Source organism: Methanosarcina sp. UBA289 (assembly GCA_002496565.1).
Taxonomy (GTDB): domain Archaea; phylum Halobacteriota; class Methanosarcinia; order Methanosarcinales; family Methanosarcinaceae; genus Methanosarcina.
Map to the genome: position 1 here is coordinate 9792 of DAKJ01000004.1, position 57671 is coordinate 67462.

Here is a 57671-nt window from a genome sequence, read left to right on the forward strand (position 1 = left end):
TTTATTTATTTATTTATTTTTATATATGAGTTTAAATCAAGTTGGTTTCAAAATCTCGACTATTCATGTTTTTGACCAAAAACAGGTATCCCATTTAGTCCTATTGATTCTGATCCTCTACTCCAAAATATTGGTTCAGAGGGATTAGAGGTAGTTTTGAAACAAGCTCATCTGGGAACTCAGGGTAAATTAACCTGCTCCGGTTTTGCTTTGTCATCGGGTCTTTTGAGCTCATCGAGCTCGATATTGATTTTTGGAGGATCTACACATATTCTTTATGATCTCTTTGAGAGTCTTGCCCTGACACTTGTGAGAATTGCATAATCTCTACCTATAGCCTCCAGCTGTATTGGAGCATGAGGTGGAACGACCGAAAAAAACCTTCCTAGTTACCTGATTACATTAACCGATTAACTGCAAATTCCGTGAACTAATTCGTTATAAGTAAAATACCGGATAGATATATACAGGAACGGTACAATACGTTTCCTGTCATTTATTACAAATTTTTATAAAGATCAACAACTAGGATTTCTTTGAATCCAGGTACTTTTCACAGGTTCAAGGATGGTATAAAAATGCTCAAAACACGCCTGAGAGATTTTCTTATCACGAAAGATAACTGGCTTTTTGCGGTTTCCGACTACTTCCGTAGTGATGGAATTCGGGCCACGCTCCGCTACGTACCCGATGAGAATGGGGAGAGGGAGTTAAACGGAATTAGATATAAAAAATACGATTTTGGTCCGGCTTTTGAGTTCATGAGGAAGCACAGGCCTGAGTGGGTGCAGGATGTTCATGTAGTTCCTGAATCCGAGGTAAAACAGGTACTTCGCCCTTCCGACACTATTCCCGAGCTTGTAAATTCCGACAGCCGCGTAAGGGCGATTGTAAAGGCACTTGATCTGGCAGGCATTCCCAGAACAAGCATGGGAGTTACGGGCTCGATGCTCGCAGGCCTCCAGAACGAGAGCTCAGATATTGACTTTGTTGTATATGGCCCTGTATGGTTTAGGGCAAGGGATGCAATAACTGCTGCAAAACAGCAGGAAGGGCCAATTGAAGAAATCGATGAAGAGATGTGGAAGAGAATCTACACCAAGAGAATTCCTGAGATTTCGTTTGATGAGTTCATGCTGCACGAATCCAGAAAAGGCAACAGAGGTATGGTCGAGGGTACTTATTTTGATCTCCTTTTTGTAAGGGAATGGGATCAGATAAAAGAGCCTCTCCTGCGAGGAAAGGATACTGTCAAAATGAAAATCGAAGCCAAAGTTACAAATGCCGACTTTGCTTTTGACAGTCCTGCATATTATAAGGTCGAACACGATGAGATTGACCATGTTCTCTCATACACCCATACTTACGCAGGACAGGCGCTTCCCGGAGAACTTATAGAAGCCCGTGGTATCATCGAAGAAGTAGGAGGTCTCAAGAGGCTTGTTGTGGGTACCTCAAGGGAGCCAAAAGGAGAATGGATAAGATCTCTTACCTGGCTTGAGCAGTGTGGATATCGCTGAAAAAGAAAAACGCAAATTAAAGGAGATTTATGCTTCAGGTATCCGGGCCTAGATAATTTGTTCGAATTATCTCTTCTATTCCCGGGTTATCTCTTTCTATTTGATATACCATATATAACCAGTAATTCAACTATTAAAAAGGCTGTTTCAATCCCTGGAGATTTCTTTTTCTCTTCTTTTTCAATGTCTGATGAAGGAACTCCCTGTTTTTCATTGTCAGACGGCTTTTCCCCATTCAATGTCTGGTTTTCTCCTGTTTTGATTGAAGAAATTTCAATCGACTTAATCTTCATTTCAGCGCTTGAAATTGCAAAGGGGGAGAAACCCGGAGTTTCTGCGGTAAAGTAAAAATAAACTGCATCTTCTCTAATGAGAGTTGTAGGTAGCGGGCTCCATTTCCCCTCACTGTAGCGGTATAGAGCTATGGTATTTTCACTGATTCCCTTTTCGGTAATCCATGTCTTTTTCACCCTGAAATTTATTTGAGCATTTTCAAAATTTTCAAGGCTTGAAAAAGCGCTATTTCCAATCCAGAGATTTACGTTTCTGTAGACAATTCCAGGAGCAGGCTCCTTAACAATAGAAGATGTGTTTTTTAGTATCTCTACTATAGCAGTTATTTTTCCGAAGTTTTTCTTCGGATTGAACTCCACAGTGACGATTTCATTATCTCCAGCTTTAAATGTAAAACATGTGTGAACTCCTTTGAAAACATGTTCATTTGCAATTTCCTTCAATTCTATATTTTTAATTGATTCTGGAGAGCTTGCACCTCCCCCACCTCCCCCACTTCCACTTCCTCCACTACTTTCACTTCCTCTGCTATTCCCACTTCCACCACTACTCCCATTTCCTCCATTACTTCCATCGCTTTCCCCACTTTCTACAGAGCTGGAGAGGTTTTCGGTCACAGTTATATATCCTATTTTTGTCCAAGTACTATCTCCATACGTACTATTAGTTGCCTTTAATGTAACATTGTAGGTTCCAGGGCTCTCATACGTATAAACAGGGTTTCTTTCATTTGAGTCAATTATTCCGTCTCCGTTAAAGTCCCAATCCCAGGAATCAGGATTGGGGGCAGATAAATCCGTAAACTGGACAATTAAGGGAGCAAGGCCCAGAAGAGGGGTTGCGGAAAAGTTTGCTTCAGTCTGCGGGTAATTAACTATTACTTCTGAGTATCCTTTCACAGAGGCAGCAGGAACAGAATAAGCGGAAACTCTGCCCGACACTGTAAAGTTTCCAGGCTCAGAATTCAAAGGCACAATCACGTTATATACAACTTTCTTTTTTTCCCCTGCTGAAAGATTGTCAACCCAGATCCATTCTAAAGTGGACTCTTTGAATGTGCTGCTTTCCTGAAAAGCAGCTCCATTGTTTTCTAACTGGCTTACCTGCCACCCACTAGGTAGATTTTCATCGAGAGCCAGGGCTTCAACATTCTGGTCTGTACTTATATGTACAACTACCGCAAAATTTTCGCCTGGATAAACCGTTTCGGCAGAGATTTCCCTGCTTGCTTCTATTGTGGCGGCTGAGGCAGGGAGGACTATTTTGGCAAACAGAAAAATAAGGATGAAAGCTGAAATAAGGCTTGAGAGCTTAATCCGGCTTTCAATCCTAAAGGCTATAAGATTCATAAGAATGGATCCTCAATTCTTTTCCAGATTCTTAATACTAATTAAACTCTCAAAACTTTAAAAAACTGTTACTTATGTAGTCGTGTATATTATTTATAACTGTCTTCTATCTTGTTGTTCTAAAAATCAAATGTAGAATTATTACAGCTGATGTCTGTGAAAATTATAAATTGGAACGGGAGTCAGGTTAGGAGCCATTCAAAATCCGGAATCGATATTTTCTAAAGCCTTATAGAAATAGATTGAAGACAAGATAGATAACTTCAAACATAACTGAAGCTAAAGCCAAATATAAATAAAACAGTTGCCTATCATTCCTTTATGAAAATAAGGAAAAGTTACCTCTGGTTTATTCTGGTGTCATGCTTGATTTTAACCGCATCTGCGGCTTTCGTATATTCTGATTAAACTTTCCCTCCTGATTTTATGGAAAGCACGGCTCAAGCAGCTCAGGCAAATGGGTCTGAGCCTTCAATTAATGGGATAGAATCCAGTTCAAGTACAGTTACCAAGGTACAAGCCTCAAATCCCCTGGAGATTCTTACAGCAGGTGCTCAGGCAATTGATTCAGGTACTGAGGTTACTATTTATAATGATAACCTTGCCCTTGTAAAGGAAAAGAGGGAACTTGATCTTAATTCAGGAGTAAACAAGGTCGAATATACAAATGTTGCTGCTCTTATTGATCCGACCTCAGTAATGTTTGAGGATACGAAAAATAAAGACACTGTCGTACTGGAGCAAAATTATGAATACGATCTCGTGAGCAGTCAGGAACTCCTTAAGAAATTTCTTGATAAGGAAATTACTGTAACCGAAACAGAAGGAGGTACATACACAGGGATTCTCATGAGTTATGATGATTACGGAGGACTGGTGCTCAAGTTAAGTGACGGGAAAGTTGTAACTCTTTCCAAAATCTCGAAAGTGGAATTTCCTGACTCTGCCGGTCTGCTTACAAAACCTACCCTTATCTGGCAGGTCTACTCGCCAGCCGGAGGCAAGCGGAATGTCCTTACTTCCTATCTTACAGACGGGATGAGCTGGAAAGCAAACTACATCGTAAAGACCAGTGCGGATGATACGAAAGCCGATATCCAGGGTTGGGTTACTGTTAATAATAAAGCAGGAACAAGCTACGAGAATGCTAAACTGAAACTGGTAGCAGGGGAAGTCCACCGTGTAGTCAAACCTGTGCATATATCTAGAGATGAAGCTGTGACAGCAACAGCAGAAGAAACGTATGAAGGGGCAAAGGACAGCTTTGCTGAGGAATCCCTTTTTGAGTATCACCTTTATACTCTTGAAAGGCCGGCTACCCTAAGGAATAATCAGGTAAAACAACTTTCCCTGCTCTCTGTTGATTCCATACCTGTAGAAAAGGAACTCGTTTTTGATGTTTCAAAAAGCAATGACGTGCAGGCCGCCCTGAGCCTGAACAATTCAAAAGCAAACGGCCTTGGAATGCCCCTTCCTGCCGGGGTTCTAAGGGTATACAAAGCCGATTCAGAAGGCCAGCTCCAGTTCCTCGGGGAAGACAGCATAGAGCACACTCCAAAGGATGAAGAGGTAAAGGTTGTTATCGGAAATGCTTTTGATGTAACAGGCACAAGAACCCAGACCAGCTACAATAAAATCAGCTTGAATATCTGGAGAGAAAGTTACGAAACCGAAATCAAAAACCACAAATCTGAGCCCCAAAAAGTAAAAATCGTAGAACACTTCTACGGTGATTGGGAAATCACAGTCACTTCTGACCCATACGAGAAAAAAGATGCCTTTATCGCTGAATGGGAAATAACCGTACCTGCAGACGGCTCAAAGAAAGTCACCTACACTGTAGAACGCAGTTATTAATCCAGAGACAGCAGCAAACTGTCAAACCGGACTCTACACTGTCCCCTCAAAGCGAGATCCACGTATCCATCTATAAATTACTCCGCTTGAGCGAACGAAGTGAGCGAAACGGCCCCGTCCTCCCGAGACGGGACTCGGGTGACGGAACTCGGGAGGCAAAAAATATTATTACCATCCCCGCAATTAACTCCTCAGATGATTATTGGTGTATTGGGGCCCGAAGGCTCGTACTCGGAAAAGGCTGCAAATATATGGATTCTGAAACACGGGCTGAATAGTACAGAAGTCCATTATTTTCCAGATATAGAGGACGCGTTTCTGGCTGTAGTACAGGGAAAATCCGATCTATCGATAATTCCAATAGAAAACTCCATTGAAGGTTCAGTAGGAGTTACTCTCGACCTTCTTCTTGAAAACGGGGTTGAGATAGTTGGAGAGATTGTTGTCAAAATCGAGCACTGCCTGCTCTCTAAAGGCGGGCCTGAGAAAATTAAGGTCATACTCTCGCATCCTCAGGGGCTTGCCCAGTGCAGATATTTTCTAAAAAAATATTTCCCTGATGCCGAACTAAGGAGCACAGGCAGTACCTCCCATGCAGCAAGGCTTGCAGGAGAATTTGAAGAGATGGCAGCAATAGCTTCTCCTGAGGCTGCCGAGTGCTACAGGTTAAAGGTTTTAGTACCAAATATTCAGGACAGGAAAGAAAACTACACCCGTTTCATTGTCTTGCGAGTCGTAGAAAAGAGTTCTGCTAAGCAGGTTTTATGTACTGAAGAAGATAAACCGAATAAAATAAAATCACAATCTGGCCCTGGGCATGAATCAGGGAATGAGTTTCGATCTCAAAAAGAAATTGAATTTCATCCTGAAACCAAAATCGGACCTGATAATTCACGCTTTTCAGCATTCAAGACCTCCATTATAGTATATCTGGAAAAAGATAGGCCAGGAGCATTGTACGAAATTCTTGGAGCTTTTGCGAAAAATAAAATTAACCTGACCAGGATCGAATCAAGACCTTCAAAAAAAGAACTTGGAGATTACTACTTCTATATCGATTTTGAAGGGCACACCAGCGACGCACTGATAATAGAAACTTTAAACGAAATAAAAGGTAAAATCGATACTCTAAAAGTGCTGGGTTCTTATCCCGCTTTTAAAAAACAGTAATTATCACTCTTTAAAAAGATGTAGTTATCCATCTTTCAGAGATCTTAATCGTCCTTCCTTAAAACAAGTTAAAGATCAGAGGTGAAATCCTGCAACTTTAGTATAAGGCAGTGGCGAAGCCTCTGAGGATCCAAACCTGCGAATATAAAGAAAAAAATCGACAAAAATCGGATAGATTTACTAATCTAAAAAATACACATTCTAGAACGTGTACTTTTATATACTATCTTTCTATAGTATCTTCCAAGAAGATCTTCTTATAGTATATTTGTATGTTTTGTACAGAATCCTTACTTATGATTATTTATGATCACAGCCGTTTTTCGAGGCTACAAAAGGGAGCGGGATGGCTCTGAGTATTGAAAAAATAGTAAATAAACACGAATCGGCCCTGAAAAAATATAGGGGACTCTATGTTTTTGCAGACTTCTTTGCAATTTATCTTGTCCTTTATTCCCTTTTCGTGCTATCCAACATGCGAGATTTATTCTTAATGTTTAGCACCTTTGAACCCTATACCGGTGCAAAATACAACATTCTGGGCTTCGGGGTTGTTTTTGAGACTCTGGGGCTCATTTTTCTGGCTTTTGCCCTCTCTATTATCCTTACAGCTATCAGGCACTACAGGGCTGAAAAGAAAGATGCGATTGCCCTTATAGAAGAGACGCACCCCGTACTCAGGGAGAGATTGAGGACTGCCTATGATAACCGCAATACGGACAATATTATTGTTCGGGATCTTATAGGCGGGGTCATAATCGATTCAAAATCCGTACAGTCCTCGTCCTTTCTTAACAGGAGAAAACTTGCAAAAGACCTGTTTGTAATAGTGTTTGCAGTTTCCATTCTTGCATACGTTGCCGGAACCGGATACCAGACAACTCTCAGCCCAACTGACCTTAACGGAGTGATCGACAAGCTTCCATTTTCTGATTCGCATTCTGACCTTTATCCTGTAGAGGAAAACGGCGGAACCTCGAATAATACCAGTCAGGAGAACATCTTCGGGGAACCTGCTGTTATTGTAGTGGAAGGCAAAGAAGTTGATCTGAAGATTCCTCCGGGCTCAGGGCAGGGCTTTACAAACCAGGAAACAGCGGAACAGATGAACAATTCATTCATCCAGTCAGGCCTGGTAAATCCTGAAGCGACTGCTTCCCAGGCTTATTATGAGAATTTGCCGGAAGGATACAGGAACGTTATCCAAAATTATTTTGAAGGACTTGCAGAAGAATAATTGAAATATTTGTCTAAAGCCGGATTTACCTGCACTCAGTTTAATCGAAGATTGTCTGAAAGCAGTTTTTAAAAACAGACCGTGTGATGGAGATACACTGTTGCAGGAGCAGGTAAAGTCCAGAAAAATAGGGCTTTTAAACCTCTAAAACAGAAACTTAAAGGGTGAAGTGGATATGAACGAGATTAATACTGGCTCAGGGCAGGCAACTACGACCTACCAGAACGCAGGCAGAATTTTCAAAAACTTTTTTGAAGAGATTGGAAACGTTGTGGTGGGCCAGAATAAAGTAGTAGAGCAAATTATGATTGCAATACTCTGTGAAGGGCATGCCCTTGTTGAGAGCAATCCAGGGCTTGGAAAAACGCTTATGATTTCCACAGTGTCACAGGCAATGAACCTGAAATTCAGCAGGATACAGTGTACTCCTGACCTAATGCCTTCTGACATTACAGGTACAAACGTTATCGAAGAGAAGGACAACAAAAAAGAATTCAGGTTTCAGCCAGGCCCGGTCTTTGCAAATGTCATCCTTGCGGATGAGATTAACAGAGCATCCCCTAAGACCCAGTCAGCCCTGCTGGAAGCTATGCAAGAAAAACAGGTAACTGTTGGAAATGATACTTTCCTGCTGGATCGTCCTTTCTTTATTCTTGCCACCCAGAACCCCATAGAAATGGAAGGCACATATCCCCTGCCTGAAGCCCAGCTCGATCGTTTTCTCTTAAAAGTACTCGTAGATTATCCTACTCATGAAGAAGAAATGGAAATAATAAATCGGTATACGAAATCCGAAGTTCCCAATATTTCCAGGGGTTTTGATAAATCCACACTTCTCGATTTGCAGAAACTCACAAGACAGGTTCCGATCTCCGAAGAGCTCAAGCAGCGCGTTCTTTCTATTGTGGGCATGACAAGGAAGGACAAAGAGCATATCGAGTACGGAGCTTCCCCGCGAGCATCTATAGGCCTCATCCTTGCCGCAAAAGCTAAAGCCCTTGTAGAAGGCAGGAATTTCGTAAGCAAAGAAGATATTGATTATATGGCATATCCGGTTCTCAGGCACAGGCTTATCCTGACTTTCGAGGCCGAAAGAAGCGGGATGACCCCCGATCAGGCTATTGAGGAGATTATCCGGAAGCTCAAGTAAAAAATTCTGCCTTGAATTACCAGGCAAGGAAAGAAATTGTAGAAAAAGTTAAAATAACCCTGAAGGGTTTCCCGAGCCCTGAATAAACCGGGCTTTTTATTGACGATCCTGAATGACTCGCACAAAACAAAATATCGAAACGGATTTTTTCAGGCAGCTTGACCGCTTTACCTTCTCTGTCCGAAAAAGAGTCTCGACCGTTTATGCCGGAAACCGGCCCTCTACCCGAAGCGGTCACGGCATCGATACCATAGGGTTCAGGGAATATGATCTTAACGACAGCCTGAAAGATATAGACTGGAAAGCCTATGCGAGAACTGAAAAGCTCTATGTGCGTCAGTTTGAGGAAGAGAAAACCCTTACGACCCATATCCTTCTGGACGCCAGCAAAAGTATGGATTACCCTGAAAAAGGGACTTCGAAGTTCGAATATGCTGCCATGCTTGCGGCAGGTTATGCCTACATGGTAACAAAATATAATGATAGGTTTGCAATCTCAACATTTACACAGGAAATCGATATAAACAAACCCAGTCGCGGGCGAAAAAACCTTTTGCGTGCAATCGACAGGCTGACAGAGCTCGAACTTTCAGGAGGAACTTCCATCGGGGAAGCTGTCCTAAAATACAGCCGGGAAATCAAGTCCAGATCTCTTGTAATCCTTATCTCGGACTTTCTTCAGGAACCCGAAGCAATAGAAACCGCAGTTTCCAGGCTATCTGACCATGATCTGATTCTGATCCAGGTACTCGATCCCACGGAAAAAGTGCTTCCCGTCCAAGGTAACAGTAAACTTGTAGACCTTGAAACCGGAGAGGAGATCAGGACTTATGTTAGTGAAAAGTTCAAAGAGCGGTACCTTGAAAAGCTTGACGATCACAGCGCAAGGATCAAAAAAGCCTGCATGAAGACCGGAGCCGAATTCTATAGTTTTACAACCGATACTCCTATCTTTGACGCTTTCTACTATACCATCAGGAGAAGGAGACGCTAAAAATGCCTTTTGAAAATCCCCTTGCTCTTGCCGCTCTCCTGAGTGTCGTCCCGCTTATCATTATTTATATGCTCCGTCCCAAGCCGGCGGTACTTTCAATTCCCTCACTCATGTTTGTCCTTAAACTCGAGAGGGAAAGAAAACGGGTTTATGCCTCACTCACCAAAATTATTCGGGATCCGCTTTTCCTTATCCAGCTCCTTATGCTGATCCTGCTTTCCATTGCGGCAGCAGGCTATTACTACAATTCGGAAGAGCCCCTGAGCGGAGAGCATACCGTAATAATCCTCGATACTTCTGCAAGCATGCAGACTGATTCCCGCTTTGAGGATGCGGTTAAGATTGCTGACGGCTATGTAAGCAAGAAAAACAGTATAATTCTGGCCTCTGATACTCCTCTGCTCGCTCTTGAAAGAGAAGATGCCTCGGCTGCACATGATATTTTCAAGAAGGTTAAGTCAGGGGCAGGCACTGCCGACCTGTCTGCAGCAATTACCACAGGCATGCGGTATCTTTCCACGGAAGGAGGAAGGATTATCGTTGTTTCGGATTTCACCAACTATAAAGGCGATGACCCGGTTGCTTCCAAGAACCTGGCTGAATCCTACGGGATTGAGGTGAATTTCATAAAAGTAGGAAAGCCTGCCGATAATATCGGAATCATCAATGGCTGGATCGAAGCCACGGACGGAGAATACGGCTATACTGGGGTAATCAAGAATTACATGGATCATAATGAGAGTGTTAAAATCGAAACTGGCAGAGGAACTTCAGGAAACGCCTCAAAGTCCTTCTCCCTTGAGATCCCTGCAGGCGGGACAAACCAGTTCACGCTAGGAAACCTGGGGCCAGGCATTACAACAGTCCGGCTCGATGTTGAAGATGGCCTGCCTGTTGACAATAAAGCCTATATCTCCATTCCTGAGACCTCAAGCCAGCGTATACTCTATGTTACTGATAACGGAAAACTGCCTTCGAAAACCGCACTTTCCCTGCTTCCGAACAGTAACCTGACAGTTTCAAAATCCGTGCCTGCCGAGCTTGACAATTATACTCTTGTCGTGCTTGCACAGAAAGAGACACCAATCGGCAATAGTTCGGTCGAAAGAATCGAAAGTTATGTCCGGAACGGAGGAAACGCGGTCTTTATTGCAAGCGGAGCCCTTGTTCCCGAGAAAACCGAAGTCGACCTTCTCAAGATCCTGCCTGTGAAACCCTTGAGGCTTGAAGAGGACGAAAACGGAATTGGAGTTGAGGAAGTCCTGAAAAGCAGTATAACGAAGGACATAAGGAGCGAGGAAATCTCGGTCCGTAAATACCTTAATGCAACCGAAAGGACCGATTCGACGACCCTTGTAAAGCTTAAGAATGGAGTTCCTGTACTGAGTTACTGGCAGACAGGCAAGGGAACGGTTTTCTATATGGGGCTGAGTGATGAACTAGGAGAAAATTCCTGGAACAATTTCCACAACCTTCCAGAGTATCCTGTCTTCTGGATTAAACTTGTTCAATGGCTCGGAGGGACAGGAGATATTTCCGAATATAATCTGAATACCGGCACATTGAACTCTCTTTCGAAGACCGAGGAAATCCGTACACCCTCTAAGACTTTCACTTCAAACCGCATTCTCTTTGACGAGGCTGGAATCTACGAACTTTCAGGGAAGAAAATTGCAGTGAATCTATACAATGACAGAGAATCTAACACTACAGTTGATGCTTCGGAATTGACCGAGCGGGCTGTTGCGGAAGATGGGCCCAAACTTGTGAAGGAAGATTCCTACACTGCCAAAAATGACATTACTCATTATCTTATAGGAATTATGTTCCTGCTCATACTGCTTGAAATTCTTATTGTGCGCCAGCGGGGTGAACTATGAATTTATCTCTTGAACATCCCGAAATGCTCTTCCTGATAGTCCCTGTGTTTATTGCGGGATTCTATCTCTTGCGGAAGACAAAAACGAAACTTGTAGAATGGAGAATGCTTGTCGCTATTCTGCTTGTGCTTGCCCTGACTTCTCCATATACTACGGTTACACAGACAATTAACGAAAAAGATCCCTCTCTTGTGCTGGTTCAGGACCAGACCTCAAGTATGAGTCTCTTTCCTGAAGGAGCAGGTACTGAACTGTATAAGGCCCTGGTAGCCAATAACCCTACAACTTTAGTCAAGCTAACCGGAGATAAAACCTCACTTGGAGATACCGTTACGCAGTATGCGGGCAGCGGGAACCAGATCGTGCTTGTCAGCGACGGAAACAGTAATGCAGGCAAGGATCTCACAGAAGCTTTGGAGTTTGCAAAAGAAACCGACACGCCTGTTTATCTTGTCCAGCCCGAACTTCAGGTGAATGACCTAAGTGTCGAAATGCTCGGAGATAAAACGGTTGTTGTGGATAACCAGAACGAGTTCAATATAGTTGTCCGCCAGGCTTCAAATCAGAGTGTCAGCTATCTCCTGGAGGTGTATGTGGACGGAGAGCTTTCCCAGAGCAGGGATTTTACTCTGGAGGGCAGGAATAACATTGATGATCCCATTAAGATTAATCAGGCTTTTAACAACACCCTCGGCGCCCATGAACTCAGGGTAAAGATCACTCCGCATGGAGAGGATCAAAATGCGGTTAACAATGAATTTTCCAAGTCCGTATATGTCATTCCAAAACCGAAGCTGACACTTATTACAAGTGAGCCCGATTCTCCTCTCGGCAGGATTCTGGACAGCCTTTACAATGTCTCAGCAGTTAGCACTTACCCCGGAGCAGCGGCTCTTGAGGGTAGCAAAGCTCTGGTGCTTGACAACCGGCTCATGAATTCCTTTTCCGAAGCCCAGATGAAAGAAATCAAAAACTATGTCAGCAACGGAGGTGGACTGGTCGTCGTGGGAGGAGAAAAGGCTTACAATTATGGAGGATACCTTAACTCTTCGCTTGAAGAAATCCTGCCTGTGCTTTCAAAGCCTTCTGAATATAAGGGAGGAAGAAACCTAGTCCTGATCCTTGATGTCTCTCCTAGTACTGCAGCCCACAAATCTCAGGGAGATATACTGGCAAATGCTGTCTATATTATCCAGAATGAAAATCTCAGAGATGCAAATGCCGAAATTATCGCCTTCGGAAGTAAAGGATATGATGTTTCAGGAGGGTTTATGTTTCTCGGCCTTGGCCAGAATCGGGAAGCTCTGAAAGATAAGATTTCGCAACTGGTTCCCGATGAGAAGAGCAAGACTTCCTTAGACGCAGGACTTAACACGTCAAAAGACATGCTTACCGGAAAGGACGGCGAACTTGATGCTATTGTTATTTCAGACGGAGCAATCAAGGATTCCTACGGTCCAAGCCTTCAGGCTGCAAAAGAACTTAAGAAACTCGGTGTGAATCTGTATTTTATCCACATTCGCTCGGTAGCTCCTTCCCAAACGAATGAAACCAGACAGTATTATGCTGAAAACTTGATGAAGGAACTTGGGCTTGAAGATAACTATTTCCATATTAATATGGGCGAAAGGGCAAACATAGGTTTTGAACCTACAAAAAAGCCTTCTGAAGAGGACGAAGAAGAGGAAGCTGAACTTGACACTTACCCTCTGATTGAGTATTCTCCTGACCACTTTATTACGAAAAATGTGAATCTCACAAATGCCAGTATTACGGGATATAATGAAGTAACTCCAAAGGCCGGGGCTGAGCGCCTGGTTATTACGTCTACTGGAAAGCCTGTGCTTACTACTTGGCGTTTCGGGCTTGGAAGAGTTGCGGCTTTTACAACGGACGATGGGGAAGGAGAAGGTTCTCGCTGGGCAACTGCCCTTTATAATGGCTCAAGTGCAAGACTTATTTCAGGCACTATAAACTGGGCAATAGCAAACCCGAGAGCTGAAGAAGGAGCTGTTGTGGATAGCCCGGACACTTGGCTTGGGACTCCTTCCAACCTGACTCTTACGATGTATGACGAGGGAATTCCGCAGCTAAAGCTGGATGGTAGCTCCCTCGACCTTGCTTTAACCGGAAGGAGTACCTACGAGACAAGTGTAAATCCCGAAACCACCGGAATCCATGATATCTCAGGTTACCCGCTTGCGGTAAATTACCAGCTTGAGTCTCGAGATGTTGGGCTCAATGAAGATATAGAGTCTCTTATCGTCGCAACCGGAGGGAAAATTTACAATGAAAAGGAGGCAAGAGCCCTTCTCCTGAAAGATGCGCGGCAGAACTCAGAGAGACAGGCTGAGGAGCAGGTAAGCCTGAAAATGTATGTGCTCATTACTGCGCTTGTGCTCTATCTGGGAGAAATTCTTGCCAGGCGCATAAGGGAAATGAGAAAGCTCAAGAATGCGCAGGTTGAGATCGAAGCTAGAACATAAGAGAAGTCAAGAGCCCATCAAGGAGACCCTTCTTCTCTTGTCTCATAAACGGAACTATGGACTCACAATCCTTCTAGAGTTCTCAAAAATGATCCGTTTTTGGGGAGTTAATGGGGCTATTTACTAGGTTAAATATGAATTCTACATTCCGCAGTATTTTTTTTGAAAATGATATTTTATCAGATAGCGCTTTCGAAAAAAATCTAAGTAATCTGAGTTCTTAATGTCATTTGGGGAAAATTGAATAGATAATTTTTGGTCTCTAATACACCATACAGTTGCTTTTACCTTCTGCATAAAAGCCAAATAAATCCACGCTAGATTAAGAATCGATAGCACGAAAAATTATGAATATACTAAAATTTACTGCAGAAAGTAGGAGCAGTATTTTAAATTATGATTTCTGCATATTATAAGAGAAAGGGTCAAAACAGTAGAAGTTTCATACTTTATTGTACCAGCTCTTTTGGTGTCCATTGTTGAGCCGATCCCGAAACTCAAAATTTGATTTTTGAATCTTTTATTTGGGACAGTCAATCGAATATCTGATCATGAAAAACAGTCCTGAAACTCTTAATGATTTGGAATAAAATGGGTTTTGGGATAAATTTGTTAATAAATCTATTTTTCACCTCTCCACATGCATATTATTAACCAATATTATTAGGTTTCCTGGCTATTATAGTTCTTACTGCGTGCTGGTGGGGGATATTACTTGATTTACAATCAAATATATACTCATTAGAATAAAGCAGTTCCCAGTCTTTATAATAGCTTTGAAGTTCCTGACTCTCATAAAGGTATTCATTTTTACCCCAGTCAGGGGCAGTCTTAACATCCGGATGTTCGACAAATGTGCACATTACATTAATGCCACCAGTTTTTGTATTAATTTTTATGTTCCCAAACTGGCGTTTCCTATTTTCTGGTCTAATGTATTGCAAAGTTCCAATCGAATAAACAACGTCAAATATCTTAGGTAGAACAATATCGTTTATATCTGCTTCCATAGTTTCAATAGTTGTGTCTTTTTCTCTGGCTAATTTAACCGCCTTTTCTAAACCTGCCGGTGCAATTTCAACAGCTAAAACATTGAAACCTTGTAGAGCAAAGAAAACACTGTCCCTGCCTTCTCCTGCACCTAAATCAATCAGTTTTTTATTGGTTATTTGGCCATCTGGAATAAACTCTAAAACCTTGTCCACCAACTCATTAGGTTTTTCACCCCAATAGTAATCAGGTTTCAAATAAATTTCTTGCAATTTCTCTTTGTCCATTATTCATCTCTCCATCTTTTTTGAATATTATAGCTTGCTGCAAGACTCAGTTCCAAAATCTAGTGATAAAAGTAAGCATAACATCAGTATATAGATTTGCAAATTTATAATTGTGTAATAATGTTACGGCATAACAATGGTAAATAAGTCTTACTCTTAATAACTTTTTGGAACTCCTTCTCTTTTAAACCTTTTGATGGTTTTAATAATGATATGAATATATCACAAGAAGAGTTTTTCATAGAAGAACTCCCCCAGATTGTCCTATTTGCAGCACTCCTATGGCCATGACGGCTATAATCTATACACTAAACAATGTCTTGAAGAAATCAAGATTGGTCGATACAAACACTCAAATTGTGGTAATACTAATGGCCTTTATACTTCCAAGATCAAAAAGTACTATTTTTATATTATTCAATGAAAAGTAAGAAAAAGTTCAAGACTGATAAATGAATTGAGAGTAAGATTAAACTTACTAAAATGAAAAAACTAAGTATGCTCAATAGATCACAAAGTCATTCCTGAAATTGTTCAGATTATTTACTCCATTTAAATATAACATCTATTTTGGAAAATAGTTCATTTTTAGAGAGTAGCAGAAAGTGTCGATTTTAGGTGAAAAATTCAATAAAGCATTTGAAAAATTTTCCTTGGAGTATTCCTTTGAAATATTATAAATATGTTAGAAGAGTCAGGGTTATCTGCCCAAAAAAGCCGGCGAAAACCGGAACTATAAGATTATCATCGATTTTATTGACTGCAGTTTCCGTAAGGGTTGCAAGAAAAGCCATAACTAGGGAAACAATCGGGTTTCCTAGAATTACCATCCCGATGAGGAAATCAATAATAAATTCTGAAGCTGAGCCTTCAATCGATTTATCATTTTTAAAGAGCTTTTGAAAAACTCTCCTTTTTCCATAGAATTTTCCAATAAGTGCTGCAGCCAGATCTCCGAAGGTAGCCATAAGGATTGCGGCATAAGCAATTTCTCGGCTGAACAGGGCTATTACTGAAATTGCTCCTAGTGCAAAGAATACGTGGCCTCCGAAACGGTCAGCTTCAGCTTTTCTGTATATGATATAGAAAAAAGGTATTCGAATTCCGTGCTCAACCCGGAAGTAGTCAAGAATGAGAACAGTTACAAGAAACAGCATGAGCACCCAGAGCACGGCTTCTTTTCCGTAATATTCATAGATGAGCACGATAAGGATTGAAACCAGGTGCACACTTTTTCTCAGGATTTCCAGGACAAATTCTCTGGACGGCATGGCAAAAAGACTTGTCAGGATCTAATATAAAGTTATATCTATTTCTGGGTGTGCTTATTTTTATGTAGCCTAATGCTCAAAATACTGTTAGGAGGTTAATAGAAATGCAAACTGTATAAAATCTGAAAAACAATCTGTAAAAAATGAGTGAGTAAATGGGCCTGAAAAGAGAAAATGAATTAATAAATGTCCTCTAAAACAAGGAAAACCGGACAGACCGGAGGACTAGAAAAAGCGGAAATAAGGAAAAACTGGAAAAAACGCAGGAAACAAAGAAAAGGCCTGGAAAACAGCAGAAAGAGAAATATTCAGGCCCGGATTTTGAAATTTTGAGACCTGATTTCACGAGCCTTCACTCGCAGCATCATAACCAGAATTGATTACGGTATCCTGTATGCTTGAGTTTTTATCTATAGCGACTTCGGGCCAGATCTTAACTCCAGAATGTATTGTTGAATTACTTCCAATCAGTACTTTATGCCCGATAACGGTTCCATTTTCAAGGAAGCAGTGTTCTCCGATAACCGTTTCATCGGCCACTACCCCTCCTGAGATATTGGAATCTTTCCCTATGGACACATTATCAAAAAGATATGATGAAAGAATTTTTGCATTATCCTCTATAGTGCAGTTTGAGCCTATCACGCTGTAAGGCCCAATAAGAACGTTATCGCCTATAGTTGTGTTTTCCCCTATCACTATTGGCCCTACAAGGGAAGAATTCGAACCTATGCACACATTGTTTCCTATGGATAGGGGGCCTTTTATTCTTGCGTTCTTGGTTGTGAAATTTCCTTCTATTGTTGTTCCTGGAAGGGCATCGAGCATCCAGCGCTGTGCCTGCCTGTAAGCCGCCGAACTTCCCACATCAGTCCATTTTCCCCGCACAAGTACACCATTGATTTTTTTGTCGGCTGCAAGCATGAAGGGGAAAAGATCTTTTGCAAAGTCGTATTTTCTACCTTCAGGAATCCATTCAAATATCGAGGGGCTACAAATATAAATGCCTGTGCTTGCAAGGTTGCTGAATATCTGGCCTGCTTTTGGTTTTTCCAGGAATCGATGGATCCGGTTATTAATATCCATGTCTGCAATTCCGAATTCTCTCGGGTCATCAATCGAAAGAAGCCCAATGGTTACTGGGGCATTGTTTGCTTCATGGAAACGGTACATCTCTCTCAGGTCAAGGTTAAGGACATGATCTCCCCCAAGAACGATAAATGACTCGCCTTTCAGGTACTTTTCAGCATTTTTAACGCCTCCTGCAGTTCCGAGCTTTTCTTTCTCATACACATAATCGATGTGCACCCCAAACATATGCCCATCTCCGAGTTGCTCTTCTATTCGCTCTCCCATATACCCCAGGGTCATGACTATTTCATTGAACCCTTCCCTTGAAAGATGCTCTATCAGATGTCGGACTGACGGCTTATTGAGAATCGGTATGCTCGGTTTAGGATGCTTGAAAGTTAGCGGCCTGAGCCTTGTCCCTGCCCCTCCGCACATAATACATGCTTTCATATTTTCCCCAGATGTTCTTATATGAATATATCATTAACGATTTTATTATTGTTATCTTAAAGGTTATTGACAATGATTACTCCAAAGAACGATGCTCTCTCAAAAGAATATCTTCTTTGCTTTCCACTTTGATTTCCCTTGTGCCTTCATACTCCGAGACAGTACCTGTTATACTAATAAAATCTCCTTTCTGAATTGAATTATTGAGAGCTTCAGCGCCCGCGGTTTTTGGAATAAAAACACTCAGGACTTCGGAGTTGCAGTCTACCTGTAAAAGCAAGTGTTCGCCGGTGTACGTAAACCGTTTACTCAAAACTTCGGCTTCAAGAAATACCTTCTCCCCTTCACCAGATTCCCGGGTGTATGGATTGGCTTTTTCTCCTGTCTCCTTTCCCGAATCTGTAAGTTCCGATCCAAAGCAAAGATAAGCGGTCATAAGAGAAGTTAATGTCATAAATAGCAGCAGTACCATGACTTTTTCTTCTTTTTCCATACATTATCTCCTGCTTTTAAAGGGTCTGGAATCAGTTTATAATTGAAACGAGTTTTATTTCAAGGATCAAAATTTTACCTGCAAGTTCATGGTTAAAGTCTAGAGTGGCAGAAGTTTCAGTGGAATTGAGCACTTTAACTTCACTCCCGGCGGGTGTTATGATTTTCGTTCCTGGCTCAGGAGGAGTCTGGAGTTCAAGCCTTGCAAGGGGAATTTCCTGGACAAGATAATTCTTATATTCTCCATAGGCGTCTTCAGGCGGGATTATAAGGGTTTTTTCTTCTCCCTCTTTCATTCCAAGCACACCCGTGTCGATGCCTTTTATTACCTGGCGTGTGTCCGCTCTGAAAAATAAAGGTCTGTATTCCTTTTCTTCTTCATACATCCCTTCTTCGAGGGCTTTTTCCTTCAAGGTGGTATCAAAGACTGTTCCGTCTTCAAATTTTCCAGTATAATCAATAAGAAGGTAATCTCCTTTTTTCACAATGCGAGAATTTTCCATTATCCCTTTCTCCTGTGCATTTTCCTTTTAGTATCCATATTGTCTAAAAGTCTCTCTGGATACTGAAAGGATACACATTTTGCAGAAAATACTATAATTCTCAATTTGAGTTTCAGAAACTTAAATTTATTCTATTGAGATGATTTTTATATCAAAAACAAGGGTCTTTCCTGCAAGCTCGTGGTTAAAATCAATCATTGCGTGTGTTTTATTTACATCAGTTATAGTAACCAATCCATAATTTGTAGGGAGCTTTTGCCCTGCTTCAGGAGGTTCGGTTAGATTCAATTCTTCAATTGGAACAGCCAGGATTTTTGATTTATCGTATTCTCCGTAAGCTTCTTCAGGAGGAATCGTGATAATTTTTTCTTCTCCTACTTTCATCCCGATTATACCTTTATCAAAGCCCTTTATCATCTGACCTGCTCCGGCCACAAATGTCAGAGGAGTGTAAGTCCTTCCGTCAACGTATATGCCCGCTTGCTTTGCAACGTCTTCTCTGGAGGTGTCAAAAACAGTGCCGTTTTCAAGCTTCCCGGTATAGTCGACTTGGACTGTATCTCCAGATTTTACTGCTTTGTTGTCTCCTTCTTTGCTACTATTATCCGCGCATCCGCTGCCTAAAATTGTGCTCACAAGGAGCAGTATCGCTATGAAGAAAACTGCTCCTTTTCTGGTCTTCATCCCTTTCGTTCCTCCACAGAAACGACTTTGACTAAAAATACCAGGGTCTTTCCTGCAAGCTTATGATTGAAGTCTACAACAAAGTTATTTTCACTTACCTCTGTGATAGAACCCATCAGACCGTTATCCGTGGCCAGCTGCATTCCAACTTCTGGAGTAAAATCTACAGCATCGATCGGGATCTCTCTTGCGAATTCCTCCCTGTATTCTCCATACGCTTCTTCAGGCGGGATTGTAAGAGTCTTTTCCTCCCCAACTTGCATTCCGACAACGCCATCATCAAAGCCTTTTATCATCTGGCCTGCGCCTACGGTAAATGTAAGGGGTTCATAATTTCTCATTTGATTGTATGTCCCTGCCTCGATAGCAACTTCCTTTAAGGAAGTATCGAAAATTGTGTCATCTTCAAGTTTTCCTACATAATTAACTGAGATTGTATCCCCATTCTCAATTTTTTTGCTGGTGTCTTTTGCTATATCCTCAGCCATAAGAATCAATAAAATAAACGAGAACATGTTAGATAAACGTGATGATAAAATAAAAAGTCAAAAGATCGATTGAATGGGAAATTTAATCTCAAAAATTAGAGGAATTCTTGAAATCTTCTTTTCTAAGTTTTAATTTGAGATTAAATTTTAATTTGAGATTCGGTTTCTTTCAATTCTTTTTGATATTCCAGATATGAGTAAATAGCCGTGACCCCTACAATAAAAAGGGCAGGCCCCAGAATGAATATAAACTCAAATCCAGGGAAAAAGATTCCAGCCACAGCAACTATTCCTGCAATCCTGAATAGCTTTCCTCCAAGTCGATTAGTTTTTTTCCAGGTCTTATCACTACTGAGGGTCCAGGGAGTCTTTATGCCGAGAAACCAGTTTCTCTCAGAATTTTGCATAAGGATTCCTATGTAGTAAAATAGAATCCCTATGCCTACAGGAAGCACGGCATTCGGATTGATTCGGATTCCTGTGTTCCAGAGTAGTATCTGGAGATGGGCGGCAAGTAAGAAGAAAATTAAAAAAATTACATATCCTTCATGATGCTTTCCGAATTTTACTAGATTCATCCTCGTCAGGTCGGTTCTGGGAATTGCTAGATAAAATACTGCAAGTCCGGTAATTAGTAAAGGCATGGAAAAAAGTCCCCAGAATCTCGACATATAGCCGTTGACTTCTCCCCGGGAATTCCAGTGGGTTGCCATAGCTTCAGGCACAAGCGGGTAAAAATAGATTGAAATTATAAAAGAAAGGAGGATCAATCCTGTGATTATGGCTGTGGTTTTACGCATATAAACTGTTAACATATTTCAATTATTTAAACAATATGGAGACTTGAAGTAAGCCTTTTGAAAAATGGCTTGAGCGAAAACGGCTCACATTTGAATTTGAGACACATATCCTCTAACTCTATCCGGCGTGATCACAAGCTTTTTCAAAAAAGGCTTGATCAAGAAACTCCAGCAACAAAGTGGACGGCGTGATCAACTGGTGCAAAGATTGCAGGTCAACATTTTATCTTTATCCGGAATGTGGTGAAAATATTCAGGCATTAATACATATCTATTTTTGACATTATGTGACATAAAAGGCCTAATTTTTGGCTAACTTTTTCCTTTATTCTCTACTAACAAAGGCTTAAAATATGCTTCCTGTATATAACAGTCTAATTAAAATTATTATGTTGTTGATAGTTATGGCAACAAGTCAAGAAAGACAGAGGGCAAATCTTGCCAGAATGAAAAGAGTAATGGAAGAAATTGAAAATACGACAGATGATTATAATCTTATTAATGAATTACATGAACTTTTAAGAAAACCATATTCTCTGTCCCTGAAATGGCATATGATTGTATTTAAAAGTGAAATTGATAGAAGCTTGTGGTATTTGGAAGATATAAGAAATGAAGAAATTGAAATTGAGAAAATGAAGCGAAGGAGAGGAAAAGAGCCAAAAGAAGAATTAAATAAGGTTAGCGGCAAATTTTCCGAGATAGTGAGTGCATTTAAACTTGATCATCAAATGGTATATGATGAAAAAGCAAATCAGTATAAATTGTCAAAGTCTGGGGTTTCCAGAACCACTAGAGAAAACATTTTTGCAATTCCAAAATCTATGATTGGAGATGGTAAACTCCAGTGGAGTGAGGCGGTTAAACAAAAATGGGGAGAAGACAATATTGGGCAAAGAGAATCACTGGAAAGAGGTTTCTGTAATTGAAAAGTAATAAGAGTTATCCTAATAACAGTGACGACCCAATCTTTTAGCTTTCAGGCATGAAGTTTCTTTTCTCTGAGTGTCAGCCCAACAGGTGGAGGATGAAAGTCATCAGCTTTCTCAAGCTACTTTAAAAATATATCGAAGTGCAGATTTTTCAGATTTCTTTAAATGTGTAATTTTGGTCTATAAACTAAACATTATCCAAAAAGTGTATTAATATCTAAGTACAGGGCTCTAGGGCGCATACTTGGCCAATGGATGGGGAACATTCATGAAAAGTAAGATCGCTGAAACATTAAGACTAAAATTTGAGCCTGTGGCTATTCTCTGGAGCGATTGTCTTCCAGAAGGCTCTCTGCAGTTCAAGGGAGTTGGAACCGGATGTATTATGAGCATGTTCGCCAAGGCAGCAGCTAAAGGAAAGACTTCTGCCTTCAGTAAGACTACCTTTGGCTGCTTTGGTGGTGGCATAGGCCTTGGCTTCGGAAAGCAATATGAGAACTTTCCTTTGGGAGTAGAGGCCTTTAAATACTTCCTTTCAACAGGGCTCGAATCTTCGGGAAAAGAGGATATGGTGGAGGGGGCGAAGAGGCTACGCAATAAGGAAATGGCCGAGTATTTTCTGAAGGGAGAAGGCTATAAGAAGAGCCCAAATATGGTAGGTAAATATTTGGAGAATCTACCGACGATAGATGTCCATCAAAGTACGTTGTCTTCAAGCCATTAAGGGATTTAGCTGAGGGTGAAGAGCCTGTGGTAATATCCTTTGTGGCCAATCCCGACCAGCTCTCTGCCCTGATTACTCTAGTTAATTATGACAAAGAGAAGAACGATAACGTTATAGTGCCTTGGGGGGCTGGCTGCACCCAGATAGGCATCTTAGCCTTCATGGAAGCAAAGTCCGAGACTCCCAGGGCTATCCTTGGATTGACTGATCTTGAACCCAGGATGGCAGTCAGAGGCCTTCTTGGCAAGGATATCCTAACCTTGACGGTGCCATACAGGATGTTCCTGGAAATGGAGGTAAACGTAGAGGGTAGCTTCCTTGAGAGGAGTCTATGGAAGAGAATGGTGGGTGACTGAGAAGTAATGCCAGTGAAAAGATGGCAGAGCACCACGTCACAAGCAGGGGCACACAAGGCACTGCCGCATGAGATCAAAACCAGATCTGACTAATTCCAACCTAAGTTAATAAGAATGCTCTTTATTACAGTTGTAGTGAGAGCTGGCTGTAATATTGAACAGCCCTAGGCTTAGATCTTGTAATAACTCACTAGCTTGTTGATATTCATCTTTTCCTCTTCAGCCATAGATAGAGCGTGGGTAGTGAAAGTTTTTGTAGTGGAGCCTGTCATGACCAGAGTTTCTGGTGTTACGGGTTGTCCAGTTTCCACGTTCGTTACGCTAAAGCCTTTGGTATAAACTATCTTATTGCCACTGACTATAGACACGTCATATCCTGTGGGTTGGTTACGTTAAGCTCTTCTTGGATAGCCTTATCCAGGGAACTGAAACCGGTTGCATTAGAGGCATAGGATACATTAGAGGCAAACTATAGATGGTGATATCAGGGCAGCCATTATCACTGCACATAAATCTTAAACTTCAATGTTTGTTTTTCTAAACTTATACTTTGAATAATCAATCAAGTCCATGATCATGAAAACAATCCTAGGAACTGTTAACGATAAGATAAAATGGTTTTTTAGAAAGGTAAAACGGCTTTTTAGATGAGCTTTAATCTAAGATGTCAAGACTTAAGCTACGAGGTGCAAAATCAAGTTAGTAGTTACGTGTAATGAATAATTCATATAAAGTAGTTACGTGTAATGAATAATTCATATAAATATCTAGTAAAGTTCAAGGAAAATAAATATAATATTAAAAATGATCCAATATTTAATGACTTGTTACTAGTACCGCATATATTTCCAATTTCCATTGAGACAAACAGCATGCTATCCAATAGGACAACCAGGCTTGTGTCCAATATAAACATATCCCATTTACACAAACCTCTTCCCCATGAATACACAAATTGCTGGTTCCTTACTTACAGTACCAGTGCCCATTGATACATATCGCTGTCCCATGAATACACACAGGTTTTGGTCCCTTACAAGGTGTCTCTAAACATTTCCAGTGTCCATTGATACATATCGCTTTATCATGATGAGGACACTTAGGTGCCGGTCCCTTACAAGGTATTGCACTTGTCGCTGCGGCTGTCAATGATACTAAAAACAAAACAGCCAACAAAATGGCCATTGCTTTTTTAAGTTTATTCAATGTTTGAGTTTCCAAGTATAAACCCCCATCTTCTTTTTTAAATATATTTTATTGTGTTATTGAGAATCAACAGTAGTATATAAATATAATTTTTTCAATGAATAAAAGTACAGTAGAAATATAAATAAGAAACTAATAATAATTAAAGCCTGAAGTTATTAAATCAAGTTTTCACATATTTTCTTAGAATTATATCTTCTTTAGCTGGTTTCAGCTTTTTCAAAAAATTCTGTAGCGCAAAGATATTGGGACACGAAATTAAAAAGATACTTATGAACTAGTGCTCTTGAATAAAAAGTGCTAAAGTGAAGAGATTAATCCATAGATTACACATAATCAATTAGATCTAAGATATATACAGATAAGGAGAGGTTTTAAAGGACTTAATAAGGCCCTAAAAGTTTAGAGAGGGAATTATGGGATACTCCCTCTAGCCAGCTTGTTCCTAAGATTCTATCTTCGGGAAGGCTCTGAAACTAGTATGCAAGTATTTGATCCTTCCATCTTTACCTGGTACGAACCCGAAATACATGGGTTCGGGATTCTCAGGAATAGTGAGAGTGAATTGATCCTTTCCCACCTTCTCTAAAGCAACCTCACGCTCCTTGCCCTTAAGTATAAGCTTGTTATCTTTTGTTATGACACTGGTGATATTCTCAGTCTGAGGGTTCTGGTTCTGTTCCAATGAGTAGTTGCCTACATACCTTACCATCTCAGACTCGTTCATTTCCATAGGCTTTTGTTGAACCTCCGGCTTTAGTAGAGGTAGCATAAGCTCAAAAGCTTTCTTAGTGGAGTTAGGCATATCTCTACCTTCACCATTGTCCAGGATGATCACGGCGAACTTGTGCTCAGGTACCATCTTAAAAACGCAAGAAAAACTTTTATGGTTTCCTCCGTGCTCCACTACGTCAACGCCTCGGTATTTATGCAACATTAATCCATATCCATAGCTTCCATTAGGATATACACTATAAAGCGGAGTATGAGGAGTAGACATTTCTTTTATCACCTGAGATGAGAGAACCTGCTTGCCATCCAGGGTACCATTGTTCATCAGGACCGTAGCAAATTTACTCATATCATAGACATTGGAGAAGAGAAAAATCCAGCAGGCCATAAGGGAACATCTTCCTCAAAGGGTCTATAGACCTCTACCTTTGCCGATGTATTGCCTGTGTGTCCCATTGACATTGGATGGGTCACAGCAGTTTCCAGATAGAACGTAGAGTTATTCATGCCCACAGGCTTAAAGACTTTCTCATCCACAGCATCAGGATAAGGCTTTTCTCCCACAATCTGAGCCAGGTAGCCAGCCAGGGAAAAACCTGTGTTTGAATAAGAGAAGACCTCTCCGGGATCAGTGAAGAAACTCGAGTCGTTCAATGTCCTTATATACTCTTCCAGACCGGATTCTACATCGAAGCGTTCCTTCTCGTAATCTCCAGATTCTTCTTTGAGGCCAGCTGTATGGCTGAGAAGCTGGCTGGCTGTAACATTGGACAGTCTCGGGCTTAGATCTTTTATGTAATAGCCCACGGGCTTGTTGATATCCACCTTCCCCTCTTCAGCCATAGATATAAGTGTATAGGCAGTGAATTGTTTTGTAGTGGAGCCTATCATGAACAGAGTCTCTGGTGTTACGGGTTGTCCTGTCTCCACGTTGGCCACGCCAAAACCTTTTGCATAAACAATCTTATCGCCGCTAACTATGGCAACGGCACATCCTGGCGTGTTGGTTACGTTAAGCTCCTCTTGGATTGTCTCATCCAGGAAACTGAAATCGGTTACATTAGAGGCATTGGTTACATTATTAGAAGCAGCAACTGCAGATGGTGCTATCAGGGCGACCATTAGCGCAATACATAGAAGCTCTATCGCTCTCATACAAATCTCCCCATTTGCGTTTATCTTGGACGATAACATAAGCTCAGAGCATATTGTATGTAAATATTATAATAGCAAATTTTATAATTAATCTATTTATAATTTATAATCATACTTTGATCCTGGGGGGAGTCAATTTAGCCGAAGCGTATTTTTTGCAAAGAAGATAGTTCATTTTTTATTACTATTCATACTCCTGGCTATAGCTTGGCAGCCTGCAATGGGAGCAAGCGCTGACAATGAAAGTTTAGTCCTGAATACCAAAACTCCTATAATGACCTTTGAGGGCGGCAAGCTCTACAAAACTGGATCTCTGAACGTAGTCGAGCTTCACGGTAGCTATAGGGAAATGGGAAGACAGTATGGGGCGCTACAAAAGAAGGAGCTGAACGAAATTTACGGTAATATAAGCGCCGATTTCGACAAAAATCCCGAGTTTACATATGATGTCATGCTGCAGGATGCAAGATCTAACTTCAGGTTTTATCCGCATAGATACAAGGAGATCATATACGGAATGGCTGAGACCTCAGGTCTAGGGCTTGATAAGCAGCTGATAGTCAATGATTTAGAAACCTACGTAAACTTACAGGAAGGGCAGTGCTCAGGAGTCGCTGCCTGGGGTAACTATACTTCAGGTGGCCCTCTGGTCTTCGGTCGAAACTACGATATGGGGCCAAAATTCGCTAATTACGCAACTGTAGCCGTCTACAACCCCGATGACGGAAGTGTCCCAGTAGCAAGCATAACCTACACGGGAGTTATCTATGTGACCTCAGGCATGAATAAAGAAGGGATGTTCCTGGAGCTTAACAACGGCCAGATCTCCGAGAATATGCAGCGTGATAATAGAGTATTCTCTCCAGTTTCTTTATTCTCATTCCTGGAGAGTTCGGCTGATCTCGATCAGATTGACGCACAATTCCATACATCCTATCCTGATAATGCGTACATAGTGAACGTAGCTAACGAAACAGGGGCCTATTCCTACGAATGGGCAACCTCTGATGTCGTGCGCAGGGCACCCGATAAGGATGGCCTGCTGGTAGCCACAAATCACTTCGTCGATCCTTTCTGGGGATTAGCGTCTATTGCATTAGACGATCAGGACCCCGCATTTACAGCACATAGGCGTGCAAATCTGCTTGCCTTGGGTGAGAAATATAAAGGAAAGTTTAATCCCGAAGTCATGATGGAGACTATGAGCATACCCCTGGAGAAAGGTGGAGCATTTAGAGCTCCCAACGTCACAAGTTATCAAATAGTCGCCGTGCCCAAAGAGCTGAAGGTTTGGGTCAGAGTACCAGAGGTACAGGAATGGACTGAGGTAGATCTGAAGCCGCTATTTAACTAAAAATGAGCATTTTCTTGAGTGATCGAGTGAATACGAGGTATCAATATGCTGATCCCAAGAGCATTATGGCTATTGAGCATTAAGCCACCTAAAAGGCAGAGCCTTACAAGCATCTGCTTTTTCTCCTTAGCCCTGGTATGCCTTCTAATGTTTCCCGCGATGACGCCTTTGGCAGAAGCTGGAACTAATGATGATGCAACTGAATTCTCAGCCAGCCTCACTGGCTATGAGAAAGCTGACAGATTCTTACCTGACAATGCAACTGCATCCATGTTCAACGTCAGCATCACTCCCAATTGGATAAAGGGCACTAATTCCTTCTGGTACACAAAGAATGACCATGAAGGCAAGAAGTTCATGCTTGTAGATACTGTGAATCTAACTAAGGATAAGGCCTTCAACCATGAGCTGCTTGCTAAAGCTCTCTCTAACGCGTCCAATACCACGGTTAATTCCTCAGATCTTCCCTTTGATAAGATCTCATTCCTACCTGGCATGAAAAGCATACGCTTTTCTGCATTCGACAAATCCTGGCAATGTGATCTCAATAGCTACCTTGTCATCAATGCTTCTCCCTGGGCTGAGGAATCCGAAGGAGAGTTGCTTTCGCCTGATGGAAAGCTTGCCGTTTTTATTCAGGATCACAATTTATGGATTAGAGAGCTTGAAACAAACGAGACTTATCCTCTAACTGCAGATGGCACTAAGGACTATGGCTATGTGGATTCAGATTTCTTCAATGCTACTGTTACCGGTGAGCGCCTGGGGATAAAGCCTGAGCCGCCTGCTCCTACAACATGGTCCCCGGATTCAAGGAAAATAGCCACATTCAAAATGGATGAAAGGAATGTCAAATCTATCTCGCTGCTGCAATACGTGCCTGAAAATAGTTCCAGGCCAAAAGTTTGGACATACAAGTACCCCATGCCAGGGGACGAATATATACCAATGTACGAACCCATGTTGTTGGATGTAGTTTCGCGGAAGGTCATTCCTGTTCAACATAGTGCTTATCCGGAGACCAAGGAGCTAACATATTCTTATTATTGGAACACAGCAGGTGATACTCTCTACTCTGTTTACGATGAGAGGGATGAGAAGAAGCTTCACCTTTTTAGAATAGATCCTTCAACCGGTCAAGCAAAAGAGATCCTTAATGAGAGCTCACCTACTTATATTGAGTGGCAACAACCAAATTTCAAGTCCCTAGATAATGGCGATTTCATCTGGTTCTCTGAGCGCAGTGGCTATGGGCATCTCTATCTCTATGATAAGAATGGAAGCCTGAAGAATCCCATTACAGCAGGGAACTGGACTGTAAGAAATCTCTTATATGTGGATGAAAACCGGTCACTGGTATATTTCACTGCTGGAGGTAGGGAGACAGGTAGAGACCCTTATTATCAACATTTGTACAGGGTTAACTTAAACGGGAACAACCTGGAACTCCTCACCCCTGAGGATGCAGATCATCAAATAAGTATGGAACCGGATGGAAGTACCTTTGTTGATACTTATTCCCGAGTGGATCTTCCGCCAGTTACTGTTCTTAGATCAAATGATGGAAAGACACTCCTCACTCTGGAAGAGGGAGATATCGACAACCTGCTCTCAATGGGCTGGAAGTTTCCTGAAAGATTCAGTGTAAAGTCATTAGATGGTCAGTACGATATCTATGGCATAATCATCCGACCAACTACTTTCAATGCATCTATGAAATATCCGGTAATAGAGTACGTGTACCCTGGTCCGCAGGCTGCAATAACACCAAAGACATTTCCCTATGAAGATGCAGAGACCTGGAAGGCTGTATGGTTAAACCAGGCTCTTTCTGAAATGGGGTTCGTTGTGGTAATTATGGACGCTCCTGGAACTCCTGGTCGTTCCAAAGCCTTTCACGATGTTTCTTATGGGCACCTGGGCATTGCTGGAGGGCTGGCTGACCATGTCAATGGCCTACAACAGCTTGCCAAAGATAGGCCTTACATAGATCTGGATAAGGTTGGAATTTATGGACATTCCGGAGGTGGCTTCATGACAGCTCAGGCACTCCTTACTTATCCCAATTTCTATAAGGTGGGTGTAGCATCATCAGGTAACTACGACAGCCGATATTACTCGGAAATTTGGGGGGAAAAATACGAGGGCATGCCTCAGGTAAGCAATTACACTGAGCAGATCACTGAGTTGAAGGCATCGAATCTGACAGGGCATCTCTTACTGGCGACAGGAGATATGGATGATAATGTCCACCCCTCCCAGACTATGCAGCTAGTTGACGCGTTGATAAAGGCAAATAAGAAATTCGACATGCTAATTGTGCCAAATGCAAACCACTATTACTTCTCAGATAACGAATACGTATTGTATAGGGTTTTCAATTATTTCGTGGAAAACCTGAAAGGCACACCTTAATTTTTATTTGATTTAAATCAGAAAGACTCATAAGAACATCATATCTTCATTAGTTGTCCAAAAAGAAAGGGGGTCAATATGCAAATCTTACTTGCTAGACTGGGAGATCCAAAACCATCACCTATTAAGCCATCTAAAAATAGGCCGTCTAAAAGGCAGAGCCTCACAAGCATCTGCTTTTTTTCCTTAGCCCTGGTATCTCTTCTACTGTTGTCTGCAATGATGCCTTTGGCAGAAGCTGAAACTATTGATAATGCGACTAAAAATGAGACTGGTTTCTCAACCAATGTGGCTGAATTCTCAGCCAACTTCACTGGCTATGAAAACGCAGATAAATTCTTGCCTGATAATGCAACTGCATCGATGTTCAATGTCAGCATTACTCCTAATTGGATAAACGGCACTAACTCCTTCTGGTACACAAAGAATGACCGTGAAGGCAAGAAGTTCATGCTCGCAGATACTGTAAATCTAACTAAGGATGAAGCCTTCAATCATGAGCTGCTTGCTAAGGCTCTCTCTAATGCATCCAATACCACGGTCAACTCCTCAGATCTTCCCTTCGATAAGATCTCATTCCTGCCTGGCATGAAAAGCATACGTTTTTCTGCTTTCAATAAATCCTGGCAATGTGACCTCCAGAGTTACCGTGTCAGTAATGCTTCGCCCTGGGCTGAGGAATCGGAGGGGGAGTTGCTTTCACCTGATGGAAAGCTTGCCGTTTTTATTCAGGATCACAATTTATGGATCAGGGAGACGGAAACTGGCGAGACTTATCCTCTAACTGCAGATGGCATTAAAAACTATGCCTATGGTGAGTACTCCGATAACTACAATGAAAAATTGTCTCAGGAGCGTCTGGGGATAAAATCCAAGCCTCTTGCAGAATGGTCTCCCGATTCAAGAAAAATAGCCACATTCAAAATGGATGAAAGGAATGTCGAACCTATCTCGCTGCTGCAATACGTGCCCGAGAATAGCTCCAGGCCAAAGGTTTGGACATATAAGTATCCCATGCCAGGGGACGAATATATACCAATGTATGAGCCCATAGTGCTGGATGTTGTTTCGAGGAAGGTCATTCCTGTTCAACATAGTGCTTTCCCTGAGACATTGGATTTAGAGTACCCTTACAAATGGGATAAAGCAGGTGATACTCTCTACTCAATTTACGATGAGAGGGATGAGAAGAAGCTTCACCTTCTGAGAATAGACCCTTCAACCGGTCAAACAAAAGAAATCCTTAACGAGAGCGCACCTACTTATATTGAGTGGCAACAACCAAATTTCAAGGTACTAGATAACGGCGACTTCATCTGGTTCTCTGAACGTAGTGGCTATGGTCATCTCTACCTCTATGATAAGAACGGCAGCCTGAAAAATCCCATTACAGCAGGGAACTGGACTGTAAGAAATCTCTTCTATGTGGATGAAAACCGGTCACTGGTATATTTCACTGCTGGAGGTAGGGAAACAGGTAGAGATCCATATTATCAACACTTATACCGGGTTAACTTAAACGGGAGCAACCTGGAACTTCTCACCCCTGAGGATGCGGATCATCATGTGAGTATGTCGCTGGATGGAAGTACCTTTGTCGATACTTATTCCCGAGTGGATCTTCCGCCAGTTACCGTGCTAAGATCAAATGATGGACGGACACTACTCACTCTGGAAGAGGGAGATATCGACGACCTGCTCTCAATGGGCTGGAAGTTTCCTGAAAGATTTAGCGTAAAATCATTAGATGGTCAGTACGATATTTATGGCATAATCATCCGACCAACTACTTTCAATGCATCTATGAAATATCCGGTAATAGAGTTCGTATACCCAGGCCCGCAGACTACAATAACACCCAAATCATTCCCCTATATTGCTGGAGGCTGGAACCCAATTTGGCTGAACCAGGCTCTCTCTGAAATAGGATTCATTGTGGTAATTATGGACGCCCCTGGAACTCCTGGTCGTTCCAAAGCCTTCCACGATGTTTCTTATGGCCACCTTGGCATTGCTGGAGGGTTAGCCGACCATATGAATGGCTTACAACAGCTTGCCAAAGATCGGCCTTACATGGATCTGGATAGGGTTGGAATGTATGGGCATTCAGGAGGAGGCTTCATGACAGCTCAGGCACTCCTTACTTACCCGAAGTTCTATAAGGTGGGTGTAGCATCGTCAGGCAACTACGATAGTCGATATTATGTGGCATCTTGGGGAGAGAAATACGAGGGTATGCCCCAGGTAAGCAATTACACGGAGCAGATCACTGAATTGAAGGCTGAGGATCTGACAGGGCATCTCCTACTTGTGACAGGAGATATGGATGATAATGTCCACCCCTCCCAGACTATGCAGCTCGTTGATGCATTCATAAAAGCAAATAAGAAATTTGACATGCTAATTGTGCCCAACGCAAACCATGATGACTTCCCGGAGAATGAATATTTATTGCACAGGGTTTTCGATTACTTCGTGGAAAACCTGAAGGGCACAACTTAATTTTTTAGTGGTATCTAGGTTTAAAAGAGGTGTTGAAAAGTTATCTATTTTCTATTTTATTTATAAAATTTCGCACAACCTCAAGATACTCACCTTTTTTTTCAAGGTGATGTTCATGAGAGGCGCCCTCAAAGATAACAATCTCAGAGCCCGGGAGCATGCTATGGTAGTATGTAGTTGAAGACGGGGTAGCTTCATCATAGCGTCCGCAGGTGAAAAGGGTAGGAACAGATATTTCTTTCAGCAAATCTACTCGCTCATAATTTTTGAGACATCCTGTAAGTGTAAACTCACTTGGACCCCACATTTGTTCATAGACTTCGTGCCCTAATTTTTCCAAAGTTCTATTTAGGCAGTCCGGCCAGGGATCCAGGCGGCAGACGTGGATCTTATAATAAATCATCATAGCATCTTGATATTCCTTGGAGTCGAAACATCCAGATATCTCACTCTCGTTAATTGTTTTTTGGAGAGCATCCGAAAGCTCCAAAAGATAGAGTTTCTGATCTGAGGCGAAGCGCGAGGAACTGAGGCAAGGACCTGAGAGAATTAGGCTCATTACACCCTTAGGTTTTTTAACTAACATAAAATCGACAGCTAACATAGTTCCCCATGATTGGCCAAGCAGATGCATTTTATCAAGACCCAAATAGCTCCTAACCTGTTCAAGCTCACTTACAAAGCGCTCCACTGTCCAAAGGAATTTATCGCTGGGCTTATCGGAATTGCCACACCCGAGTTGATCATAGAAAATCACTGGTCGTTCGTCACTCAAAGCTTCAAGGGGTTCAAGATAGTCATGAGGTGCGCCAGGGCCACCATGCAATACCAGAAGAGGGATTTTTTTCCTATTTGCCCCGACAATTTTATACCATATTTTCCCGCCAGTTACTGGGATATAACCCTCGACACCTTTGGCACTACCCTCTCCTTCATAATTCATAATTCTTCACTGGATATTATATTAACAATATTATATAAATAGTGTCTGGATTTATCAAGTTACTCGAGACGCTTATAGCTACAACAACAGCACCTACGAATTTGTGGTTGTTATATGGTTATTTTTACTAGAAGTTGCTTTGCTGCCATCATTATGCTATGATATTGCTTGCTGGGTCATATTTTCAAAATATATGAATTTGGCATTAAAATAAATAGTAGAGCGCTAGTGGCTCACTCTAAGGAAACATTAACTTACGCCGTCCTATTGCTTCCTTTACTGTTGAAGCTTTACTGTTGAAACTTAAATGAACTTTTTTTTGGTTTCTGGCAGGCCGATCCTTTTGTAGGGTTAATAGTAGTGGTATTTTAAGTAAAGACATGAGTGGTGGGAAGAGGCGAACAAAGATGAAGAGGAGGAGTAGATAAATGAGTACAAAAAGATACCTTTCTATGCATAGCACTTTGAGATTGTAACTTCCTTTGGCCGTAATGACTGATGGTTAAAGATGCTTTGCTGTTCTACATCATGTAAAAATCCAGGAAAATATGGCTGATTACACAAATATGTGCAGTTAAACAGATCTTTGAGAAAAGAAGCTTGAAAAATTGTAATATTAATTAAAACCATTTAAATATTTTAAAAAAATTTTAAGTGGACCGGTCGGGAATTGAACCCGAGGCCTCTACCATGCCAAGGTAGCGATCTTCCCCTGATCTACCGGCCCATATTGGGCTTTGCTTTATCAGCATCCCTCATACACTCGATATACTATATAAAGCTATCGCCCTCCGACCCGGCAACTTATAAATAAAATTTTAAAGTTTGGAAACTCACTATCTTCAAGCAAAAGCTATAAGTAGTAAATTGAGTATTAGAAGTGTTGTCGGATTGAGATGCTTTCCCGAGAAAGCCTTTCAACTTCGAAAATCTTAAATACCTGACACTTGGGCCCGTAGCTTAGCTTGGTGGAGCGCACGGCTGATAACCGTGAGGTCCTGCGTTCGAATCGCAGCGGGCCCACCATAATTAAAAATCCTTTCTTAGGAAAATTTTCAGGTTTTTGTAACCACATTTGTTCTTCATTTCGGGCCCGTAGCTTAGCTTGGTGGAGCGCACGGCTGATAACCGTGAGGTCCTGCGTTCGAATCGCAGCGGGCCCACCAAGTATTTATTTAATTTTATCATATCGAATTTTTGTTATGTTGAATTCTTATTATTTCGAGCCTTTTTGAGATTTCTTGAGTCTTTTTTCATGTTTCTCATCTTTTTATTATAAACATTTTTATGAAAACTCTGAAAAAAGAAATTTAAATAAAAATGACAATTTTCGAAGCTACTTTGTATAATTGGAAATTTTTTGATAATTATTCTTTAAACAAACATTTTTTGTTACGTTTTCTGTAGCAAAAGAATCATCAGGGAAAAGTTTGAGTGGGGAAATCCCCACAAAGAATTTCAGGAAATGCTTTTCAGCCTTTCGATATTTCCGATCACAATTCTGCTTTCGGCTATGATCTTTTCTTCTATCTTGCTGACAATGCAATCCATTGGGACTGTAAGCTTGTATAGCTTGACAGGTCTGCCTTTACCTTTTGATTTCTTTTCTTCCCGGATATCAATCCAGTTATTTTCACGGAGATATCGCATTGCGACACTGACTTCAGGCTGTCTCAAGCCTGATATAATCTCAATACTCTGGGATGAAATTTCCCTTCCTTTTGAAAGGCATGCAAGCGTAAGAGCAATTGGCCTACTGACATTAATTCTTCTAAATAATTCAATCATTTCGTATTCATTTGATCCCATAGTCATCGGGATTTCTTCTTTTGTGTCAGAAATATCCATAACTGGACCAATTTCATCTACCATTTAATCACCCAAAGAGCCATTATAGAGTCCATTAATATAAATATTTACTTATGTTTTCTTTTTAATATTTATTAGTTTATATCCATGTTTTATATCTTTTTAATGTCTCTCCATGCTGAAGACTTTGAAAAAACGCTGTTCATTTTCTTCTAAACCTATTAATAGATTCTATATTTTTAAAAACATTTTCTCTTTTTAATAAAATTAAAAAATCTCTAATATTTCTTTCAACTAAAATTCTCTTTTAAACTCAGAATTCGTTTATTAATTCTGCCTTTCTTTTAGGATTCAAAATCTATTTTTAATTTCGTCTTTTTTAAACTCAAGTTTTGCTTAAAATTCAAATTTTGAATTTTAACTATGTTCTACATAATAACAAGGAGTTGCTTAATTAGGCGTTTGGGCCTTAGATATAACATTTAAAAAAGAAATATTCTATTTAAGGAAGGCTTTGAGATAAGCTTCACTAAATCTATCATTCCAGTTCTTCAAAGTTATAAGGTTGTAAAAATAATTTTCAGGGCATCCTTATATTAGAAATTCATAAAGTTTACGAGCTACCCTCTTTAGCTCTCTTGAGATGTTTCTCCTTTGTATCTTTTGCATTATTTTATATTTTTAAAGGATCCGCGGTTGAGTTAACAACTCAATAGCAATAGATTTAAAACAGTATGAATTACAGGATTAATTAAACAGCCTATCATGCTTGATTTTAACCCTCAAGCGAGTAAATCTTAATCTTGCAACCGAAAGATTTCTGGTTCTTTGTTATTTTCGAAATACAGATTCGAATGGAAATAGATATTAGAGGGATTGAGAAAAGATAACACAATTATAGGAAAGTGTTAGGAATATTTTGAAATTCCCTCAAATATTTTATTTAACATAGAAGAAGTCGAATCCGGGTTATAAAACCCAGACTGTAGAATAAGAATTTTAAGTCTTAGAATTTTAAATCTTCTAAGAATTTGCAGATAGCGCTTGTGATGTCTCTGCTTTTAAATTGATTTTCAGGAAAGATTCTTGAGGCGTTCTATATTCTGGAGCACAGCTTTACTTTCAGCCATAACGTTTTCTTCTATTGCATTGATGATTGTTTCCATCTGGACCGTTAGTTTATACATTTTAACCGGTCGTCCTTTGCCTTGATTTTTCTTTTCTTCCCGCATGTCTATCCAGTCATTTTCGCGAAGATAGCGCATTGCAATGCTAACTTCTGGCTGTCTCAAACCTGACACCATTTCGATACATTGGGAAGAAATTTCCTCTCCTTTTGAGAGGCATGCAAGGGTGAGAGCAACTGGCCTGTTAATATTAAGCCTCCTTAAAAGCTCCACCATCTCGTATTCAACTTCTCCCATTTTAAATTCATTGTCCTCTGATGTAAACTCATTATCTGCCACAACTATCATCTACCATTTATATCGAAAGAGCAGTTTGTGATCGCTTCCGATATCATTTTTCATCCAGTATTTTTCAGATCAATAGAAACATATTATTTCAGATATGTTATTTTTTTCTTATCTTTTATCGGCTCTATTAAATATATTTCTATTTATATGAGTTTCGGATATGTGGGAGTATCTCACAAAATCTGTTTTTCTCAGTTAATTTAAATAATAATACTTTCTCCATATATATAATTATATGCCTATAAAAACTTCCCGACAACATAACATATTTATTTTTTATACTCTGAGAAATCAGAATTAGAATAATGAAAGACAAGCTGTATTACTGGGTCTCCGCAGGCCTCATCTATGTATATATAGAATAAACTCATTATAGAATAAACCCATTTTTCCATTGTAGTTTTCCTTTGCTTAGGAAATATAATTCTAATATATAGAGAAAATTGACAGTTAAAATCCTTTTTATATTGAAGGTCAAAGTTCTCTTTTTCTCTTAATAATTATCCTAATTTTGCATATATTGTTAACCATTCTCTCCTTTTTGGGTCATTATACCTTGCAATTCTGACAATCCTTAAATACAAATCCCTCAAAGATTTAGTATAATGAACGCTGCCCAGGACAAAACCGCTGTATTTATCTGCCATTGCAGTGGGAATATTTCCGAACGTATTGACATTAATTACCTTAAGAAAACCCTCAAGGCAGAAGGGATTCCGGTCTTTGATTATGAGTATCTTTGCTCGAGAGAGGGACAGACCCTGATCAAAAATAAGATTTCTGAAGGGAACCTCGACAGGATAGTAATAGGATCGTGTACTCCTTCTAAACATGGTACTCTCTTTAAAAAGTGTATTCAGGATGTAGGCTTGAACCGGGCAATGCTCGAAATCGCAAACCTAAGGGAACAATGTGCTTGGGTACATCCGGATAAAATCGGAGCGACTGAGAAAGCTCTCTCACTTCTTCGAGGAAAACTCAGGCGTCTTGAAAATCCTGAGCCGCTTGAGGATATAAAAGTAAATATTGTTCCACAGGCTCTTGTCATTGGCGGAGGAATTGCAGGGATTACTGCGGCAGTGAACCTTGCTGATAATGGAATTTCCACCTACCTTGTTGAGAAAGATTCTAGTATAGGTGGAAACATGGCAAAAATAGGTAAGGTTTTTTCTCCTGACAAGCTTGCCGAAGAGTGTGCAATGTGTTCGCTAAGTCCACTGATGAATGAGGTAGCAACTAACCCGAAAATAACCCTTTTAACCTGGACTGAGGTGGAACGCTTAAGTGGAAGTGCTGGCAACTTCACAGTCAGGCTTAGGAAAAAACCGAGATATGTACATGACAACTGTACAGGCTGTGGCCGATGCAGCCGTGTCTGTCCTGTCCTGGTTGAAAACGAGTTCAACTGTGGGTGCGTGGACAAAAAGGCAATTTCACTGCGTTTTTCTCAATCTGTTCCAAAAATCTACTGCATAGATCCAGATCACTGTCTGCAGTTCAAGGGCGAAACCTGCGGGAAATGTGCAGAAGCCTGTAAATCTGGAGCAATTGATTTTTCACAGAAGGAAGAGATTATTGAGCTCAATGTAGGTGCAGTTATTGTTGCTACCGGATTTGAGGAATATGATGTATCCCAGAAACCCCAGTACGGCTATGGGATTTTCAAAAATGTTATGACCCAGATGGAACTTGCCAGAATGCTCGGGATCAATGGCCCTACAAAAGGGGCACTGCTCAAGCCTTCGGATTTCAGCCTGGATCCTGAAGCTGTCAATTCAATAACAGATACTTGCTCTAGTAAAAGTCCCTCTGAAAATTCTTCTGAGAATGGTTCGGGAACCCCTAAAAAGATAGTTATGATCCAGTGTGTGGGCTCAAGGGATGAAAAAGAAGGCGGAAACCGCTATTGTTCAAGGTACTGCTGCATGGCAGCCTTAAAGCACTCGAACCTTATAATGAAAAAATATCCAGGTACGGAAATCACGATCTGTTATGTTGATTTGCGGGCGCTTGGCTTTTACGAGAACTACTATCGGGCAGTCCAGGATATGGGAGTCAGATTTGTAAGGGGAAGGCCTGCTGAAATTGTAGAGAAATCGGATAAAAGCCTTGTTGTCAGACTCGAAGATACCCTTAATCAGAAAATAACAGAGCTGCCTGCTGATCTTGTCGTGCTTTCTGCGGCAATGGTCCCTTCAAAGGGAACCCGAAAAATAGCCAGTATATTGAATATCAGCCAGGATGAAAGCGGCTTTATTAAAGAAAGGCATTCGAAATTGAGGCCTGTAGACAGTTCACTGGATGGAATATTTGTCTGCGGCACTGCCCAGAGCCCTAAGGATGTCACAGACACTATTTCACAGGCAGGGCTTGCAGCTATAAGGGGAAGGGCCTTTATTTCGGACAGCCCAAAAGCCCTGGTAAACGAAATCCCGACAATCAATCAGCTACTCTGTACTCAGTGCAAGGAATGTCTCAGTTGTCCTTTCGAGGCTTTTTCCTTAAATGAGAATGGAAAGGTTATCGTAGATCCGCTTGTCTGTACTGGATGCGGATATTGCACTGAAGTCTGTCCGAACGGAGCTATCCAGATTGCAGGTTTTACAAAAACCCAGCTAAACGCCGAAGTTGAGGGGGTAGTCAAAGAAGGGGACCTGCTGGGCTTTGTAAATAGCGGGATCGCATCCTTAACCTGCGATAATATAGGAAACAGCGCACTGACCTATCCTTCAAATGTCAAGTTAATCAAGGTGCCCACAAACCTGGTGGTAGATAAAGACCTGTTACTTCACGCCTTCAAACGTGGGGCATCAGCTGTCCTTTTCATAGAAGATCCTCCAGACAGCCCGAAAGCCGAGATTATATATCCTCTAACTGTCAGCCATTTCGAGAAATTGAAAAAAGAACTTGGAGATTCAGGAAACCGGCTCTATTTCAAAAAAGCCTATGTTCCAAATACAAGAGGGCTTGCAGGCACTTTTACCAGCCTTGCCCGGGAAGGAGAGATGACCAAATGATTCCATACGTAAATGAATACGATACTCCGGAATGTAAAACCCTTGCAGAAACAGCAAAGAAAAGCATCCGGACACCTGCCTCTCTGGGGCTTGATCGCTGCATCCAGTGTGGAGCCTGCACGGCTTCCTGTCCTGCAGCCCGATTTACTGATTACAGCCCGCGCCAGATTGTGAAAAAGGTGCTGGAAAATGACCGCAGTGTACTTGAATCCGAAATGATCTGGTCCTGCTTCTACTGTTATTCCTGTAACCTACGCTGTCCCAGAAATAATAGCCCTGTAACAATTGTGCAGGTGCTCAGGCAGATGGCTATAAATGAAGGCATAGGGGTTGAGAAGCTTGCCTACTTCCTTGAGATAGGAGAGTATCTTGCAGAAAACGGAGCCAGTAAGGTACCGGGTGCTGGGGTTAAGAATATGGAAAGAGACCTCGGGGAACGTTGGATCAGGTTCAAGAAAAATCTCGAGTCAACCCGTGTTGAACTGGGGCTGAGTTCCAGGGACATTAGGAATACCCATGGGGAAGTTCAGGCCATTCTTGAAGCTACAGGCTATTTTGAAAGGGAAAAATGGCTCAAGGCAAAAATACAAGAAAAACTTTTGCATCAGCTCCTGGAGAACCAGTGTATCAAGAGAGAAAATAGAAGCGGAGACTTTGGTTTTGAAAGCGATAGGAGATATCCCGGACAGCCAGCTTTTATTATTTAAAAGCTGCATGGTCGGGCAGGAGTACCCAGGGGTGGAAACCTCCACTTGTTATGTATTTGACAGGCTTGGAATAGATTACTGTATAAATGATGAGCAGTCCTGCTGCACAGGAATAGGTCATTATACTGACATCTTTGAAGGATTGACAACAGCAGCCATTGGAGCCCGGAACTTCGCAGTCGCAAAAAGATGTGGTTATCCTAATATAACCTGCCTCTGTTCAACCTGCTATGCTGTAAATAAGGAAGCTTGTGAAGTCCTTAATACCAACACCGAAGTCCGAGAAAAAGTCAACTCCATATTCCGGGAACAGGGCCTTGAAAATCTTGTTTACGAAAAAGACGATATGAATCCGAGAACAAACTTCTACCATGCAATAGAAATTCTCTTAAGTAAGGTCGACAAGATCAAGGAACAGAAAAAATTTGATTTCTCACGGGTTAAAACTGCATCCCATCATGCCTGTCACTACTATAAAGTTAAGTATCTCGATGTTCTTGGAAACCCTGAAAACCCCCAGTTGATAGACAACATAGCAGCAGCCTGTGGAGCCGAGCCTGTGCGCTGGTACGAAGACCGGACTCTTACCTGTGGAATGGGCTTTTCCCAGCTCCATCTTAATAAAAGTACTTCACTTCAGGTGACAAAGACTAAACTTGACAGCCTTCAAAAAGCGGGTATTGAGCTTATGCTCCATATGTGCCCAAATTGCCAGATCCAGTACGACCGCTACCAGCCGGTTATCGAAAAAGAGTTTGGCGTAAAATATGATATGGTGCACATGAATATTGCCCAGTTTGTAGCTCTTTCAATGGGCGCTCACCCTTACAAGGTGTGTGGCTTCCAGACCCACTCCGTGCCTCTTGAAGGATTTCTGGAAAAGTACGGCATAATATAAATTCGGTTTATCTATTTTTAACCATATTTTTAGGTTTAAGCCTGTAGTATTTTTATTTTAATTTTTTATTTGATTCACATCACTTCTGAATACTCAGATCGATTTCTCCCAGCCCTGTCCCATATCAACGAGAGGTCTCAGCTCAATGATCTCGAAGGTAACCGTTGCATACATCATCTGCGCAGCCCCCTCCCCGGCCATTTTTGCAATATGGCTTTTAATCGTATCAAGCATTTCCCCCGACGTTGCAGATTCCTTCATCTTCATATAAACCCTGATCCCTTTCCATTCCGTATCTTGCTCCATTATCATGTATATCGCGTAAGGGTTTTCCTGAAGGTTTGAGAACGTACGGTTCTTACCAGTTGCAACTACAACGGTCTTTTCATCGATCATATTGGGTGAGCCGAAAATAGCTGAATCTACCTTTCCGTCTTTGCTCGCTGTGCTGAGAACCCCAATTCTCAGTTGCTTGTTAAAATAGTCCATCAATTTTGACGTCATATTAAATCCCCCATCACAAACTTATTTCTTGCCCTTCTCCTGAAAAATTGAATGAGCAAGTCGCTTTATCCAGAAGTATTCCAAGAAAAGAGCTTTATTAGATATGCAAGCTGCGATAAATATGAGTCATAAGTATGCTTAAAACTTCGCCTGATGTGTGAGGCCTGGAGTTGTAAATAAAAAGGAGTAAATTAACGTAACTGTATCTCCCTGAAGCAAAAAAGATGTTTAGAGTTTAGTTGAAACCCCTGAGTTTTCCAGTGTCTCTGATGCAGTATCTCAAGCTCTATCTGATTTCTTTGGGAAATACGATTACATGAAAGCCAAGGAATCAAAGGAACATGAAGACTGAATCCGCGATTTGCTTGATGCTCTTATGAGCAAAAAAGAAGGTCAGGAATGACTTCAATCTGCATTTATATGGAAAAAGAGCCGGAAAGTAAAGAGGATAAGTCCCGATAGGTAATTATTGATTAACCAATTAGTACCTTCAAGGAAAAGAAACCTCTGCATAACTACTGAAGTGAACTCTTACCGCATTCTGGAGTGGGAAAATTATTCAGTTATTTATGCATACATTGATTATTTATTAGGAGTTTCATCAAATTGTAAAGAACACTTTGTTTGTTATTTATTTTTATCCCTAACAAAATGTCTATATATCTTAATCTCTCTGTTTCTAATAGATACATTTAGAATGCAGCTTTTCTTTTGAACCCAATTTGCAATGAACTCTTTTTGTCTATCATTGAATCTTATTTTATCAAGTTCATTTCCTATTTCCATATAATCGCCATCTTCAGACCATATCAAAAAAATATTAGTTAGAGGACTCGGATCTATTGTTTCGATAAGCTCTTTTACATTCGGTTTTTTCGAACTGAGATTCAGTTCCAAAAAAGTGGCAAGTAGGCAAAACTCTCCAAAGATGGCTGCAGAATCTGAGTAATTAAATCTAATACTCAACTCATTTTTCTCGCAACTAAGATTATGATACTCATTTCGCGAAAAATAAGGCGCCCAGTTTGTATACATTTCTGTCCCAGATAAATATGTTTCTTTTAGATCAAGAGGCAGAGAGCACTCTAAATAAAATTCTCCAATTCTCTTTAATGTATCTGATATTGTCTCTATATTTTGCTCCGCATATGAATAAAAAACTTGGTTCCCTGGATGACTGATATACTCAAAAGTATTGCTTAACAATCTTTGTCCAATGCCAGAAGTACGAGTGCTTGGAAGCATAGAACTAGAATAATCAAATAATATTCCTTTCAAACCATACAGTTTAAGGATAAGTTCTATTTTGTTATCAAATATTACATTGTAAGATTGTATACATAAGTGTATATTCTCTTCAAAAACAGACTTATTATGTGCATAGCATTCTTTTATTATATCAACTGATAGATTATCCCAATAAAGTTGCTCTTTTTTATCAAAATCTTTGCCCATAATTAGATTTTCATTCAGTCCAAAACCTATCTCTGCGGCTAGTGTTGCTTCATGCTCGTTTTGACTATTAATATAGTATAATATCAAATTCTTTAATGTTTCAACAACCTTGGTTCGGTTTTCTCTAACAGAATATTTTAAGTCTAAAATTGGTTTAATCGGATCCCCTAAATGCAAAATCCCTGTTTCAAATTCTCCTGGTTCTATTATTTTTTCAAAGGTATTTTTCCCAAGATAAAAAGAGAATTCAAAGCACTCTTTTGTAATTTCCTTAACTAAGTTTGGATTTGGAGTCATAAATTCCAAGCTTCTTGCCGCAAAGGAGAGTAAATTTTTACGCTCCATATTCGTTGATTCCTTTGCTACGCTCAATATAGTATAAAGTATTTTATCTGTAGCACTTTCTGAGTATTCTCCCCTCATCTGAAATGCTAATTGAATTACCACATCCCATTCTCTTCTTTTTATTTTTGGAATCAGCTCATTGGTTAATTCTTTTGTTTCCTCATAATTTCTACAAAACCAGTCTGCTGTAAAATATTCCAAAAAAGTCCTGTGTGTGAATTTATATAACTCTTGATTCTTCGTGGCACCAATGGCAGTAAGTATCCATGCGCGCCCCCTTGAGAAATTTACAAAATCTGTTGCCACAGCTTTGGCTTCATCTTTATCTTCATAAGTAGAAGGATAAAGATACTCAGTTGATTTCTTTATTAATTCCTCCTCACTTACACCTTCTTTTGAAGATTGGTTTGTATATATCCAATGAGCAAGATGAGAAATTAGAGATTCGATTTTTGAGTCTTGTATCGTAATTCCAGGATTAATTCCTCTATGTTTATCCCATTTTTTGAACAGCATTTCAGCGCATTTTTGATATATTTTAGGTCTATTTTCTGGAATGTAATTTTCTTGCCTATATATATTGCACATTAAAGACAACATCAAGGAATTAGAACGAAGATCAGAGACTTTTTCGCTTTCTATCATGAAGCGCCTTGCTTTCTCACTTCTTTCATTTGGCCTTAATTCGAAATCTAGATTAAACCATTTTTCTACATATTCTTTTATTTGAGCTTGATTAAAAGAAGTCATTTCATAGATCTCAAACATATCTTCTCTTAAAGTGGCTTGTTCATAACCTATTCTACGTGAAGTGACTATTATTGGAGTCGAAGGATAAAGAGTACAGAATGATTCTATTTCGTTTACCATTTTTTCTCTATATCTTGTATCTATAAGCTCATCAAGTCCATCAAATATTAATAAAATATATCCATTTAATAGCAGATATTCAAAAGTACCCTTTGGCGGTTCTATTTGAAAGTCATTACTGAACTCTTCATTGATGAAATCGATAATGGAAATATTATTTTTCGTTTTTTCGGCATGATAATCTCTAATCACCACTACAAAAGGAACTATTTCTCTTCCTGCAAAAAGTCTTTCTGAATATCTAGCAGAAAGTTCATAGCATATTTTTTTGGTGAAGGTGGTTTTTCCATTTCCTGGATCACCCAATAATACAATACGATGCACTTTTAAAAGAAAATTAAAAAACTCTAAGGGATTATTATTTTCATTATCTCTACTTCTTTTTATGAAATTTGGGCAGACATAGATTTTTTCGATGGGTTTTCTTACACCACCTTCAAAATTTGATATTTTTATGTATTCGTTTCTGTTTTTCAAGACACTGCGATATTTCTCAAAAAAGTCCTGAATTTCGTTAAAATTTAATTTCTCTCTCGAAAGGAATTCTATATTTTTTTTGATTCCGGTTAATTCATCCAAAATTACTTTTGAATGGTAACTTGATGTAGCTGCAAGAGCTATAATCTCACCATTAGAAATTTGCTTGTCGAGTACTTCTTGACATCCTTTAATCAATATATTAAAAAGTAATGAAGAAAGACACGAAATTCTCTTCTCTTTAATATCAAAGTATTGTGATAACAAAAGTGTGAATTCTTTTTCGATATCTTTGATATTTTCGTTAGTGGAATTGTGAAATATATTTGCTGCATATATTTGGCGTATTATACCTTCAATTGCCGGGCACTTAAAAAATATACATATCGATTCAAAATTTATTTTTAAATTTTCGTCTAAATTACTTATTTCCCTATTTATGGATTTGAGATCTTCTTCTATTAATGGATCAAAGTAAGATTTACCAAAAATTATTTTTTCTATTTCTGTCTTTTCAAAGAGTGACTTTTCAATCTTTCTGCACAGACTTTGAGTACCAAAACCAATTACAGAAGACACCGACTTGCCAAATATTGTTTGAGTGATCGGCCCCATAACATTCATCCACGTCGTCCATAAATAGATAGAAGTTTATTCTTACTTTTAAGACTTATACAGTTAAAGTATTTAATTTGCACTTTTTCTCTCGCGCATACCGAGGGATAATCTCGAGAAACTACTGGAGGCTGCTAGGCTTGCACCATCGGCTGCAAACAGGCAGAACTGAAAGTTTATTTGCATTTGCTCTAAAAACGCTATCATGAAAGAGATTGATTCTCAAAAAATACTGCGGGATGTAGCATATCTTAATTAAGTACACTTATTTCTTGCATTATAGAAAACTGACACTGTTTGCTTATATGTTAATTGCATTTTTTTCTAAGCAGGTAAACAAGCAAATTCTAAGGACTCTTGTAACAAAGATTATCTATGCAAAGTAGAGTTAAATGGAAAAAAATATCTAAACAATATTATATATTTATATAGTTGAAGTAGAAGAACACTTTAACATTAATGAATCATTGACATTAAACATATTACCTTTCTAGAGAAGAAACTGAAGAAGAATACGAAAAAAACTGAAAAACAAGCGAAGGCTATAAGAGTACAATTTTATATTGGCAATTTTCAATAACGGTGTGTGCCTTTATGAAAGCCTTAATATCAAAGAACTTCATAATCCTGAGTTTCGGTTTGTAACTTTCCTTGCTGACCAGTTAGATGGAGAACTTAAACTGAAAAAAGTAAATGGAATAGAGTTTATTATTAGGTTTAATGTAGAAAAAAATAATCACGCGTTGACATCAGCGCCACATTTAATTAAATAAAGAGTAGTTTATTTTGCTTTATAGAAACCCTGTATAAATCAGCTTCAAGAGGCTGAAAAGATTTTTGTACAATTTATATTTGTAATATTAGGATTTTGTTCTTTAATATGTCAAGATATATTACAGTTATTTCTTTATAGTGAATCCAGGAATCTGAGTTTCTTAGACTTCATTATTACTTGATTATCAAACAGGAGACTTACTTTTGGGAACAATTAGCGAAAAAATTTTCTCGCGGGCAGCGGGAAAAGAGGCAAAGGCAAATGATTTTGTCCTGGCAGATATTGATTATGCAATGGCGCATGACGGGACCTCGATACTTACAGTTAACGCTTTTAAGGAAATGGAAATGAAAAAGGTCTGGGACCCCTCAAGGATTGTAATCCCCTTCGACCACATCGCGCCTGCAAACAATGAAACTTCAGCTACCCTGCAAAAAGAAATCCGGGAATGGGTGAAGGAGCAGGGCATTCCGAATTTCTATGAGCTTGGTGAAGGAATCTGCCATCAGGTGCTTCCCGAAAATGGATTCGCTCTGCCTGGAAAGCTGGTTGTGGGAGCTGATTCACATTCCTGCACTTATGGGGCTTTCGGGGCTTTTGCAACAGGCGTGGGAGCCACCGATATGGCTGAAATTTTCGCCACAGGTAAGCTCTGGTTTAAGGTGCCAGAGAGTCTAAGGTTCACGGTTGAAGGAAGGCTTGGAAAAGGAGTTTATGCAAAAGATTTGACCCTTTACCTTATCGGGAAGACCGGAATTGACGGGGCCACCTATAAGGCTGTAGAATTTCACGGGCAGGCTATCTCCGAATTGTCAGTTTCCGGCAGAATGACGCTCTGCAACATGGCAATTGAAATGGGAGCAAAAACTGGAATTGTTCCGCCGGACGAGAAAACTTTCGATTTCCTGAAAAATAGGGCGGCTGCTCCCTATGAACCGGTTTATGCCGACCAGGATGCAGTCTATGTAAAAGAACCTGTTTACTCAGCTGAAGATATCGAGCCTCAGGTAGCCTGTCCGCACCAGGTTGACAACGTAAAGCCTGTGGGAGAGGTTGAAGGTACCCACGTAGACCAGGTTTTCATAGGGACGTGCACAAATGGGAGACTTGAAGACCTTGAGGTCACAGCAGCAATCCTTAAAGGAAAAAAGGTCGCAGTCAGGACTATTGTTATTCCTGCATCCCGCACGACTCTCCTTTCAGCAATTGAGAACGGAACAATGGAAACTCTGCTTAAAGCAGGCGTTACGCTTGCAACCCCTGGCTGCGGCCCCTGTCTTGGTGCTCACCAGGGAGTGCTCGGGGAAGGGGAAGTCTGTATTTCAACCGCGAACCGAAATTTCAAAGGCAGGATGGGAAAAGACGGTTTTATTTACCTGGCATCTCCTGCAACAGCAGCAGCTTCGGCACTGTCAGGAGAAATTACTGATCCAAGGACAGTTTGAATCTGAAAAATAAAGGACAGACATTTATATCTGAACCCCTAAAAATTTGAACAGAATAGTTTGAACAGAACATTTTCAATAGAACAGTCTGGAACCTGACCTATGCACTTCAGGATTTCAAACAGTTCAATTTTTTAAACTGTTCAATTTAATAAATTATTTTATTCATTTTGGGCTTTCTTTTTATCTCTTTTTGGTTCAGAATTCTAAAATTGTTAATTATATCCAGCGGAGATTTATACCATGAATCGCATATATTTTAACAGGAGGGACAACTATTACTGAAGAACTTAGTCACGAGAACCTTTCACATTTGATTGAGCACTGGATAGAGCATAACGAAAGCCACATACAGAGTCTCAGGGAATGGGCCCAGAAAGCCAAAAAAGATGGTTTTCTCGGAGCTTCTGAGGATATCTTGGAAGCTGCCAATAAAATCGAGGAAGCAAATAAAAACCTTAACCATGCAAAAGAAGAGCTTTTCCATCAGTGAAAATGCGTAAGAGCAAAATCTTAAGAGCTGATTTTAATCTCTCTGTGACGGGCTTTCTCCGTCACCATTCTTTTATTTACTTTCTCACTTGTGAGTCTAGACTTTCAGACCTCTGCTCAGGCCAGGAGTTTCTTAATATCTTTTAAATCCATAATAAGCTCTTAAATCCTAATAAGCTCTTCAACGCTTGATTCTCCAATATACCTCATGAAACTTTTTTCTTCCTCAAGGCACAAATCTTCACTTTTAAGTAACTCTTGACTCAATTTATCCCCAAAAATAATAGGTACAGTTTTTTCACTTTTCTTGGCATTTCTTTTTCTCAACATTTGACAGAGATTTTTTGATGAAAAGTGAGATATTCAGAATTTTATCTGCATGGTCCCCCATTGATTACCTCCCATACAAATACATATAAATCTCAAATAGATACTAATATTTCTTAATTTATTATCATCTCTTTAAAAATTAAAAGAGATAACGCAGTGAAGATTTCATCCGGGTATTATTAAAAACGTCTACAAATTTAAGAACGATTTTTCAAATTAGAAGCTACTTCTAAACTTGAAACTATTCTGAGGAATGTCAAAATTTCAGAAAATCGATTTTAAACAAAAATAGAAAGAGGAGATTTCAATAAAATTTCTCAATTTCGTGCTTTACTTCTTCAGGAGAAAACTTTTGCCTTACAAGGGGTTTTTCCTGAATTGCCGGAATTCTCTCCTCAAATACATCTCTCTCATACTTATAAAAAATACCATTTGGGATTTTATCTCCCCATTCCAGAGATTTCTCAAAGGCTTTTATATGGTCGTAAGGGTCATAATCGTCCCCAAGCTTGTAAACCCTGTCCCTGTACCATTTGAATGTGTTTATCTTATTGAAGGTCACACAAGGTTGAAGAATATCAAGAAGGGCAAAACCTCTGTGTGTTATGGCAGCTTTCATAAGTTCTTTAAGGTGCTCCTGATCGCCTGCAAAACCTCTAGCTACGAAGCTACAGTTCTGGGAAATCGCCATGGCAAGTGGGTTCATTGATTCCTGAAGGACGCCATAAGGCTGAATTGTTGTGTAGGTTCCCTCTGCTGTAGTAGGAGAGGCCTGCCCTTTGGTCAGTCCGTAAACTTGGTTATTGTGCACGAACATGGAAATATTCGGGTTCCTGCGGATTGCATGAAGAAAATGATTTCCTCCTTCCCCGTAGCAATCACCATCTCCTGCAACTGCAATTACGTGAAGGGAATGGTTGGCAAGTTTTGCAGCCGTAGCCACAGGCAGGGTTCTACCATGCAGCCCATTAAACGTATGGCATTTTATATAATGGGGTAGTTTTCCAGCTTGCCCTATTCCCGAAACCACAAGAACTTCCCAGGGTTCAATCCCAAGTTCGACAAGTGCCTGTTTGATGGCCGAAAGAATCTGAAAATTTCCGCATCCAGGGCACCAGGCCGGAATCTGGCCTTTATACTCTTCAGATGTAGGCATTCAACTCCTCCTTCAGGTTTTCAATTGTAAAAGGTCTCCCATCATATTTGCTTATCTGGTGGGAGAATCCAAATCCAGTTTCTGCCTTTAGAAGTTTTGCAAACTGCCCAGTGGCATTGTTTTCTATGCAAATTGTAAGATCTGCGTTCTCAAGAAGCCCAATATAATCGAACATTTCCAGTTCGGGAAGAGGGTAAATCTGGCTGAAATGTAGCATTGCGACTTTCTTGTCCTTAGAAATTGTATCAACCACCTCTTTTATCACACCATAAGTAGATCCATGCCCTACAAGCACTATCTTTGGAGAGGAGTCACCATATAAAAGCGGAGCTTCGATTTCTTTCTTTATAAGCGGCAGTTTGTTCAGCAGCCTTTTGTGAACCATTTTGATGCGGGTTTCGGAATCTTCTACAATATGCCCATCTTCGTCATGCTCATCACTATCCGCTACTACAAGGTGTTTTCCGGCTTCCCCCGGGACTGCAAGAAGAGAAATTCCTGTACTGGAATATTTGTAACGTTTATAGTCCGTAACGCCTTTAAGATCCTCTTCCCTCAGTCGGTAATCGTTATAAATTAGGTTCTCCAAACCGAAGTTTTCAAAAGTCCATTCGGATTCTGCGAGGTATTGGTCGGACTGAATGAACACAGGGATCTGGTATTTTTCTGCAAGTTCGAAAGCCCTGTTAGTCAGGTAAAAAGCCTGCTTTGGAGTTCCTGGCTCGAAAATAACTCTCGGAAACTCTCCGTGGCCTGCGTGAAGAATAAAAAGCAAGTCTCCTTGTTCAGTGCGTGTGGGAAAGCCCGTAGCTGGTCCAGGGCGCTGCATTTCCGCAATCACAACAGGAGTTTCGGTCATTCCTGTAAGGGAAAGTCCTTCGACCATAAGGGCGAATCCTCCTCCGGACGTTCCGGTCATAGCCCTTACCCCTGCAAAAGAAGCTCCTATCGCCATATTAATAGCTGCAATTTCGTCTTCAGCCTGCTCAACAACGAGATTATACTCTTCCGCCCTGGAAGCCAAATACTCCATAATTCCTGTTGAAGGCGACATAGGATATGCAGAATAAAACTTACAGCCAGACATAATTGCTCCTACTCCGATTGCCTGCAGCCCGGTTATGAGTATGCGCCTTTTCTCCTCAGGCTCACGGATTCCAAAAGCTTCGCATCTGGGACAATTCGTAAGAGCGTATTTATAGCCTGCTTCTGCGCAGGCTATATTGTTCTGGACTATTTCTTCCCCTTTTCTCAGGAAAGTTTCTCTCAAAATCTCTTTTAAGGCTTCAAGCCCGAGATCAAGCAACCCAAGCGCTGCCCCGGTTGCTACAGTATTTGCCATAACGCTGTTCTTCCCGACATCCAGCGCTATCTTTCGGAAGGGAATATCTATGAACTCCGGTTCTTCTAATTTCTGTTTGGCAATTTCAGAGTCATAGAGAATAAATCCTCCGTCTTTCACATTCTTTCTGGCAATTTTAATGGTGTTCAGGTCAAGAGCCAGAAGAATATCTACCATCTCTCTGGATGCCGAGATTTTCTGGTCGGAAAACCGTATCTGATAATAATTATGTCCCCCCCGTATCCTCGACATGTAGTCCTGGTGCGTAAATACATGATATCCTATTCGAGAGAAAACCTTTGCAAGAGCTCCTCCTATGGTCTGCAGTCCCTGTCCGGCCTCTCCTCCTATTCGAAGTGTATACTCCAGAAACTTAACCCCCATATTTTTCTTTATCTTCTATTTATCTTCAGTTTCTCTGGCTCGCTCAGTTTACCAACGTTTTTACCCCATGAATCCCGATTGGTGAATTTCAGTTATGGCTAATTTACAGGTCTTAATTGGTACTGTGCGAGGGTTTTTTATTAGCTGATGAAATGCATTAAAATTCAAGCCTCGAGCCTGTTTTAAACAGTAACAGCAAAATAGAATTTTATTGGATAGTTTTTTCCTTGTCCTTTTGCTACTGGCCCTATCTAGCTTTCTTCTATTGAGTTCCCCGAGAAAATATTATTATTTAACCTTAAATAACCTTGCTTCTTTTCCTTATTTGTGTGAAATTGGCAAAAAGAAATAAACAATAAAAATGGAATTGAGCTCATCTCGAAATCTACCTTGTTTGTATATATAAGGATTTTAAAACTAGTTTCATGATCGAAGGATCGATTAATTATTCAAAATCAGAGATATAAGGATGTAGTTCTAAGTTTTGGGATGAGCTCTTAATAAGCAAATCGGTGATTGAGATTTAAAATAGATAGAGAACCTTCCCAAAAAGAATACAGCCTACCAGGGCAATTCCAAGTATCAATATATCTGCCTGCAGCACGCTATATAATATTAAAAAGCAAAGCAATAAGGTAACTGCGCATGCCAGAATATCCACAGGATTGCTCATGCATGCCTCCATATTAAGTTTACAAATTCACATTATGATAAGGGTTTCTAATTTATCAAAAATTAAATAATAATAAATCAATATAATTTTTCAAATCTTCTTTCTCAGTAAAAAGATAAGAAATCCAAGTCTTCGACTAAGAAAAAGATCAAATTTCCGGCAAAAAGAGAAAATAGAAATGTGTTCCTCAAAAGCCATTCTGTGTCAGAAAAGGGGATTTCTCGCCTAATGTAAAATCTAACCCATATAAAATTTAACTTTTGTTTCAAATCAAGCCTTTTTAAAAAGGCTTGAGCGAAACCCCCCTAGCGACGTTTGAGTTTTAGCCTTACCCCCAAACCCTATCGGCGTGATCAACCGGCGCAACGGTTGCGTTAGAACTTCCCACGGCCTAGCTGGGCATGAGCGCGGGCAAGGTGCCCCGCAGCCTGGGCTCCTATAAGGTTAACTTCTCCTGCAAGCACGGCAGAAGCTACGATTTCTGCAAATTTCTTGGAGTTTACTCCGGGAACGTCACCTGAGCCTGCAACACCAAGAATATTCAGGCAATCTCTCTGGGTTCCAAGGCTAGTGCCTCCTCCAACAGTTCCTACAGGCAGGGCAGGCAGGGTAACAGAGCAGTGAATTTCTTCGTATTTCGTAAGCTCCATGCTCGTAATTGCAGTGCTTCCTTCTACAACATGAGCTGCATCCTGCCCACAGGCCAGGTAGATAGCAGCAATAATGTTTGCAGCATGGGCATTAAAGCCAAGTGATCCTGCTCTTGCTGAACCCAAAAGGTTTTTGCTGTAGTTCACCTCAAACATGGATTCTGGTGTACATTTCAAGGTCTCTTTGACAATTTCTTTTGGAATGGTAACCTCGGCTACAACGGTTTTTCCTCTTCCGAGAATTGTGCTTATGGAAGCGGGTTTTTTGTCGGTACACATATTTCCTGAAAGGGTAACCGGATGTGCACCGAATTCATCTTCTATAAGGTGCATCACTGCATCAGTAGCTATAGTCACCATGTTCATGCCCATGGCGTCTTTTGTGTCGTACGAGAACCTGAGGTATACGTATGTGCCAGTTACGAAGGGTTTTACGGAAAGCAGTTTTCCAAAACGTGTCGTCTTTTCAGCAACGGCTTTCATCTGCTCGAAAATCTCAGGACATTTTACCCACTCATAAAATTCTTTAACCCTGCTAAGACTCTCAAGCTTAAAGACAGGTGCTCTGGTCATCTCGTCCTCAAAGACTCTTACATTTGCTCCACCTGATTTCGTGATCACCGAACAGCCGCGATTTACACCGGCAACAAGAGCCCCTTCAGTTGTAGCAAGAGGAATGTAGTATTCGGAATTTGCGTATTCGCCATTTACCTTCAGAAGTCCGGCAACTCCGAGAGGGATCTGAACTGCGCCTATCATGTTTTCAATATTTTTTTTCGATGCGGCCTCAACATCAAGGGAAAAATTCTGAATGTGCTCAAACTCGAGTTTTTCAAACTCCTGTATTGCAAGCCGTCTGAGTTTTACTGAAGTTACAGGGTCTGCAAACTCCTCAATCTTGCGAAGAGCCACATCTCCATCTAGAACCTTTTGTAAGAGAATTTTCTCCTCCTCACTTAATTCATAATCTTGTAAAAACATGAAATCACCTGCTGAAGTTATTTTCTTTCCATTTCTTTAAAATTAATTGACTGAAGGGATGCGATATGTGCAAAAACGCTCTATCTATTGATTCGCGTTTTTGTATCTTTATTCTAGCTATATCCACATTGACATATAATCCATTCCTCAATGTGACGTATTCTATAACTCTCAAGCTGTGTAAAAAAACCTTCACTATACATAAAAAGATCTGTCGGCTTCCTTTAACATTCAAGGAATACTTGTAATCTTACAAACCTTAATATTTATATAAAAATTCTCAGACTCGGCTGCAGATCCGTTAAAAGGGGATGTGGTAAGTAAGGCTCAGAAATCAATAAGAATTTTTAAAGTGACTAAAATTGGATGAAATATAGATTAAATGTTCTATAGGCCTGTTTCATATCTATATTTACTGATTGCAGGATCAATCGGGTCCGGGTAGAATTAGGTCGAAGAAAACATTACTTCAGAAAGGGCTTCAGTAAAACACATCCAACTACTTGAAAAATTTGTTTCTTAAATTTCTTATTTAATTCTAAATGTTCTTAAGGCTCAGAAATTAATGATTAACTGATTTTCTTCGGTGTATCTCAGAAAAAGCTCGGCCACTTCTTTTGAGCAGATAAATTCAATTCCAGGTATCAATTCTTCTTTCTTAAGTCCGATCATGTCCGAGGCAAGCTGGCAGCACCGAAATTCAACTCCCATGTCGATGCATTCCTGAACAGTGGCATCGTATTTGGGTGATCCTCTTGTTTTATCTTTCTTTGCAAGCAACACACCCATAGGACCCCACAGAATTACCTGCACATCGAGCCCCTTACTCCTGTAATACTTTGCAAACTTGAGAGTTTCCTGCGGACTGGTGCTTTCATACACCATGTTTTTGAGCAGCAATAATACTTTTTCGACTTTTGTCATAAAAACTCCAGGTATGAATAATACATTTCTGAAACAGATTACCTAGATGTATATAAAGTTTCACATTGAAAAAGGAAGTCTATATTTTTTCACTTTCTTTATATAATTATGTTCTTCTTTGTGAGCACAGCAAAGTTCAGATACTTTAATCTCGTTAATTCGCTCTATTGCAAGGTAAAGTAATATAGCCACTTCACTACTCTGAATCTAGCCTGAGATTTTTGCAACAAATATTTTTTAAATGTGGGGACTAATTCTAAATGCCCGTTTTTCGAGACTCCGGCTTTATAAAAATACTTAATTTAAGCTAAGCAATTTATAAATTGTCTTCTAATGTTCTCCATATTTGATGTCTAGTTTCCATATTTGATGTCTATTTTGTATCTTTGAAAATAGCACTCCAGTAATAATGAGATAAAAAATATAAATAAAATTATATAAATAGGTTTTACAGTTGGCGTTTGCAGGACTAAGAATTGGAATTTGAACTAAAGTCGGAATTTGAATTTATGGAATCTGACCTTCGGATATCCTGCTTTCAGGAGCTGATCCTGCCTTCAACTGTTAGTAAAAAGCTGGAAAAATAAGCATTATTCGATACCAGATAATTTTAAAAAGGTAAGCTTTTGCTTACCTTACAATTACAACAACCGCGCCTCTGACTTCAAGAACATCGACCTCTCTGCCTGCGGAGATAACTTCTTTCTTTATCTCTACGGCCTCGGATTCGAGCTCGATAGGTTTGCCGTCTACATTAACGGTTATTTTTCCTGAAGCGGCCTGAGCTTCAATTGCAGCAGGGTCTTCGGCCTTGAGAGCTTTCACGATAGCGCCTGCGTCTTTTCTGAACCTGGGACCTAGGATACCCATATTGGGTTTAACTTCTACTGGCACATATTCAAAGGAAGGAGCTCCTTCCATTAACTCAACTTCGGAGTTCGTAGCGCCTGCAATATCTCCTATATCGATATTTGCATTGTATATCTCAAGCTTTTTCAGGGGGGCATTAAGTGCCATTCCCAGTTCGGACTTGTATCTGCGGACCTCACCTGTGATCTCCTTAATCAGTTCCCCTGCGGCTTCGGCTTCTTCATTTATGAAGCTTTCCTCTACTTCCGGCCAGGCCTGTGTATGGACACTCTCATCACTAAATCTTGAGTATAGTTCTTCCGCAAAGAAGGGTATAAAGGGTGCAAGCAGAAGCGAGAGAGTTTTAATTGTACTGTAAAGCACATACTGGGCTGCTTTCCTGCCTTCGGGCTCATCACCATAAAGCCTGCTTTTTACTAGTTCCAGATAGTTGTCAGCAAGGACTTCCCAGGCAAAACCTCTTATGGCTTTGAAGGTAGAATCAAACTGGTACTCATCAAACTCCTTTGTTGCAGTGTCTACAAGTCTGTTAAGTTTACTCAGTAGCCACCTGTCAATTATTTGGAGAGATTCCACAGGGAAATTCTCGGCGTCTTTTTGTCCGAAGCCCTTCAGGTGAGACATTGAAAATCTATAGATACTCCACATCTTCTGAAGGAAGCGAGAAGCTGAGACCACGTCTTTCCAGCGGAACATTACATCCGAACCTGTGGACCCGCCAACTGCACCCCATTGCCTAAAAGCATCGGCACTGTATTGTGTGGTTACTTCTTCAGGAGAAATAACATTTCCAAGGGATTTGCTCATTTTATGTCCATCAGGCCCGAGTACCATACCATTAATTACTATAGAGTCCCAGGGTTTCTTTCCTTCAAGGGCTAGACTCCGCAGGATTGTGTAAAAAGCCCAGGTTCTAATAATATCGTGACCCTGTGGGCGGATCTGCGCAGGCAGGCGGAGGTCGTGCTCGCTTTCCCAGCCCGTGACATGTAATGCCGTGATCGAAGAGTCCATCCAAGTGTCAAGCACATCGGTTTCGGGTTCAAATTCAGTTGAGCCGCAGGCGCAGGCTTTCTTCGGAGTTGCTTCATTTGGGTCAATTGGAAGCCAGCTCTCTTCTGCAATCATTACTTCCCCACACTTCTTGCAGTACCAGATCGGAATTGGGGTTGCAAAGATCCTCTGTCTGGAAATGCACCAGTCCCATTCCATAGTGCCTGTCCAGTTCTGGAGTCTGACTTTCATGTATTCAGGATACCATTTAATCTCATCTGCAGCTCTTAGGATGCCATCGTTGTCAATTTTTACGAACCATTGGGGCTCCGAAAGGATTTCGATAGGAGTATCACAGCGCCAGCAAAGCCCTACATTCTGTTCCAGAGGCTTCTGGTCATAGAGGAAACCTGCGGCTTTCAGGTCAGCAATGACAGCTTCTCTGCACTCGGCAATGTTCAGGCCTTCATACTTGCCTGCTGCTTTTGTCATCTTTCCCTGTTTGTCAATGGCTTTTATAAGAGGGAGTCCGTATTTTGCCCACCAGCGTACGTCCTGCTTATCCCCGAAAGTACAGATCATAACAGCGCCTGTACCGAATTCAGGCTCAACATCTTCATCGGCAATCAGAGTAACTTTCTGGCCAAAGAGCGGAACTGTAATGTCCTGGCCTATGTACTGGCTGTAACGTTTGTCTTCAGGGTTTACCGCAACTGCAACACAGGCTGCCATAAGTTCCGGTCTGGTGGTTGCAATGTCTACCTTGTCGAAGTGAACAAAGTTAAGTTTTGTTTGCCTTGTTTCATACTCGACTTCTGCAAAAGCAATGGCAGTTTCGCAGCGGGGACACCAGTTGACAGGATGTTCTTCGTGATAGATGTATCCATTATTGTACATCCTGACAAAAGATTTCTGCGTTTTTACAAAGTATGAAGGTTCCATGGTAACGAATTCGTTGCTCCAATCAACGGAAAAACCCAAACGCAGCATTGTTTTTCGCATCTTGTCGATATTTCCTGCAGTAAGTTCCCTGCACATCCTGCGGAACTCGGCTCGAGGAACCTGATTTTTCGTTATCCCGTGAATTTCTTCAACCTTGACTTCAGTTGGCAAGCCGTGACAGTCCCAGCCCTGAGGGAACATTACATTGTATCCACGCATACGTTTGTATCGGGCAACAAAGTCAATATAG

Annotated in this window: 43 protein-coding genes, 3 tRNA genes and 2 pseudogenes (1 of these 48 only partly in view); 23 read left to right on the forward strand and 25 right to left on the reverse strand. The window is 40.6% G+C overall.

Annotated features, from left to right (window positions below):
* The first annotated feature begins 578 nt into the window (after nucleotides 1-578).
* Nucleotides 579-1520, forward strand: coding sequence for a nucleotidyltransferase domain-containing protein (locus tag BP549_RS00575; protein WP_292377377.1), 942 nt, complete (start codon nucleotides 579-581; stop codon nucleotides 1518-1520).
* Nucleotides 1521-1606: 86 nt separating this feature from the next.
* Here the strand turns inward: BP549_RS00575 and BP549_RS00580 are convergent, their stop codons facing one another.
* On the reverse strand, nucleotides 1607-3163 hold the full coding sequence (locus BP549_RS00580) for a PGF-pre-PGF domain-containing protein (protein WP_292377379.1): 1557 nt from the start codon (nucleotides 3161-3163) through the stop codon (nucleotides 1607-1609).
* A gap of 426 nt (nucleotides 3164-3589) precedes the next feature.
* Here BP549_RS00580 and BP549_RS00585 point away from each other — a divergent pair, with 426 nt between their 5' ends.
* The 7 genes from BP549_RS00585 (at nucleotide 3590) to BP549_RS00615 (ending at nucleotide 13937) form a co-directional block, all read left to right on the forward strand.
* The gene (locus BP549_RS00585; RefSeq protein WP_292377381.1) at nucleotides 3590-5020 is read left to right on the forward strand and encodes a DUF4139 domain-containing protein; all 1431 of its coding nucleotides are present in this window, start codon (nucleotides 3590-3592) and stop codon (nucleotides 5018-5020) included.
* A gap of 195 nt (nucleotides 5021-5215) precedes the next feature.
* Nucleotides 5216-6190, forward strand: a complete 975-nt coding sequence (locus BP549_RS00590) for a prephenate dehydratase (protein WP_292377547.1) — start codon at nucleotides 5216-5218, stop codon at nucleotides 6188-6190.
* 346 nt (nucleotides 6191-6536) lie between these two features.
* A complete protein-coding gene (locus tag BP549_RS00595; RefSeq protein WP_292377383.1) occupies nucleotides 6537-7427 on the forward strand; it encodes an OadG family protein in 891 nt (296 codons plus the stop codon).
* A gap of 175 nt (nucleotides 7428-7602) precedes the next feature.
* The gene (locus BP549_RS00600) at nucleotides 7603-8577 is read left to right on the forward strand and encodes an AAA family ATPase (protein ID WP_292377384.1); all 975 of its coding nucleotides are present in this window, start codon (nucleotides 7603-7605) and stop codon (nucleotides 8575-8577) included.
* 112 nt (nucleotides 8578-8689) lie between these two features.
* Entirely contained in the window at nucleotides 8690-9571 is an 882-nt protein-coding gene (locus BP549_RS00605; protein WP_292377386.1) for a DUF58 domain-containing protein, read from the forward strand.
* Between the two features lie 2 nt (nucleotides 9572-9573).
* Nucleotides 9574-11451 (forward strand): vWA domain-containing protein, encoded by a 1878-nt coding sequence (locus BP549_RS00610; protein WP_292377388.1) that lies wholly within the window; start codon nucleotides 9574-9576, stop codon nucleotides 11449-11451.
* Nucleotides 11448-13937, forward strand: coding sequence for a vWA domain-containing protein (locus BP549_RS00615; protein WP_292377390.1), 2490 nt, complete (start codon nucleotides 11448-11450; stop codon nucleotides 13935-13937). The genes BP549_RS00610 and BP549_RS00615 overlap by 4 nt, the downstream gene beginning before the upstream one ends.
* 650 nt (nucleotides 13938-14587) lie before the next feature.
* Here BP549_RS00615 and BP549_RS00620 read toward each other — a convergent pair.
* Nucleotides 14588-15214 (reverse strand): methyltransferase domain-containing protein, encoded by a 627-nt coding sequence (locus tag BP549_RS00620; protein WP_292377392.1) that lies wholly within the window; start codon nucleotides 15212-15214, stop codon nucleotides 14588-14590.
* A gap of 143 nt (nucleotides 15215-15357) precedes the next feature.
* Here BP549_RS00620 and BP549_RS00625 point away from each other — a divergent pair.
* Nucleotides 15358-15584: pseudogene (locus BP549_RS00625) on the forward strand (ISNCY family transposase); the annotation flags it as partial.
* 304 nt (nucleotides 15585-15888) lie between these two features.
* On the opposite strand, the gene BP549_RS00630 reads toward BP549_RS00625, so the two are convergent.
* A complete protein-coding gene (locus tag BP549_RS00630; protein ID WP_292375845.1) occupies nucleotides 15889-16485 on the reverse strand; it encodes a diacylglycerol/polyprenol kinase family protein in 597 nt (198 codons plus the stop codon).
* A gap of 186 nt (nucleotides 16486-16671) precedes the next feature.
* On the opposite strand from BP549_RS00630, the gene BP549_RS00635 reads away from it, so the two are divergent.
* The gene (locus tag BP549_RS00635) at nucleotides 16672-16818 is read left to right on the forward strand and encodes a hypothetical protein (RefSeq protein ID WP_292377394.1); all 147 of its coding nucleotides are present in this window, start codon (nucleotides 16672-16674) and stop codon (nucleotides 16816-16818) included.
* A 9-nt stretch (nucleotides 16819-16827) separates the two neighbouring features.
* Here BP549_RS00635 and BP549_RS00640 read toward each other — a convergent pair whose 3' ends face one another.
* From BP549_RS00640 to BP549_RS00665, 6 genes are all read right to left on the reverse strand, one after another.
* On the reverse strand, nucleotides 16828-18006 hold the full coding sequence (locus tag BP549_RS00640; RefSeq protein ID WP_292375844.1) for a nucleotidyltransferase family protein: 1179 nt from the start codon (nucleotides 18004-18006) through the stop codon (nucleotides 16828-16830).
* 76 nt (nucleotides 18007-18082) lie between these two features.
* On the reverse strand, nucleotides 18083-18499 hold the full coding sequence (locus BP549_RS00645) for an OB-fold nucleic acid binding domain-containing protein (RefSeq protein WP_292377396.1): 417 nt from the start codon (nucleotides 18497-18499) through the stop codon (nucleotides 18083-18085).
* A gap of 31 nt (nucleotides 18500-18530) precedes the next feature.
* The gene (locus tag BP549_RS00650) at nucleotides 18531-19001 is read right to left on the reverse strand and encodes an FKBP-type peptidyl-prolyl cis-trans isomerase (RefSeq protein WP_292375840.1); all 471 of its coding nucleotides are present in this window, start codon (nucleotides 18999-19001) and stop codon (nucleotides 18531-18533) included.
* A gap of 126 nt (nucleotides 19002-19127) precedes the next feature.
* Nucleotides 19128-19685 carry an FKBP-type peptidyl-prolyl cis-trans isomerase gene (locus tag BP549_RS00655; protein WP_292377397.1) on the reverse strand — a complete coding sequence of 186 codons (558 nt, stop codon included), beginning with the start codon at nucleotides 19683-19685 and terminating at the stop codon, nucleotides 19128-19130.
* A complete protein-coding gene (locus BP549_RS00660; protein ID WP_292377399.1) occupies nucleotides 19682-20173 on the reverse strand; it encodes an FKBP-type peptidyl-prolyl cis-trans isomerase in 492 nt (163 codons plus the stop codon). Before BP549_RS00660 ends, BP549_RS00655 begins: the two co-directional genes overlap by 4 nt.
* Before the next feature lie 140 nt (nucleotides 20174-20313).
* On the reverse strand, nucleotides 20314-20973 hold the full coding sequence (locus tag BP549_RS00665; RefSeq protein ID WP_292377401.1) for an SdpI family protein: 660 nt from the start codon (nucleotides 20971-20973) through the stop codon (nucleotides 20314-20316).
* Nucleotides 20974-21377: 404 nt separating this feature from the next.
* Between BP549_RS00665 and BP549_RS00670 the strand changes: the two genes are divergently transcribed.
* The gene (locus tag BP549_RS00670; protein WP_292377403.1) at nucleotides 21378-21902 is read left to right on the forward strand and encodes a hypothetical protein; all 525 of its coding nucleotides are present in this window, start codon (nucleotides 21378-21380) and stop codon (nucleotides 21900-21902) included.
* Between the two features lie 271 nt (nucleotides 21903-22173).
* Nucleotides 22174-22985: pseudogene (locus tag BP549_RS00675) on the forward strand (DUF169 domain-containing protein).
* 170 nt (nucleotides 22986-23155) lie between these two features.
* Here BP549_RS00675 and BP549_RS00680 read toward each other — a convergent pair.
* The 3 genes from BP549_RS00680 to BP549_RS00690 form a co-directional block, all read right to left on the reverse strand.
* Nucleotides 23156-23353 carry a serine hydrolase gene (locus tag BP549_RS00680; protein WP_292377404.1) on the reverse strand — a complete coding sequence of 66 codons (198 nt, stop codon included), beginning with the start codon at nucleotides 23351-23353 and terminating at the stop codon, nucleotides 23156-23158.
* A 1283-nt stretch (nucleotides 23354-24636) separates the two neighbouring features.
* On the reverse strand, nucleotides 24637-25272 hold the full coding sequence (locus tag BP549_RS00685; protein WP_292377406.1) for a hypothetical protein: 636 nt from the start codon (nucleotides 25270-25272) through the stop codon (nucleotides 24637-24639).
* Nucleotides 25269-26078: a serine hydrolase domain-containing protein gene (locus BP549_RS00690; RefSeq protein ID WP_292377407.1), complete on the reverse strand. Its 810-nt coding sequence runs from the start codon at nucleotides 26076-26078 to the stop codon at nucleotides 25269-25271. Before BP549_RS00690 ends, BP549_RS00685 begins: the two co-directional genes overlap by 4 nt.
* Nucleotides 26079-26352: 274 nt before the next feature.
* On the opposite strand from BP549_RS00690, the gene BP549_RS00695 reads away from it, so the two are divergent.
* The 3 genes from BP549_RS00695 (at nucleotide 26353) to BP549_RS00705 (ending at nucleotide 32349) form a co-directional block, all read left to right on the forward strand.
* The gene (locus BP549_RS00695; RefSeq protein ID WP_292377409.1) at nucleotides 26353-27432 is read left to right on the forward strand and encodes a C45 family autoproteolytic acyltransferase/hydolase; all 1080 of its coding nucleotides are present in this window, start codon (nucleotides 26353-26355) and stop codon (nucleotides 27430-27432) included.
* Between the two features lie 45 nt (nucleotides 27433-27477).
* Nucleotides 27478-29847: a S9 family peptidase gene (locus tag BP549_RS00700; protein ID WP_292377411.1), complete on the forward strand. Its 2370-nt coding sequence runs from the start codon at nucleotides 27478-27480 to the stop codon at nucleotides 29845-29847.
* A gap of 78 nt (nucleotides 29848-29925) precedes the next feature.
* The gene (locus tag BP549_RS00705; protein WP_292377413.1) at nucleotides 29926-32349 is read left to right on the forward strand and encodes a S9 family peptidase; all 2424 of its coding nucleotides are present in this window, start codon (nucleotides 29926-29928) and stop codon (nucleotides 32347-32349) included.
* 40 nt (nucleotides 32350-32389) lie between these two features.
* On the opposite strand, the gene BP549_RS00710 is transcribed toward BP549_RS00705, so the two are convergent.
* Together BP549_RS00710 and BP549_RS00715 are read right to left on the reverse strand one after the other, a co-directional pair.
* The gene (locus BP549_RS00710) at nucleotides 32390-33292 is read right to left on the reverse strand and encodes a proline iminopeptidase-family hydrolase (protein WP_292377415.1); all 903 of its coding nucleotides are present in this window, start codon (nucleotides 33290-33292) and stop codon (nucleotides 32390-32392) included.
* Between the two features lie 655 nt (nucleotides 33293-33947).
* Nucleotides 33948-34019 (reverse strand) — tRNA-Ala (locus BP549_RS00715).
* Nucleotides 34020-34241: 222 nt separating this feature from the next.
* Here BP549_RS00715 and BP549_RS00720 point away from each other — a divergent pair.
* Nucleotides 34242-34318 (forward strand) — tRNA-Ile (locus BP549_RS00720).
* Nucleotides 34319-34381: 63 nt separating this feature from the next.
* Nucleotides 34382-34458 (forward strand) — tRNA-Ile (locus BP549_RS00725).
* 292 nt (nucleotides 34459-34750) lie between these two features.
* Here the strand turns inward: BP549_RS00725 and BP549_RS00730 are convergent.
* Nucleotides 34751-35164 (reverse strand): transcriptional regulator, encoded by a 414-nt coding sequence (locus tag BP549_RS00730; RefSeq protein ID WP_292377417.1) that lies wholly within the window; start codon nucleotides 35162-35164, stop codon nucleotides 34751-34753.
* A gap of 1010 nt (nucleotides 35165-36174) precedes the next feature.
* Nucleotides 36175-36576, reverse strand: coding sequence for a transcriptional regulator (locus tag BP549_RS00735; RefSeq protein ID WP_292377419.1), 402 nt, complete (start codon nucleotides 36574-36576; stop codon nucleotides 36175-36177).
* Between the two features lie 605 nt (nucleotides 36577-37181).
* Between BP549_RS00735 and hdrA the strand changes: the two genes are divergently transcribed.
* The 3 genes from hdrA to hdrB are packed head-to-tail and all read left to right on the forward strand — an operon-like array spanning nucleotide 37182 to nucleotide 41198.
* A complete protein-coding gene (gene hdrA / locus BP549_RS00740) occupies nucleotides 37182-39593 on the forward strand; it encodes a ferredoxin:CoB-CoM heterodisulfide reductase subunit HdrA (protein ID WP_292377420.1) in 2412 nt (803 codons plus the stop codon).
* Entirely contained in the window at nucleotides 39590-40300 is a 711-nt protein-coding gene (gene hdrC / locus BP549_RS00745; RefSeq protein ID WP_292377422.1) for a ferredoxin:CoB-CoM heterodisulfide reductase subunit HdrC, read from the forward strand. Before hdrA ends, hdrC begins: the two co-directional genes overlap by 4 nt.
* The gene (gene hdrB / locus BP549_RS00750) at nucleotides 40254-41198 is read left to right on the forward strand and encodes a ferredoxin:CoB-CoM heterodisulfide reductase subunit HdrB (RefSeq protein WP_292377423.1); all 945 of its coding nucleotides are present in this window, start codon (nucleotides 40254-40256) and stop codon (nucleotides 41196-41198) included. The genes hdrC and hdrB overlap by 47 nt, the downstream gene beginning before the upstream one ends.
* A 93-nt stretch (nucleotides 41199-41291) precedes the next feature.
* Here the strand turns inward: hdrB and BP549_RS00755 are convergent, their stop codons facing one another.
* Nucleotides 41292-41702: a pyridoxamine 5'-phosphate oxidase family protein gene (locus BP549_RS00755; protein WP_292375810.1), complete on the reverse strand. Its 411-nt coding sequence runs from the start codon at nucleotides 41700-41702 to the stop codon at nucleotides 41292-41294.
* A gap of 627 nt (nucleotides 41703-42329) precedes the next feature.
* Complete coding sequence (locus tag BP549_RS00760; protein ID WP_292375808.1) at nucleotides 42330-45464, reverse strand: NACHT domain-containing protein; 3135 nt, start codon at nucleotides 45462-45464, stop codon at nucleotides 42330-42332.
* A 97-nt stretch (nucleotides 45465-45561) separates the two neighbouring features.
* Between BP549_RS00760 and BP549_RS00765 the strand changes: the two genes are divergently transcribed.
* The 3 genes from BP549_RS00765 to BP549_RS00775 all read left to right on the forward strand — a co-directional run bounded on the left by BP549_RS00765 (nucleotide 45562) and on the right by BP549_RS00775 (nucleotide 48177).
* Nucleotides 45562-45636 carry a nitroreductase family protein gene (locus BP549_RS00765; RefSeq protein WP_292377548.1) on the forward strand — a complete coding sequence of 25 codons (75 nt, stop codon included), beginning with the start codon at nucleotides 45562-45564 and terminating at the stop codon, nucleotides 45634-45636.
* 815 nt (nucleotides 45637-46451) lie between these two features.
* Nucleotides 46452-47684, forward strand: coding sequence for a homoaconitase large subunit (gene hacA, locus BP549_RS00770; protein ID WP_292377549.1), 1233 nt, complete (start codon nucleotides 46452-46454; stop codon nucleotides 47682-47684).
* A 313-nt stretch (nucleotides 47685-47997) separates the two neighbouring features.
* Nucleotides 47998-48177: a hypothetical protein gene (locus tag BP549_RS00775; protein ID WP_292375806.1), complete on the forward strand. Its 180-nt coding sequence runs from the start codon at nucleotides 47998-48000 to the stop codon at nucleotides 48175-48177.
* A 161-nt stretch (nucleotides 48178-48338) separates the two neighbouring features.
* Here the strand turns inward: BP549_RS00775 and BP549_RS00780 are convergent, their stop codons facing one another.
* From BP549_RS00780 to BP549_RS00810, 7 genes are all read right to left on the reverse strand, one after another.
* Complete coding sequence (locus tag BP549_RS00780) at nucleotides 48339-48506, reverse strand: hypothetical protein (protein ID WP_292375804.1); 168 nt, start codon at nucleotides 48504-48506, stop codon at nucleotides 48339-48341.
* A 304-nt stretch (nucleotides 48507-48810) separates the two neighbouring features.
* Complete coding sequence (locus tag BP549_RS00785; RefSeq protein ID WP_292377424.1) at nucleotides 48811-49662, reverse strand: 2-oxoacid:ferredoxin oxidoreductase subunit beta; 852 nt, start codon at nucleotides 49660-49662, stop codon at nucleotides 48811-48813.
* Nucleotides 49649-51388 (reverse strand): 2-oxoacid:acceptor oxidoreductase subunit alpha, encoded by a 1740-nt coding sequence (locus BP549_RS00790; protein WP_292377425.1) that lies wholly within the window; start codon nucleotides 51386-51388, stop codon nucleotides 49649-49651. Before BP549_RS00790 ends, BP549_RS00785 begins: the two co-directional genes overlap by 14 nt.
* 523 nt (nucleotides 51389-51911) lie before the next feature.
* Nucleotides 51912-52061: a hypothetical protein gene (locus tag BP549_RS00795; RefSeq protein WP_292375798.1), complete on the reverse strand. Its 150-nt coding sequence runs from the start codon at nucleotides 52059-52061 to the stop codon at nucleotides 51912-51914.
* Nucleotides 52062-52435: 374 nt separating this feature from the next.
* Nucleotides 52436-53692: a hydroxymethylglutaryl-CoA reductase (NADPH) gene (hmgA, locus tag BP549_RS00800; protein WP_292377427.1), complete on the reverse strand. Its 1257-nt coding sequence runs from the start codon at nucleotides 53690-53692 to the stop codon at nucleotides 52436-52438.
* Nucleotides 53693-54247: 555 nt separating this feature from the next.
* Entirely contained in the window at nucleotides 54248-54616 is a 369-nt protein-coding gene (locus tag BP549_RS00805; RefSeq protein WP_292375794.1) for a DsrE family protein, read from the reverse strand.
* A 630-nt stretch (nucleotides 54617-55246) separates the two neighbouring features.
* Nucleotides 55247-57671 carry the 3' portion of a valine--tRNA ligase gene (locus BP549_RS00810; RefSeq protein ID WP_292377428.1) on the reverse strand. It continues 185 nt past the right edge of the window, so 2425 of the gene's 2610 nt are visible here — the last part of the coding sequence; the start codon falls outside the window, past its right edge; it ends in the stop codon at nucleotides 55247-55249.

What these genes read in the sequence shown, in the direction of transcription:
- BP549_RS00575 (WP_292377377.1), top strand. Translation starts at nt 579, where the DNA reads ATGCTCAAAACACGCCTGAGAGATTTTCTTATCACGAAAGATAACTGG.
- BP549_RS00580 (WP_292377379.1), bottom strand. Translation starts at nt 3,163, where the DNA reads ATGAATCTTATAGCCTTTAGGATTGAAAGCCGGATTAAGCTCTCAAGC.
- BP549_RS00585 (WP_292377381.1), top strand. Translation starts at nt 3,590, where the DNA reads ATGGAAAGCACGGCTCAAGCAGCTCAGGCAAATGGGTCTGAGCCTTCA.
- BP549_RS00590 (WP_292377547.1), top strand. Translation starts at nt 5,216, where the DNA reads ATGATTATTGGTGTATTGGGGCCCGAAGGCTCGTACTCGGAAAAGGCT.
- BP549_RS00595 (WP_292377383.1), top strand. Translation starts at nt 6,537, where the DNA reads ATGGCTCTGAGTATTGAAAAAATAGTAAATAAACACGAATCGGCCCTG.
- BP549_RS00600 (WP_292377384.1), top strand. Translation starts at nt 7,603, where the DNA reads ATGAACGAGATTAATACTGGCTCAGGGCAGGCAACTACGACCTACCAG.
- BP549_RS00605 (WP_292377386.1), top strand. Translation starts at nt 8,690, where the DNA reads ATGACTCGCACAAAACAAAATATCGAAACGGATTTTTTCAGGCAGCTT.
- BP549_RS00610 (WP_292377388.1), top strand. Translation starts at nt 9,574, where the DNA reads ATGCCTTTTGAAAATCCCCTTGCTCTTGCCGCTCTCCTGAGTGTCGTC.
- BP549_RS00615 (WP_292377390.1), top strand. Translation starts at nt 11,448, where the DNA reads ATGAATTTATCTCTTGAACATCCCGAAATGCTCTTCCTGATAGTCCCT.
- BP549_RS00620 (WP_292377392.1), bottom strand. Translation starts at nt 15,214, where the DNA reads ATGGACAAAGAGAAATTGCAAGAAATTTATTTGAAACCTGATTACTAT.
- BP549_RS00630 (WP_292375845.1), bottom strand. Translation starts at nt 16,485, where the DNA reads ATGCCGTCCAGAGAATTTGTCCTGGAAATCCTGAGAAAAAGTGTGCAC.
- BP549_RS00635 (WP_292377394.1), top strand. Translation starts at nt 16,672, where the DNA reads ATGTCCTCTAAAACAAGGAAAACCGGACAGACCGGAGGACTAGAAAAA.
- BP549_RS00640 (WP_292375844.1), bottom strand. Translation starts at nt 18,006, where the DNA reads ATGAAAGCATGTATTATGTGCGGAGGGGCAGGGACAAGGCTCAGGCCG.
- BP549_RS00645 (WP_292377396.1), bottom strand. Translation starts at nt 18,499, where the DNA reads ATGGAAAAAGAAGAAAAAGTCATGGTACTGCTGCTATTTATGACATTA.
- BP549_RS00650 (WP_292375840.1), bottom strand. Translation starts at nt 19,001, where the DNA reads ATGGAAAATTCTCGCATTGTGAAAAAAGGAGATTACCTTCTTATTGAT.
- BP549_RS00655 (WP_292377397.1), bottom strand. Translation starts at nt 19,685, where the DNA reads ATGAAGACCAGAAAAGGAGCAGTTTTCTTCATAGCGATACTGCTCCTT.
- BP549_RS00660 (WP_292377399.1), bottom strand. Translation starts at nt 20,173, where the DNA reads ATGGCTGAGGATATAGCAAAAGACACCAGCAAAAAAATTGAGAATGGG.
- BP549_RS00665 (WP_292377401.1), bottom strand. Translation starts at nt 20,973, where the DNA reads ATGCGTAAAACCACAGCCATAATCACAGGATTGATCCTCCTTTCTTTT.
- BP549_RS00670 (WP_292377403.1), top strand. Translation starts at nt 21,378, where the DNA reads ATGGCAACAAGTCAAGAAAGACAGAGGGCAAATCTTGCCAGAATGAAA.
- BP549_RS00685 (WP_292377406.1), bottom strand. Translation starts at nt 25,272, where the DNA reads ATGAGTAAATTTGCTACGGTCCTGATGAACAATGGTACCCTGGATGGC.
- BP549_RS00690 (WP_292377407.1), bottom strand. Translation starts at nt 26,078, where the DNA reads ATGAGAGCGATAGAGCTTCTATGTATTGCGCTAATGGTCGCCCTGATA.
- BP549_RS00695 (WP_292377409.1), top strand. Translation starts at nt 26,353, where the DNA reads ATGACCTTTGAGGGCGGCAAGCTCTACAAAACTGGATCTCTGAACGTA.
- BP549_RS00700 (WP_292377411.1), top strand. Translation starts at nt 27,478, where the DNA reads ATGCTGATCCCAAGAGCATTATGGCTATTGAGCATTAAGCCACCTAAA.
- BP549_RS00705 (WP_292377413.1), top strand. Translation starts at nt 29,926, where the DNA reads ATGCAAATCTTACTTGCTAGACTGGGAGATCCAAAACCATCACCTATT.
- BP549_RS00710 (WP_292377415.1), bottom strand. Translation starts at nt 33,292, where the DNA reads ATGAATTATGAAGGAGAGGGTAGTGCCAAAGGTGTCGAGGGTTATATC.
- BP549_RS00730 (WP_292377417.1), bottom strand. Translation starts at nt 35,164, where the DNA reads ATGGTAGATGAAATTGGTCCAGTTATGGATATTTCTGACACAAAAGAA.
- BP549_RS00735 (WP_292377419.1), bottom strand. Translation starts at nt 36,576, where the DNA reads ATGATAGTTGTGGCAGATAATGAGTTTACATCAGAGGACAATGAATTT.
- hdrA (WP_292377420.1), top strand. Translation starts at nt 37,182, where the DNA reads ATGAACGCTGCCCAGGACAAAACCGCTGTATTTATCTGCCATTGCAGT.
- hdrC (WP_292377422.1), top strand. Translation starts at nt 39,590, where the DNA reads ATGATTCCATACGTAAATGAATACGATACTCCGGAATGTAAAACCCTT.
- BP549_RS00755 (WP_292375810.1), bottom strand. Translation starts at nt 41,702, where the DNA reads ATGACGTCAAAATTGATGGACTATTTTAACAAGCAACTGAGAATTGGG.
- BP549_RS00760 (WP_292375808.1), bottom strand. Translation starts at nt 45,464, where the DNA reads ATGGGGCCGATCACTCAAACAATATTTGGCAAGTCGGTGTCTTCTGTA.
- BP549_RS00780 (WP_292375804.1), bottom strand. Translation starts at nt 48,506, where the DNA reads ATGTTGAGAAAAAGAAATGCCAAGAAAAGTGAAAAAACTGTACCTATT.
- BP549_RS00785 (WP_292377424.1), bottom strand. Translation starts at nt 49,662, where the DNA reads ATGCCTACATCTGAAGAGTATAAAGGCCAGATTCCGGCCTGGTGCCCT.
- BP549_RS00790 (WP_292377425.1), bottom strand. Translation starts at nt 51,388, where the DNA reads ATGGGGGTTAAGTTTCTGGAGTATACACTTCGAATAGGAGGAGAGGCC.
- BP549_RS00795 (WP_292375798.1), bottom strand. Translation starts at nt 52,061, where the DNA reads ATGAGCAATCCTGTGGATATTCTGGCATGCGCAGTTACCTTATTGCTT.
- hmgA (WP_292377427.1), bottom strand. Translation starts at nt 53,692, where the DNA reads ATGTTTTTACAAGATTATGAATTAAGTGAGGAGGAGAAAATTCTCTTA.
- BP549_RS00805 (WP_292375794.1), bottom strand. Translation starts at nt 54,616, where the DNA reads ATGACAAAAGTCGAAAAAGTATTATTGCTGCTCAAAAACATGGTGTAT.